The following is a 57,671-nucleotide window of genomic DNA, read 5'->3' on the forward strand; positions in this document are numbered from 1 at the left end:
CTGAATCGTTCGGAACAGTCGACGGACCCGGTATCAGGTTCGTCGTCTTTTTCCAGGGGTGTCCCATGAGGTGCCTGTACTGCCACAATCCCGACACCTGGGAGTTCCACACCGATACAAACGGGGTGGGCAAGGCAGTCACCGCCGAGGAGATACTTGATATGTACGATGGCGTCAAGGAGTTCCTGAAGGGCGGGGGAATAACCTGCACAGGCGGCGAGCCCATGGCGCAGCTGCCCTTCCTTACGGAGCTTTTTGAAAAGGCAAAGGAACGGGGCATACACACCTGCCTCGATACCTCGGGCATAACCTTCAACCCCTCGGACACCACCGCCGTGGACAGGCTTATGGACGTTACCGACGTTATAATGCTTGATATCAAGCACATCGACGACGAGGAGCATAAAAAGCTCACAGGTCAGAGCAACAAAAATATCCTTGCCTTTGCAAAATACGCAAGCACAAAGAAAAAGGAGCTCTGGATACGTCACGTTGTCGTTCCCGGCATTACTCAGAATGACAAATACCTCCACGAGCTGGGCGTATTCATCTCGGGGCTGAAATCCGTCAAAGCCCTCGATGTCCTTCCCTACCACGATATGGGCAAGGTGAAGTACCGGAATCTCGGCATTGACTATGCTCTTAAAGACGTTGAACCTCTTCCCAAGGAGGAGGCTGTCAAGGCAAGAGATGTTATCATGCAGGGTATCAAGGACGGACTTATGGCTGAACGAAACAGCAAATAATCAATGCCGCACATCATCCGAAAAAATGATGTGCGGCATTTTTTGCTCCCAAGTTCAATAAAAAAAGGAAAAAGTGTGCCGACAGCTAACCACTACCCTCCCGAAATATGTTACAATAAAGTAAAACTACGTGATAATTCGCCAAAAGGCAGAATTATCACAGCAGAGGGAGTCTTAAAAATGAATGAAAATCCTGAATCCAATAAGCCAAAGGTTTCAATAGGAGGAATAATATTCGCAATTGTAGTGATAATATTTCTTATGGTGTCATACAATCAAAATAAACCATCATCATCAGGTTCAGATGGGGGAACAAACTACACTTACGAGATGACAATTGATTCTGCCACCAAAAAAATTGACTTTCCCGATAATTGTGTAAGGATCGGATATACCTTCAAAAATAATTCGGGCAGTGATAAATCATTTGGCTGGGCATTTGACACAAAGGTATATCAGAACGGAATAGAGCTTTCGGAAACCTTCGGCTCTGTGGACACATATACTGATATCCAAAGCGGAAGATCGATCAGGGTCTATGAAGAATATGTGGTCAGAAACTTATTTGATGATGTTGAAGTAGTAGTGTACAGAGCGGGAACCGATAAAGAAGTTGGCAGAAAAGTCATGGCATTGCAGAATCCTCAATAAGCCACATTGACTTATCCATATATCAGGCTTTTATGATAGTTGATGAATACAGAATATTAAAAAATGCGGGCGTTCAAAGGACGTCCGCATTTTATTATCAGAAACCAAAAACTCCGAACCTTTCGGCTCGGAGCTTATACTAATAACCAATTAACCTATGGACAAAATACGGCGGCTATAATACGCCAACTCTGCGTCAAACTCCCTTGCCGGGCGACAGCCCGCCTGCGGTCGTTTTCCTTGATTTGTCGTATTCTATCCACCGTCTTTATCCATAGAACAATTGGTTATTAGTATTAACTAAAAAATGATTATTTTATTTCGGACAAAATGATGCAAATTCCTAAATGTCTATCATCTGTGGATGAAAATATTTCGGAAGGTTTCCAAAGATGAGAAACAGTAAAAGTTACTTCAAGTATATGGTTGTTTTGCAAACCTAAATCAATAGGTATTATGACAGAGTTTGATTCAGAAGGATGAAATTCTTGGAAAAATCCGCAATTTGCTTTAACCTTTACATTATAATCAAAAATCCTTTCTGTTACCTGTAAAGGAATTGTAAAGGGGATACAAACAGAATTTGCATTTTTATCAACTAAAATTTTTAATTTGCTTTCATTTTGAGAACTCCACACAAAAACTGAACTATCATTTTTTTCTTCTGCGTGGAAACCTTCTGCCAAATCATAGGACAAATAATTTAATACTCCAAGGTTTTCCTTCTGAACAGCAAGGCAGAATTTTGATGGGTGGGAAGCAGTAAAAATAAGGTTAGTACGAAGCGGATTATAGAATGTTTCTGCTGTATGAGGTTCTATGAAGTGATCTGAAACAAGATCGGCTCTTACAAAGAAAGCATTACAGCCTCTAAGATCTGTGCCAACAAGGCAGTATCCTTTTTTCTCAGCCAGCTTCTCAAATGCTTTAAGAGAAGCTCCGTGCCAGTCGGTACCATTCCAGACGTGAGTTGGATTATACGCCTGAGACCATTCAAGGTCGGGAGGAAATTTGCCGTTATATTCTGTTATCACAACTCTTGGATTTACCGAATTGATAGCATCCCATATATATAAATCATTTCCATCAATATCTATTGATAAAAGATCGATCTCTCCGGTAAATCCGGATTGCTCAAACAAACTGTTAATATTCTCTTTGGTAATAAAAGCATTAGTTACTTTAAGCTGTCCATTTTCTATAACAGGTTTGAATTTTAGAGAAATCTCATTGCAGTATTCGGAAGAACCATCTATCCACAGACCTGACCAGCCATAAAACAGAAGCAGATGACAATTGCTTTCAAGACCGTCCTGAACGCCAAACTCAATAAACCTTTTATTTGTTGTTCCTATTCTGCGAAAAATTTCGTTAATAATCCCATCTTCATCATTTTGCGAATAAACCTTGTAACCATACGGTTCAAGAGCTTTAGCGTTCTTCATTCGCTCTCTTGTAAGAGCATCCCAACAAAAACCGCCTTCAATAACACCCAAAATCTTATCTCATCGCAAACATCTGTACAGAAGTCTTTTTTCATAGTACCATACATTCCAATCGTTAGGTTTAATAATATTATACCATACTGTTGGTCAGCTGACAGAAAATATTATTCCTTATTCTCCTCCGTCTTATCCTCAGATTCAGCCTTAGCTTCCTCTGTCTTTTCTTCCGTCTCGTCAGCCTTATTCCCGGGCTTGTTCTCGTTCTTTTCCCACTTGAGCTCACCCTTCATAAGCTTTTCAAAATCGTCACCGTTGATCTTCTCATATTCAAGAAGATATTCGGAAAGCTCATTAAGCTGGTTCATATTAGCCTTGAGGATCTCCTCGCACTTTTTATAAGCGCTGTTGACGATGTTCTTAACTTCCTCATCAATAAGAGCAGCCGTAGCCTCGCTGAAATTCTGAGTGTGACCGTAATCACGTCCCAAAAATACCTCGTTATTATCGCCGCCGTATTCAATGGGACCAAGCTTTTCGGAGAATCCGCAGCGGGTGATCATAAGCTTTGCCGTTCTTGTAGCCTGCTGAATGTCTCCCGAAGCGCCCCAGGTTATGTCATCAAATACAAGAGATTCGGCAACACGTCCGCCCATTGCGTGAACAATTCTGTCAAAAAGCTGATTTTTTGTTTTAAACTGATCGTCTGTTTCGGGACGAACCATTGTAAATCCGCCTGCATCGCCACGGGGAATGATGGTGACCATGTGAACCTTTTCAGCGTCATTAAGATGATATGCCGCAACAGCGTGACCTGCCTCGTGGTAAGCAGTGATCTTTCTGTCTCTTTCGGTAACAAGATGAGACTTCTTTTCGGGACCCGAAACCACCTTAACGGTAGCCTCCTCAATATCCGCCTCGGTAATAGCACGTCTGTCGTGACGAGCAGCAAGAAGAGCCGCCTCATTAAGAAGATTTTCCAGATCGGCACCGGTAAACTGCTGAGTAGTCTTAGCAATTACCTTGAGGTCAACATCGGGAGCAAGGGGCTTGTTCTTTGCATGGACCTTGAGAATTTCCTCTCTTCCCTTAACATCGGGATATCCCACCATGACCTCTCTGTCAAATCTGCCGGGACGAAGCAGAGCAGGGTCAAGGATATCACGTCTGTTTGTAGCAGCGATAACGATAACGCCCTCGTTGCCCTCAAAGCCATCCATCTCAACAAGGAGCTGGTTAAGGGTCTGCTCACGCTCATCGTGACCGCCGCCCAGACCTGCGCCTCTCTGACGGCCCACAGCGTCGATCTCGTCGATGAATACGATAGCAGGGGCATTTTTCTTAGCCGTCTCAAAAAGGTCTCTTACACGGCTTGCACCCACGCCCACGAACATCTCCACGAAGTCCGAACCGGAAATGGAGAAGAAGGGAACGCCTGCCTCGCCTGCAACAGCCTTTGCAAGAAGGGTCTTACCGGTACCCGGAGGTCCCATGAGAAGCACGCCCTTGGGAATTCTCGCGCCTATGTCATTGTATTTCTTGGGATTTTTAAGGAAGTCAACTATCTCAGCAAGCTCCTGCTTTTCCTCGTCAGCGCCTGCCACGTCCTTGAAGGTGTTTTTCTTCTTGGACTGATTTTTGATATTCGCCTTGCCGAAGTTGTTGAGCTTGGAACCGCCTCCTGCCTGTCTCATCATAAAGATGAACAGCGCCACCATAAGGATAATGAGAACGAGAGAGGGGAGAACATTGTAAAGCCAGGTGTTGTCCTGAATTTTGTAATATTCCTGACTGAGGGGGGCATCCGGGTGGAGCTTGTTGTAAGCCTCGCGGTAGTTGTCCTCGCCGCCTGCGGAGTACTGTATCTCGTCAATAAAAATGTTTACATTGGGAACCGTGTACTTTATCTCCTTGGTGCCCTCGGCGGTGTTGACCGTCATTTCCAGCTCGCCGCTGCCCAGATCGAAGGTGTATTTTGAAACCTCATAATTATCAAAATATTCCATTATCTGGGAATATGTGTATTCAGATTTTGGCTGAGACGATTGTCTCAGGAAATAGACCATTGAAAACATCAGAACAATGGCTATTATAATGTAAATAAATAAACCGCTGCCTTTTTTCATCTGCTGATTTTCCTTTCTTGATACGGGAGATACCGCACCGTGTGTAAAAATAAATTAAAGTTCAGCCTCCGCAATATAGGGAAGGTTTCTGAATTTCTCTCCGCAGTCCAGACCGTAGCCCACCACAAACAGGTCGGGAACGGTAAACAGGCTGTGATCCGCCGTAAGATCGACTTCTCGGCGGGAGGGCTTGTCTAAAAGGGTGTAAACGCTGAGAGAAAGGGGGTGCCGCTCACGAAGCAGCTCGCAAATGCTTGCGAGAGTCCTGCCCGTATCTATAATATCCTCGGCGATGACCACGTGATACTTTGAAATATCCCTGTCAAGGTCGAGAGTGATTTTCACATTTCCCGAGGAAACAGTGCCGTTTCCATAGCTTGAAGCGGACATAAAGCCTATCTCGCAGGGGATCTCCACCGCTCTGCACAGGTCTGCAAGGAACACGAAGGAGCCCTTGAGAATGCTTATGAGCAAAAGGGGCTTGCCCCGGAAATCATCGGATATTTTTCTGCCCGCAATGTTAATTTTTTCCTTTATTTCGGCGGCGGAAAAAAGCTCCCGCTTGATTCCGCTGTAGCCGTAGTTATTTATAGTCTCGGTAATCATTATCCGCCGTCTTTCTGACTGAAATTTCAAATATATTTTCGGGTGACTCGCTGCTTTCGGGGAAAACGCGTTCAGCCGCACCGCCGTATTCGCACCAGAATACCCCGACCTCGTCCTCCATCACAAGAGCGGAATTACGCTCGTTATCGGAGAGCTTCAGAGCATTAAAATGCTTTTTCAGCTTAGTGGTAACGCCCCTGTTATGAAAGCATATCCTGTCGCCGTCACGCTTATTTCGCAAAGTAACAACACCTTGTATTTTATCACAACTTACGAGGTGATTTGTTAATTTTTTTTGAATATTAGTGCCGCTTTTCAAAATATCATTGCAAACTCTCCGAATTATCACCGTTTTATCAAATTCGGGAATGACCGTTTCGGCATTTTGCAAAAAATCTATCTGTTTATCAAAGAAAATTTTGTCATATGAGGGGAGCGCCATTATCTCCATAACGCCGCCCTTAAATACGGCAAACACATCTCCTTTGAGCTGATACTTCGTATTTTTCCCCGATACCATCATACCGTCAAGAATTGAAAGCCGCTCATAGGAGCATTCGATATCTGCCACCGACAGCAGTTTCCTGATATATCTTTTCCTCACCGAAGGGGGATATCCGCATATCTCATTTTCGGGAATAGTTTTGATAAGCTCCTCAAAATACTCCTCGTCCTCAGCAGCGCTTTCGGACAAACGGGAAACAGCCTCGGCAAAATTTCCGTTTATCCCCTCAAGAACAGGGACCACCCTGTGCCTTATGACATTTCGGGAATAATCCTCGGTCAGATTTGTGCTGTCCGTCACAAAACCCTGACCCAGAGCCGTAAGGAACTCCTCTATCTCCGCCCTCGTGACCCCAAGGAGCGGACGGATAATGCAGTCTCTTTTGTGTGGGATGCCCCGAAGCCCGCGAATGCCCGTGCCCCGCGCAAGGTTAAAAATAACAGTCTCGCTGTTGTCCCCCTTGTTGTGAGCGGTGGCAATAAGTGCACCCCCAAGCTTTTGTGACTCCTTTTCAAAAGCCCCGTACCGAAGGATACGTGCCCCCTCCTCGGCAGACGTGCCATTCTCGGCGCAGTACCCCTTCACATCAACGTGATAAACGGACAGGGGAATGTCAAGTTCTCTGCAAAGCTCCTCGCAGAAATGCATATCCCTGTCGCTTTCCTCACCGCGGAGACAATGGTTCACGTGAACGGCATAAAGGGAAAATCCCGTTTCATCTCTGAGCATATGAAGAACTCTCAGCAGACAAACGCTGTCCGCGCCCCCCGAAAGGCAGGCAATGACCCTGCTTCCCTCCGGTATCATACCGTATCGTGAAACAGTCTCACGAACGGTGTCCACAACGCCCATATCAGCTTTCAGACGGAGCAAACCGCCTGTCCTCGCTGAGGAACAATGTATACTGACCGTTCCATCTTAGATTTACCGTGCCCGTCTCGCCGTGACGGTTTTTCGCCACAATGCATTCCGCCAGATTAACGTCCTCCACCTTGTCCTTGTTGTAGTACCCGTCACGATAGAGAAACATAACGATATCCGCATCCTGCTCGATAGAACCCGATTCACGCAGGTCTGAGAGCAAAGGCCTCTTGTCGGGACGTGACTCAACGGAACGGGACAGCTGTGAAAGGGTGATAACAGGAACATTCAGCTCCTTAGCCATGAGCTTTAGCTGTCTTGTGATATCGGAAATTTCGTTAACTCTGTTTTCGGTGCGCTTGCTTGAGTTCATCAGCTGCAAATAGTCGATGATAACAAGCCCCACGTTTTTAAGACGTCTGAGCTTAGCCTTCATCTGAACAACGGTAATGCCCGCCGTATCGTCAAGATACAGATTCATACCCGCCATTCTGTCCGCGCCCTGAGCCAGCTTTTCCCAGTCCTTCTCGTCAATGTTTCCCTTGATAAGGTGGTCGCTGTCCACAAGGCTCTCCGCCGACAGCATACGTGTAACAAGCTGCTCCTTTGACATTTCCAGAGAGAAAACAACGACCTCCTTGTCAACGCTTCTCCTGCACACATTAGCGGCAATGTTCAGCGCAAATGAAGTCTTTCCCATACCGGGACGGGCAGCCAGAATGAGCAGGTCAGACTTGTTCAGACCGCTTATAACATTATCCAGGTCGGAATATCCGGACTTAGCGCCCTGATATTTCTCCTTGTCAACGCCTGAAATGCGGTTTAAGTGGTCATAGGTGTCAAGGAGCACCTCGTCCACCTTAGTCAGACCGTCAACCTCTTTTCCCTGCCTGATGTCATATATCATCTGCTCAGCGGAATCGAGTATCACCGAAGCAGGCTCGGAAGCCTCCGTGCAGTTTTCGATAATGCTCTTGGCAGCCTCCACCAGGGAGCGGAGATAATACTTCTCCTCAACTATCTTGCAGTAGCTTTCGATGTTTGCAAGGGTGGGAACGCCCTCCATAATGGCAGCAAGATATTCCTTTCCCGAGCCCGAATCCTCGAAAACGCCCTCTCTGACAGCCTCGTCAAGAACGGTGATGATGTCCGAGTTCACGCCCAGTGTAAAAAGCCTAATGATAATTGCAAAAAGCTGCCTGTGCTTTGAAACGTAGAAGCTTTCGGGCTTGACATAGTTCATTACCGTGCCTAAAAGCTCCGAATCCATAAGCACAGCGCCTAAAACGGTCTGCTCCGCCTCGATGCTGTGGGGCATTTCGCGCCCTGCTATCTCTTCAAGCTCCATAGGGACTCCTCTTACTCCTCGACCACGTTAACGGTGATCTTTTCGGAGATGCCGGGGTGAAGCTTTATCTCGGCAGTATAGCCGCCGAAAGCCTTTATCTCGGAGCTGAGAGCAACCTTTTTCTTCTCAACATTAACGCCCAGCTGCTGTGAAACAGCCTCAGCCACATGAGAAGCGGTAACAGCGCCGAAGAGCTTTCCGCCTGCACCTGCCTTAGCCTTGATGACAACGTTCTTGCCCTTGAGCTTTGCAGCATTGTCAAGAGCCTCCTGCCTTGCCACATCAGCCTTGTGCTGCTCGGAAGACTTCTTTCCTGCAAGGTCGGACATATTTTTTGCACTTGCCTCTACAGCAAGACCTTTTCCGATAAGGAAATTTCTTGCGTAACCGTCGGAGACCTCTTTTACCTCGCCCTTTTTGCCCGAGCCCTTAACGTCCTGTAAAAAAATTACCTTCATACTTGATTACCTCCAAAAATATAATATCAGATGCATTTGTTCATACAAACGCTTTCTCTGTTGATATCGATGATAAGTCCCGAAAAGTCGGTGACCGTTTCCCCGAAAAGCCGCAGAAACAGTTCATTTCCGCCCTTTTCTATCTTAAAATTCATCTCGTCCTCATACATGGGTATAAGGCAGAGAAGATTGATGTACGCCCCGTCCCCTGTGCGGAAATACCCCAGCCTGTCGCCGAATTTCCCGCCGAAGTCCCTCTCGTCCGAGTGAAGAAAGACCGCAGAGCAGAAGCCTGTGTTGTCCGCAAAGGGAGTGTTCTCCTCGGTAAACTGCAAAGAGTGCATACTGCCGAGACAGCTTTTGCATTGATGAGGATATCTTGCAGCCTGTTTCAGCACCCTGATTATCCATAAATACCTGTCCGTCTCAGCCTTGTCCGCAAAGCCCTCGAATTTCCAGTCGGGGGGCAGCAGACAGTAAAGCTCAGCCCTCTCGTTTATCTTCCTCTCGTCCCAGGAGCATTCCTCGGGAAGGGTCATAGGAAGGTCGCTCATTCCCGTGGTAAACAGGAGATAGAAATCCCTTTTCTCACCGGGGGGAACGATATGCACATCAATGTGAACAAAGTCCGACATAAGCTCGTGAAATACTCTCGCCTCATCGGGCTCATATCCGAACACATCAGCAAAATGCCCCTCTGTCTCCTCCATATACAGCGTAGGAGCTACCTTGCCCGTGAGCCGTTTCACAGCCCCCGCAGCAGAGAAGAAAAGCTTTGAAAAAATACCCATAATATCAGTCCTCAGATAGACTTCATCGCAGCGTCATACTCATCCAGAGCGTTTCTGAGCATACCGCACACCTCGTCAAGAGACTTGTTTTTGATATCCACAGCCGCCATAGTGATGTGACCTCCGCCGCCCAGACGCTTGACGATATCCTGCACATTTGCGCCGCCGCTGACAGTGCCGTAGGAACGGGCAGATATCTTGATATTGCTGTCATTGGTCCTGAAAACAGCAAAGCTTGCCTTGATGTGGAGGGTGTTGAGCAGCTGATCTGCCGCCTGAGCCGCAGCCACCTTGATAACGCCCGCCTTTTTCTCGGCAGCGAACTTCACCGCCGCCTGCATAAGCTCCGTATCGGATAATGCAGCACCGTTTTTAGCGGAGCGCTCGGAAACGGTTTTTTTAGCCTCCTCAAGCTCCTCGTCCCCGATGTGAGAATATTCGCCGTATATCTCCTCACCCAGACAGGTGATGGCGTAGTTGTTGTAATTTTCCGTGCCCTCCACAAGCCTCGACCTCAGCTTGTCGATGTCAAAGGAGTTTGCAAAGAGAAGCTTGACGGAAACAGGGTCAGCGCCCAGATCCTTCAGATGTGCCGCCGCCTCGAATGTCCGCACGCCCGTTTTCATAACAAAATCCTTGGTGTCGAGCATGATCCCCGCCAGCAATGCGTCCGCAAAGTAGCAGGACAGCTTGTTTTTGAGATTGTTGTACCTTATGACCTCAGAAACTATCTCGCTGGCAGAGGAAGCCTCCGAGTCGTGATAGCGGTCGATGAAATTGTCGATAGGGCACTGAGTCTGAATGTGGTGGTCGATGTAAATGACCTTTGCAGCCTTCTGATATATAGCAGGGCTGTCAATGTTGTGCTTGCCGTTGGTGTCCACGATAATGACGAGGGTGTCCTCTGTCATAAGCTCAAGAGCCTGCTCCTCGGAAACAAAAAGCTCCTTCGCCTCTTTTTCGATATTTGCATAAAGACGTTCCACCAGGGACATAGCAAGGGTAGTCTCGCGGTTAACATAAACATAAGCGGCAAATCCCAATGCGCGAAGTGCTCCGCCAAGACCGGAAGCAGCGCCCACAGCGTCCATATCGCTGAAATTATGCCCCATAACAATTATCCTGTCCGAAGCCGCCGCATGATTTCTCAGCCTGTCGCTGAATATCTTCACCTTAGACTGAGAGCTTACCTCCGTCTTTGTGGAAGCGCCGCCGTAGGAAACATAGCTTGTGTCATGATTGCTGCTCTTGATAACAACGTGGTCGCCGCCCTGCTTCTGGGAAACGCTGAGAGCGCTGCGGGCTATCTCCTCGCTTTCTCTCAGACTGCTTCCGCCCCTGCCTATGCCCATGGAAAGGGAAACGTGGGTGCGTTCCGAAACGTGGATGCTGTGCATTTCCTCCAGAAGGGCAAGATAATCCTTTTCCTCCATCCGTCTCAGCTCCTTTTCGCTGAGAATGGCGAAATACTTGTCATCGGACAGCTTTTTCAAAAGACCGTTGTGCTTTTCGATGAACTTCTCGGCTATCTTGTCTATCTTGATAACGACCTCGCTGCGTTTGGAGTCCTTCTCATAGGAGAAAAGCTCGTCATACTCGTCAATAAGCAGCAGAGCCACATAATTCCTGCTGTCCTCGGCTTCTTCCTTCAGCTCGGCGGTCTCTCTGGTGTCATTGAAGCAGAGGAGAGTGAAATGCTTGCCTGTTTCCCCTGTGTTAACGGCAGTGAGATACTGAACACGGTAATGCTCCCATTCAAATTCGCCCTCATCGCCGCTGCTGTCGGCGGATAAGTCTGTGATATCTATAGACGAAGCCTCCCCCAGCATTTCGCCCTCTCTCAGGTCGGGGAAAAGCAGTGTTGCGCCCTTGGATTTTTTCAGCACCTTTCCCGTCTCATCTGTAACGATGGCAGGAACGGGGCAGTTGTTCATAAAGAAACGGCTGACGGTGGAGTTATCATCGGGGGGCGGGGGAGCGTCCGCTCTCCTTTTAGCCTCCGCAAGCTCCTTTTCGTTCTGCATAAAGAGAATGAGATACGCTATGCCGATAAGGGAGGTAATGCAGAGAGATATCCAGAACCTGACCTCGCCGCCTCCCAGTGTGCCGAAAGCGCAGTAAAGGGAAGAAGCCACAAGAAGCATAGAGACCAGCTTAAATAAATTCCTGCTGTTGCCCGTCATTTGATCCACCCGCCTTTATAAATCTTTCTCAGATCTCCTCGATAATGGGAAGTATCATAGGATTGCGCTTAGTTTTCATATAGATATAGTCACTGAGGGAATCTCTGAGACCCGATTTTATGCTGTTCCAGTCTCTCACGCCGCCCGACAGGCAGGACTCGAGAGTTTTTCTGAGTATCTCTCTTGCAGCCTCCATCATCTCCTCGTTTTCTCTCACGTAAACGAAGCCTCTCGAGAGAATGTCGGGACCTGCAAGAATGGTGCCGCTCTCGCTTTCAATGGTAGCCACCACAACGATAAGACCGTCCTCTGCAAGGTGCTTTCTGTCTCTTAGGACAATGGAGCCCACATCGCCCACGCCCAGACCGTCCACAAGCACTCTGCCTGCCTGTACCTTGCCCGTAACGCCGATGCTGACGCCATCTGTCTCGATAACGTCACCGATGGAGCCGATTATAACATTGCTCTCTGGAATGCCCATAGCATAAGCCAGAGCCGCAGCTTTTTTAAGGTGCTTGTACTCGCCGTGAACGGGAATGAAGAAACGGGGACGAGTGAGGGACATAATAAGCTTTATCTCCTCCTGACAAGCGTGACCCGAAACGTGAACATCGTACATAGACTCGTAAATGACCTCAGCGCCCGCCTTGAGAAGCTCGTTTACCACCCTTGTGACATACTTCTCGTTTCCGGGAATGGGGTTAGCGCTGATGATGATATAGTCCATGGGCGTGATGGTAACGCTTCTGTGCTCGTTCATCGCCATTCTTGTAAGAGCGGACATAGGCTCGCCCTGACTTCCCGTGGTGATGAGAACTATCTTCTCGGGGGGATACTTGTTCATAGTCTCCAGATCAATGATGACCCCCTCGGGAACGGAAAGATAGCCCAGCTCCATAGCGGTGGAGATAACGTTGAGCATACTTCTGCCGAAAACAGCCACCTTTCTGTCGCTGCTCACAGCCTTGTTGATTATCTGCTGAATGCGGTGAATGTTGGAGGCAAATGTGGCAATGATTATCCTCTTGCCCTCAGCTTTGGCAAAGAGCTTTTCAAAGGACTCGCCAACAGTGCGCTCGGAAGCGGTGTGACCCGCCCTCTCCGCATTGGTGGAGTCGGTCATAAGAGCGAGAACGCCCCTGTTGCCCAGCTCGCCGAACCTTGCAAGGTCGATGATGCCGCCCTCAATGGGGGTAAAGTCCACCTTGAAATCGCCTGTGTGGATAACGATACCCGCAGGAGTGTGTATAGCCAGACCCACAGCGTCGGGAATGGAGTGATTTACTCTGATAAATTCCACCGCCATGCAGCCCATTTTAACGGTCTGACGGGGAGTAACAACATTAAGCTTAGCCTGTCCCATAAGGTTATGCTCCTTGAGCTTGCCCTCGATAAGACCTATGGTGAGACGGGTAGCATAAACGGGGATGCTGCATTTTTTCAGAAGATAAGCCAGCGACCCGATGTGGTCCTCGTGACCGTGAGTGATAACGATACCCCTGACCTTTGAGATGTTCTGCTCCACATAGGAAAAATCGGGGATAACGAGATCTACTCCGGGCATATCGCTGTCGGGAAAAGCAAGACCGCAGTCCACGATGAACATATCATTGCCGCACTCGAAAACGGTCATATTTTTTCCGATCTCGTTAAGACCGCCCAGAGGGATTATCTTCAAAGGAGTGCGCTTTACAGCCCTGTGATTTGAGTGATAGCAGCCGAAGTCCTCCTGAACAGGCACCTCGGGAACATTTTCCGCGGGTACGGCAGGGGGATTATAGCTTCTGCGCTGATATCTTCCGCTCGACTGATATCTGCTTTCATCGCGGTAGTTGTTTCTTTGATAGGGCTTCTCGTAGCTTCTTTCAAAGGAAGTCTTTTCAAAAACGGAGGTGTCGGGAGCAGGCTTGTCGGCATTCTGCTCGGGAGACCTGTAGGGCTTGCTGTACTGCCTGTCATAGCTTCTGTTGTCATAGGAACGGTTGTTGTAGCTGCGGTTATTGTTGTAGTAGGGCTTGTTATTATTGTAGCTTCTGTAGGGCCTGCGCTGCTCATAGGGACGGTTCTCGCCCTGAGTACCCTCCTGAGCGGCATTGCGGGGAGCTCCCGATATCTGCTGTCTGTCGAAGCTCTCGGGGGAAACTCCTCTTGGAGGGAGCATAGGTCTGCGCTGAGTGTAGGGACGTTTTCCGTTTGAATAATTGTTGTAGCGTCTGTTCTCGGCGGGAGCGGAGCCTTCCTTCTTATCGGTCTTGGGAGCGATCTTTTCGCCGTATTCGTTTACTGCAGGCTCATTTTCATTGTTTCGGTTTTCAGCCAATTTTCTTTACCTCATTTCATTATTCTGATAGTTAGTTGATTTGAAAAAAATTATAGTTATTGTGACGTACATCGGTGGGGAGAAGGATCATAATGTCTTCCCGCAGAAAAAGCTTGTCTGTATCTGTACATATGATATGCCATAAAGCGGCTGACCCCATTTTGCGATACGGGTAACAGACGGGAAGTCTATTTTGTATTTTCTGTTTCGGAGATCTTCGGGAATGTGAAAAGAAAGAATAACTGCATAAGGGGTATGCGGCAGACCCCCTGTCTGCCGAAAAATTATCCGACCTTTTTTAAGATAAGCGCCCGCATAATTCCTGCCGTAAAAAATGATCCGAAATCGGCAGATATACCTTTTTCCTCCGCACCCCGCCCTATGGGGGCATAATATCCATCTGCGGCGCAATTTCAAAAACAGTAAAACAGCGTTCCAAAGCTCCGATAAACAGTCTCCGTGCATGTCCGAACACAATAATTAAAATTATTATACCCCATCTGCGGCATAATGTCAAGCTGAATTATGTAAACTTATGACGACAACTAAAAAAAATCCGCACCGCATAAAATGGGGGATATAATATATTATAGCACATTTGTATCTGTTTGTCAAGTGCTTTTAGAAATTTTGTTCTTATGCACAAAAATGCTCGTTTATTCCATTATGTCCCCGCCCTTCAAAGCGTTTCTGAGATAAACCATACCCGTAATATCCGCCAGCAGCCACCCGATAGGAACAGCCCACCATATCCCCTTCACCCCGATAAAGGGAACGGGCGAAAGGACATACGCCAGCAGCACTCTCGTGCCCAGGGATATCACCGTCAGTATCAGTGACATCTCAGGCTTTTCAATACCCCGATAAAAGCCGTACAGCAAAAACAGTATGCCAATGCCGATGTAAAAGCTGCCCTCAATGCGCAGATATCCCACGCCGATGCTTATAATATCCGTCTCCTCCGCCCTCACAAATATCTGCATAAGCCGGGGCGAAAGGAAAAATATAATGACCGAAACGCAGAGACAAAAGACGGAGGATATCTTCACAGCCTTCCGAAGACCTTCTCTTACTCTGTCCCGCTTGCCGCCGCCGTGATTTTGTGAAATGAAAAGGGAGAAGGCGTTGCCGAATTCCTGTGCAGGCATATATGCAAAGGAATCTATCTTCACCGCCGCCGCAAAAGCCGCCATGACCGCCGTGCCGAAGCTGTTCACAAGCCCCTGTATCATCAGAATGCCAAAATTCATCACCGACTGCTGAACGCAGGCGGCAAGGGAGTTTCGCACTACTCCGAAAACCGTTTCACGTGACATCTTGACCTCGCCTATTTTCGGGAGAAGCCAAGTCTCCTTTATCAGCACATAAGCGCCAAGTCCAACTCCCGAAACAGCCTGAGCGATGACCGTAGCCAGCGCCGCACCCTTTATTCCCATTCCGAATGTGACCACGAACAGGATATCGAGCATAATATTTATTACCGCCGCCCCGCCGAGAAAGCACAGGGGTATCATAGAATTTCCCACCGAGCGAAGGAGGAACGCAGAATAGTTATACAGAAAAACAAAGAATACGCCGAAGAAGATGACCCAAACATATTCCCTCATAGAGCCGTAAATATCTGTGGGGACGTTGAGGATATGTAAAATAATGTCAATTTCCCCGAAAATAAGCCCGTTAACAATAACGGTAAATCCGCCGATAAACAGGAATGAGACCGCAATGCTGTTTCTGAGCATAGCTGTGTCATTCCTGCCGAACCATAGGGAAAAAACGCTGCCGCTGCCCATGCACAGCCCGATAATAACGGAGGTTATGAAGGTCATAAGGGTGTATGCTGAGCCCACCGCCGCCAGAGCCCCCGAGCCTAAGAATTTTCCCACAATAAACGAATCGGCAATGTTATAGCACTGCTGCAGCAGATTACCCAGTATCATGGGATAAGCAAACAGCAGCAGTGCCTTTGTAACATTGCCTTTTGTCAAGTCCTTTGTCATTTTTTCTTTCACAGTCCCTTACAGGTCTTGTTATAAGCAATAAGCGCCGCAATGACGCAGATTATCTGAGCGGCATTCACCGAAAGGGTGAAGCCGAAAGCAAGCCTAAACACGATGAGGTCGAGAATAACGGGCGCACCCGTGTCAATTCCCACCGACATATCATATGCAAGCCAGCCCAGATAAGGCACACCGCTGCAAACCCTTGCAATGACCGTGCCCAGAACTATCCCCGCCAGCAGAAAAAACAGAAAAGCGATAGTCCGCTTGAAATTTTCCTTCATTTGTTTGAACATCCTTTCAATGGGGTCTGCCCTCAGACTATCCCTCTGTAGTAAAGTCCCCGTGTGAATTTCCCTTCGGGGCTGCCGCGGCGGATATACCGCTTTATGACCTCCTCCGCCTGCTTTGGCGGCATATTCCCCATATCCAGAAGAGCGAAGGCGGCACCCTTAAACTGTGATATCTTGTCCGACGTCTCAAGAATGTCGCAGTTTCTGATACGTGCGTATTTTTTATTATCGCATTCAACGGGAAATACCCTTCCCGTCCTGTCCGTGACCCCACCCGTGCAGCTTTTGCAGCCGACCTGCGCCCGTATGGGGCAGTTGCGGGTTATCATAAGAGGGAGCCTGCCATAGGCGTAAAAGCCTGTGGGGATAGCTTTTCCGAGAGCGGAAAACTGCGCCGCCTTCATCTCAAAGGAAGCGGTGATGTCCGAAAGTCCAAGCTTTGCATATTCCTTCACGGCATAGGAGTTTGTGACATTAAGCCCCGTACCCCCGTGAATGTGCACATCGCCAAGCTCCTTCAGCACACCCAGATGGGTAAAATTCCCGCATACAAAATGTTCACAGCCCCTTGCTTTGATTTCGGAAAGCTCACGTAAAAGCCCATCCTCATCGGTAACGATATCGGGCAGCGACACAGCAATTTTTTCGGGCGGAATGTCCTCGGGAAGTCCTTTGCAAATACTAAAAGGTACAATAACAAGCTCCGCATATCCGATCGCCATACGAACAGTATCAATATTGCCTGACATCACACGAATGACGGGCTCTGCCACATCATTTCCCGAAACGACCTTATCGGGAGAATGACCTGTCATATCATAACGGGGCGTATTCCTTTCGATCATCAGCCTGTCGCACCGGGAAACCGCTTCCCTGCGCAGTCTGTTAAGCTCCGAGGCAGGCAGCGTGATACCCGTGTCTATCCTGCACCTGATGTCTTCAAGCACGTATCTCGTGCCCCCGAGCTTAGAAAGCTGCTTTGTCACATCATCGGGAGTAAGGCACCTGTTTCTTGCAGCCTCGGGCACCATACCAATTACCTCGCCCCTGATATCACCCGAAGAAAAACGCAGAGACGAGGGCTTTCCCTCTTCAAGTGTAAACTCAAAGCTAATGCCGCCGCTTTTTTTCTCGTCCTTGTAAAGAGCAGAAAGTACGGGCAATACCCTGTCTGCCGAGACAACGTCCTCCTTGCGCCTGTGACCGAACATTTCCTTTCCCGTTTTCCCCGTAAGATAGCCGTCCGTAAAGCCGCTTCGTGAGAAAACCGCTTCAAGCCTTGCCATATCCTCGGAAATGTCCCTTTCCCCGTCGGCAGCCTTTCGTACAGCAGTTACAGCCGCCGCCACATACTCGGGTCTTTTCATGCGCCCCTCAATTTTAAACGAAGCGCAGCCTGCCTCCGTAAGCTCCCCGATATGGCTCACCAGAGACATATCTTTAAGCGACAGCGCATAATGCTCCTCTTTGGCAAATGCGGAAAATGGGAGCCTGCACGCCTGGGCGCACTGCCCCCTGTTGGCACTTCTCGAGCCGATAAGAGCGCTCATATAGCATTGCCCCGACAGACACATACACTGCGCCCCGTGAACGAATACCTCCGTCTCAACGCCCGTATCGCAGATCCTTTTTATCTCCGGAAGAGACAGCTCCCTTGCGGGCACTATCCTGCAAAAGCCTGCATTTTCCGCCGCTTTCGCCCCGAGCGGCGTGTGAACGGTCATCTGGGTAGAGCCGTGACGGGGCATATTCGGAACTGTCATAGCCGCAAGATACGCCCCTCCCATATCCTGTATGATAAGCCCGTCAACGCCTGCCTCGGCGCTTTTTCTGACCTCATTGCAGAACTCCTCCGCCTCGCTGTCAAAAATCACCGTATTCATGGCGCGGTATAGCTTCACTCCGTGGAGATGACAGTATTCGACGGCAGCTTTAAGCTCCTCGTCCGAAAAATTGACGGCGTTCGCTCTGGCGGAAAAAAGCTTTCCGCCCGCATAAACTCCGTCAGCGCCGCACCTTACAGCGGCATAAACGCTTTCGAGACTGCCTGCGGGAGCAAGCACCTCGGGCTTTCCTGTTTTATTCATAGGTTTTTAACGCCTTTTCTTTCTGCTTTTCCTGTTCTGAGGGGGAGGGGTCAGGTTATCATCTTGTGTATTACCGCCATCATTCTGAGCTTCTGCGCCTGTTCCTCCGTCAGCCCCTCCGTGTTCGCCGCTATCCTGTGTTTCGGAGCTTTTACTGGCGTCCGAGCCGCATTCGGCAGTCTGGGCGGGGGCTTGCGCTGTCTTTTCTTCTGCATTTACAGTCTCCGAGGGCTTTTCGGGCTCCTCGGGCGCAGCACTCTCCTTTTCGGGAGCAGTCTCTGCGGGCTTTTCCACGGTAACATTATCGGAAACCTTTTCTTCCGCTTCCGAAACCATGGCTTCCGTTTCGGAAGCCGCCTCGGGCACATTCTCCTCCGCATAGATAGTCACCGCAGGGGAGATGGTGTTTTCCAGAACAAGCTGCTCGCATTCGTAGCTGGGACGCTTTTTAAGCTCCTTTATCTCCTTTTCGAGAGCAGCTATCTTCTCCTCGAGAGCCTTGTTCTTGTCCGCAAGCTTTTCCTTTTCCTTGCGCGCCTTGGCGGTCTCCTCCACATAGGCTTTGATCTGGGTGCGGACGTTCTCGATGCTGTCCGCAGCCTTCTGAGCCTCGTCAAGAGAGGTGAGCGCAACGAATACGGCGGCATTCTGCACGCCGAAATTGGGCTTAGCCTTGACTAAGTCGCCTATCTCCTTGTCCACGCGCTTTGCAAGGGAAATGAGATAATCGGGGGTCTCGTCCGTTTGAAGATTATATTCCTTTCCGCATATCGTGACCGTAACCTTGTTTACAATATTCATTTGTCCGTTCCTTTCGGCATATATTTTTACAACTGAATTTATTATACATCATCTGCGGATAAATTTCAAGACGGTATGAAGGAATTATTTGTCATATTCCGTATTTTTTTGATTTGACTGTATACTATGCTAAGATATTTGTCGGGAAAAAGCGAGTCCATGCAGCCGTATGACAATTTCCCGACCCATGCCGACGCGCTTCGGGGTATGTATTTCCCGTACAAGCTTTTTCGGGAGATATCCCGAAATTTCCGCCAATGGAAAATTAGATTTATTGCGCCCTTATGACATTATTTGCACATTACGGGGCGTATAATCGGAATATATATCCCGAAAAAAAGAACGGTAAAAAAAGACAAACGAAAGGAAGAAAAAAGGTATGGTAACAAAAGCGGAAAAAACGGGGGAGACGGCGGTCCGCCCGTCGGGAAATGCTTTGGCGGCAAAGCAGGGCAGAAAAGCGGCGTCGGCGGTCATCTGGGCGTTTGCGGGCTTTATCATCGCGGATATGCGCATAGGCGGGGGAACGTCCCCCTTCGGAGCCTCTCTTGCGGCGGCGGGAAGTCCCCTCTGCGCTGCGGCTGCGGTTTTCGGAATGTTCGGGGCATGGGCGGCGGCAGGGAGCCTGTGGAGCCATATTGCAGAGCTTGCGGCTGCTGCGGTAACGGCGGTTTTTGTTAAGCTCTTCGGCAGAAAATGCTCTGCAAGGACCCGCGCTCTTGCGGCAGGAGCGGCTTATTTCATAAGCTCGGCGGCGGTGAGCGCGGGAAACAATGGCGACTGGATAATGTTCCTGGCAGTGTTTTTCAGAGCGGTGATGTGCTTCGGAGGGGCATACTGCCTCTGCGAAACGGTTCGGACGGTGAAAAACGGCTTTTACTCCGATGGCAGCCGGGGCAGCCGGGGCAGCCAAGGCAGCCAAGATTTCAGAGCGGCAGCCATGGGAATTACATATATGCTTCTGATATGCGCCTTGTGTACCCCCCACACGGACTTTATAAACCCCGGCAGGATAGCCGCAGGCTTCTGCACTGCCGCAGCCGCAAGGAAATTCGGAAGAGCGGGCGGAGGAGCTGTGGGGATACTTTCCGCAGGTGCATTCCTCCTTGCAGAGCAGTCTCTGGGGCGCAGCGGAGCAATGCTCGCCTTTGCGGGGCTTGTAACGGGAATGTACGCGTCAAAGGGAAAATACGCCGTAAACGCCGCCTTTATCCTTTCGGCGTTCGGCATAACGGCAGCTGCGGGAATGCCCTCGGGAACTCCGGGATTTATTGCGGATACGGGGCTTGCGGCGGCGCTGTACTGTATTATCCCCGAGGGGCTTTATCTGCCGAAGCTAAACGGCATATTCGCCTCTGAGGAAAAAGCGGATATCCGTTCGGACAAGCTGATGTTTGCGGCAAAGGTGCTTGAGGAGGTGGGGGAAGATGTTCAGACGGCTGCGGAGCTTTTTATGCGCCGTTCGGATAAGATGGGAAAGGAGCCTTATGAGGAGGTCAAGAGCAGCGTTTGCGGCAGTATTTGCACGCAGCGCAGGTGCAGTGCGGCTTGCGGCAGCATTTCGCCTGACGGTATCGAAGGCTGCTTCAAAGCCGCACAGAGCATTGCTTCGGTTTCGGGCAGGATTACTGCAAAGGAGCTGCCTGCGGGCTTCGAGGGCTGCCCGAAAAAGGATCAGATCGCTGACGGCTTCTGCCGCGCGGCGGGAGCGGAAAGGATATCCCGCCGCAGATCGGCGTACCTGCGGAGATTTTTAGAAGGGGCTTCCGAGCAGCTTTCCGCCTCCTGCGGAATGATATGTGAGCTTTCGGGGAACGGAGAAGAGGAGCTTCGTCCCGATGAGGAGCTTTCAAAGGTATTAAAAAGGCTCCTTGAGGAGGAGGGTTTTGCCGTCCGCTCGGCTCAGATAGCCTTTGACGGCAGGCGCAGACCCTTTTCCGAGGCGTTCATCACAGCTGCGGAGGGCTTTCGTGACATTCATCTCAGCGGCGTTTCCGACCGTCTTGCCGCCCTTCTGGGAGTGCGTCTCGCAAGACCCGTCACCATGCTCTGCGGCGGTGAAAACGACCGCCTGTGCCGCATAAGATGGCGTACCGAGGGCAGATATGTCCCCGACTGCGAGATAGAAGCGGAGGCGGCGGAAGGCTCCTCCTGCGGCGACAGCCACACCTGCTTCGAGGACGGTCTGGGACGTTACTACATAATCCTCTCCGACGGCATGGGCAGGGGCGGGAAGGCGGCTTCCCGAAGTGCGCTGGCGGTAAATCTTCTCCGCAGAATGATAACAGGCGGAATCGGCAGGAAAAACGCCGTGAAAATGCTCAACGTCATAATGACCGCCGCTTCCTCCGAGGAAATTTTCACCACCGTAGATATCTTCTCCGCCGACCTCTACACGGGCGAGGGCAGGCTCATCAAAATGGGAGCGGCTCCCACCGCCGTGTTTACCCGTGAGGAGGGGGAAAGCCCCGTAATGAGCGTCTACAGCGACAGCTCCGCTCCTGTGGGGATAATAAACGGACTTTCCGTCACCGAGGAGCGGATAAGCCTGAACGAAAGCTCACGGGTGCTTATGACCACCGACGGCATTGACATAACAAGCGCCGCCGTTGCCGCAGTGCTTGAGAACGAGGGACTTACCTGCGGTCAGATGTGCGGCAGGATAATGGCGGCTGCGGAGGAGACGGAGGGGGAAAGACCCGACGACAGAACAGCCGCAGTTTTCAGATTATACCCCGCATAATTTCTTCTAAATCGTTTTATTCACCAAATATTTACATTTTTATATCCTACATTAAGGAAATCTCTTGTTATATTGCACAAAGGGTATGTAAGAAATAAGTGAGATTTGTAAAACTTTTACAAGACCTCTTGTAATCTAATGCATAATCTGTTAAAATATTAGTAAGATAAGCGGAGCTGTATGACAAAACGAAAAAACAGTCCGTATTTTATATGATTTGAAAGGTGGATATATCTGTTATTATGAGTGAAAATAAGAAAACTTCCTCTATCGGAGATTATGATTTCCCGCTCTTTGTTTTCCACGAGGGCAGCAACTGCGAGGCATTCAATTTCTTCGGCGCTCACAAGGGCGTGAAGGACGGCAGGGAAGGCGTATATTTCCGTGTATGGGCGCCCAATGCCAAGTCCGTATCGCTGGTGGGCGACTTCAATAACTGGGACAGAAGGAAAAACCCCATGTACCGTCTGGACGACCCTACGGTATGGGAGATATTCATTGAGGGCGTGGAGCAGTATTTTGCATACAAATACAGCGTTGAGACCTCTCATATGAGCGTTGTGGACAAGGCAGACCCCTACGGCGCACACATGGAGCTCCGCCCCAACACCGCCACAAAATATTTCGATATCGACAGCTACGAGTGGCATGACCAGAAGTGGTACGAGTACAAGAAAAAGACCAATGTCTACAAGAGCCCCATGAACATCTACGAGGCGCATCTCGGCTCATGGAAGCAGTATGAGGACGGTTCGCCCTTCGACTATGTTAAATTTGCCCATGAAATGTCCGATTACTTAAAGGATATGGGCTACACTCACCTGGAGCTCATGCCCCTTGCGGAGTACCCCTATGACGGCTCCTGGGGCTATCAGGTCATCGGCTACTATGCTCCCACCTCGCGCTACGGCACTCCCGAGCAGTTCATGCAGATGATAGACATCTTCCACCAGAACGGCATAGGCGTTATCCTTGACTGGGTGCCCGCTCACTTCCCCAAGGACGCCGCAGGTCTCTTCGAATTTGACGGCGACTGCTGCTACGAGTACGCAGATCCCCTCAAGAAGGAGCACGCTGCCTGGGGAACCAGAGTATTCGACTACGGCAAGGGCGAGGTAAGAAGCTTCCTTATCTCAAACGCCGTTTACTGGATAGAGAAATTCCATGTGGACGGTCTGAGAGTTGACGCTGTTGCTTCAATGCTCTACCTTGACTACGACAGACGGGAGTGGAGACCCAACAAGAACGGCGGTCATGAGAACCTTGAGGCTATCGAGTTCCTGCAGAAGCTCAATACCACCGTTTTCTCCAGAAATCCCGACGTGCTGATGATAGCCGAGGAGTCCACCGCATGGCCCATGGTCACAAAGCCTGCCGATGTGGGAGGACTGGGCTTTAACTTCAAGTGGAATATGGGCTGGATGAACGACACCCTTTCCTATATGCGCACCGACCCCATCTACAGAGCGGGGGATCACGGCAAGCTCACCTTCTCCTTCTTCTATGCCTTCAGCGAGAACTTCATTCTCCCCATCTCCCACGATGAGGTAGTTCACGGAAAGGCTTCCCTTTACGGAAAGATGAGCAGCGGCACCATGGAGGGCAAATTTGCCAGCCAGAGAGCCTTTGCCTCCTATATGATCGCCCACCCCGGAAAAAAGCTCAATTTTATGGGCAATGACTTTGCGCAGGTCATCGAGTGGAACTACGAAAAGGAGCTTGACTGGATGCTCCTGGGCTTCGAGACCCACCGCAAGATGAACGATTTCTACAGAGATCTTAACAATCTCTATAAGAATACCCCCGCCTTCTGGCACGACGATGATTCCTGGGACGGCTTCAAGTGGATATGCGCCGACGATTACACTCAGAGCGTCATATCCTTCAGGCGAATCGACAATTCCGACCCCGAAAAGCCTGCCGAGATAATCGTTGTCTGCAACTTCGTTCCCGTCAAGAGGAGCGATTACAGGATAGGCGTTCCCTACGAGGGTACATACGAGCAGATATTCTCCACCGACGATATCAAATACGGCGGCAGCGGAGAGGTGGACAACGGCAGGATAAAGGCAAAGGAATATTCAATGCACGGCTGCGATTATTCCATCAGCCTTACCATTCCCGGGCTGTCCGCAATGTTCTTCAAGTATGTTCCCCCGAAGCGCAGGAAAAAGACAGGCGAGAAGATCGACGTTACCGAGACCGCTTCTGTAAAGGAAACAGCTTCTAAGAAAACAGCTTCCAAGCCTTCTGCAAAGAAAACTGCCGGAAAGACGGCGGCAAAGAAGCCTGCTTCTGCGAAAAAGACTGCTTCCCAAAAAACGGCAGCGGAAAAGTCTCCCGAAGAGGCTCCCAAAAAGCGGGGCCGCAGACCCAAGAACGATAAATCAGCGGAGTAAAATCGGGAACCTCGTTTAAACCTCCTTCTCGGCAAATTTTCTATGACTTTGTTCGTCTTCTGCGTTGACAAACCTTGTAATACATCAAGTATTACGGCGGTAACTGCTTGCAGTTGCAGCTGCCATTGAAGCCAAACAAAGTCATGGACGAAAATTTGCTCGAGTCCCGGTTTAAACGAGAACCCCAACCGCATAATACCGAAAGGAAGGATTTTAAAGATGTACACTAAAAAAGAATGCGTCGCAATGCTTTTGGCAGGCGGACAGGGCAGCCGTCTGTATGCCCTCACACAGGATATGGCAAAGCCTGCCGTTCCCTACGGAGGAAAATACAGGATAATCGATTTCCCCCTCTCCAACTGCGTTAACTCGGGCATAGATACCGTGGGTGTTCTCACCCAGTATCAGCCTCTGGTCCTTAACGATTATATCGGAAACGGCCAGCCCTGGGACCTTGATAAGCAGTACGGCGGCGCTCACTGCCTGCCTCCTTATCAGACCGCTCTGGGCGCAGAGTGGTACAAGGGCACCGCAAACGCCATTTACCAGAACATCGCTTTCGTTGACCGCTACAATCCCGATTATGTTGTAGTTCTTTCCGGCGACCACATCTACAAGATGGATTACAACGTAATGCTCAGCTACCACAAGGAGAAGAACGCCGCTGCCACTATCGCCGTTCTGGACGTTCCCATGGAGGAGGCTTCACGCTTCGGCATTATGATAACCGACGACGACGGCAACATCGTGGACTTTGAGGAAAAGCCCAAGAACCCCCGCTCCACCCTTGCTTCAATGGGTATCTACATCTTTACCTGGAGCAAGCTGAGACAGTACCTCATCGACAATGAGAACAACCCCGATGAGGACAAGGATTTCGGCAAGGCTATCATTCCCAATATGATGAACGCAGGCGAGAAGCTTGTTGCATGGACCTTTGACGGCTACTGGAAGGACGTCGGAACTCTTGACTCCCTCTGGGAAGCAAATATGGACCTTCTTAACCCCAATATCCCCATCGACCTTTATGACCCCGACTGGAAGATGTATTCCAGAAACCCCGTTCTCCCTCCTCAGTACATAGGCGACAATGCCAACGTTGAGAACTCTATGATAGCAGAGGGCTGCAACATTGACGGAAATATCGACTTCTCCGTTATCTACGAGGGAGTTACCATTGAAAAGGGTGCTACCGTTACCGACTCCATCATTATGCCCGGCACCGTTATCAAGGAGGGCGCAGTGGTCGAGTATGCCATCGTGGGCGAGAACAGCATCATCGAAAAGGGCGCACACGTGGGCGCACGTCCCGAAACGGTGGAAAACCGCGACGACTGGGGCATTGCAGTCATCGGAAACAAGATAACCATTTCTGAGGGTCAGGTCGTTGGTCCCAAGCAGATGGTCCCCGATATCAAGAAGAAGTAAGAGCTTTCACGGAAGGAAGGTTAATATACAATGAGCTTAAATAAAAAGATACTGGGCGTAATTTTCGCCAATATGCACGAGGACGTAGTTCCCGAGCTTACCCGTCAGAGAACAATGGGCTCGGTCATGTTCGGCGGCAGATACAGACTTATCGATTTCACCCTCTCCAATATGGCAAATTCGGGCATTGACGAGGTGGGCGTTGTTACCAAGTCCAACTATCAGTCCCTCCTTGACCACTTAGGCTCCGGCAGAGAGTGGGATATGTCAAGAAAGAACGGCGGACTTCATCTGCTGCCTCCTTTCTCGAACCTCACCAGCGGTATGTACAGAGGCAGACTTGAGGCTCTTTACGGAATTACCGATTTTATCCGTCATTCCGACGCAGACTATGTTATCATGTCCGACTGCGACGTTGTAACAAGCCTTGACTACAACAAGCTTTATGACGCTCATGTAAAGAGCGGCGCAGATATCACCGCTGTTTACGCAAAGTCCTACCTTGACCTTGACGCTGCCGCTCATACCAACGTTTTCGGCATTGACACAGACGGACGCATCAACAACGTCCTCATCAATCCCGAGATAAGCGGCGAGTGCAATATCTCCCTCAACACCTATATCATCTCCAAGCCCCTGCTCATGAGCATGATAACAGACGGTGCCGCAAAGGGCGTTTACAGCTTTGCAAAGAGCATTCTCCAGGCTCAGTGCAGCAGATACAAGATAATGACCTACAAGCACGAGGGATATTTCTCCAAGATAACCTCCATCAAGAGCTACTATGACGCAAATATGGCTCTCCTGAGCACCGAAAACAGAAAGGGACTCTTCCCCGACAATGCTCCCGTTTACACCAAGATACGCGATAATCCTCCCGCAAAATTCGCTATCGGCGCAAAGGTAAAGAACTCCCTTATCGCTGACGGCTGTATTATCGAGGGCACAGTCGAGAACTCCATTCTGTTCAGAGGAGCAAAGGTGGCAAAGGGCGCTGTTGTCAAGGATTCCATCATTATGCAGGACAGCATTATCGGCAAAAACTGCAGCATAAGCTGTGTTATCACCGACAAGGTCGTTAATATTTCCGACCAGAAGATACTTACAGGCTCTGCAAATTACCCCATCTACATCGGCAAGGGCGCAGAGATCTGAGAAGTTTCAATCAAAAGCCAGCACAGGCTTGATATCAAAGTATGACGTCGAGCCTGCGGCTTAGTTTCCGCAGGCTCGGTTTTTCTGAGAGAAAGATTTTTGATTTGCGGCAATTATACCTTCCGAGAGAAAGGATTTGAATATATATGAGAATACTGTACACAGCTTCCGAAGCGCTTCCCTATGCGGCTTCGGGAGGACTGGCAGATGTGGCGGGCTCCCTGCCTGCGGCTCTGTGCAAGGCGGGACACGACTGTCGCGTAGTTCTGCCCTTATACAAAAGCGTTAAGCCCGAACTCCGCGAAAAGCTTAAATTCGTCAAGAACTTCACCGTGGACGTGGGCTGGAGAAAGCAGTACTGCGGCGTGTTCGAGGGCGAGGCAAACGGCGTTACCTACTACCTCCTCGATAACGAGTATTACTATGCAAGAGACGGACTTTACGGCTTTTACGACGACTGCGAGAGATTTGTATTCCTCTCCCGCGCGGTTCTTGAGCTTATCAAGCAGATAGACTGGAAACCCCAGATAATCAACTGCAACGACTGGCAGACCGCTCTTGTTCCCGTTTATTACCAGACCTACTACAAATTCCAGTACGGCTATGAGGACATCAAGACCGTTTTCACCATTCACAACATTCAGTATCAGGGTCGGTACGGCATGGACGTTATCAACGATATTATGGGCATACCTATGTACCATGCAAAGCTCCTTGAGTATGACGGCGCGGTGAACCTTATGAAGGCAGCCTTTGAGACCGCCGATAAGATAACCACCGTTTCCCCGAGTTATGCCTGGGAGATACTTGACCCATGGTATTCTCACGGTCTTGACAGGGCGCTCACCAACAAGCAGTACAAGCTCTGCGGTTTCCTCAACGGCATTGACACCACTCTTTACGACCCCGAGCACGACCCCCTTCTCCCCGCACATTTCACTGCCGATGATATCTCGGGCAAGGCAAAGTGCAAGACTGAGCTTATGAAGTCGTTGAAGCTTGCCTCGGGCGACGAGCCCCTTATCGGCATTATCACAAGGTTTGTTTCCCACAAGGGTATAGACCTTATCAAGTATGTGTTCGAGGAAATGCTGAGTCTGGGCTGCAAATTTGCGGTGCTGGGCGCAGGCGAGAAGATATACGAGGACTTCTTCAAGGAGATGGCATGGAGATATCCCGACAAGGTAAGCGTTACTCTGGGCTTTGTGCCCGACCTTGCAAGGAAGATATATGCAGGCGCGGATATGTTCCTTATGCCCTCCCAGAGCGAGCCCTGCGGTCTGGCGCAGATGATATCCATGCGCTACGGCACCCTGCCCATCGTAAGAGAGACGGGCGGACTCAGAGACAGCGTAAGAGACGCGGGCGGCGAGAACGGCAACGGCTTTACCTTCAAGACCTACAACGCTCACGATATGCTGAACGCCGTAAACAGAGCCTGCGACTATTATCAGGACAAGGAAGCATGGGCTAAGATAGTCAGCGAGACTATGAAAAATGATTTCAGCTGGGATAATTCCGCAAAGCTGTACATCGGTCTTTACAAGGAGCTTGCAGGGGAAGAATAACAGGCAGAAAATAATTCTCAGACCCGGGCGCGCTGTTCGGGTCTGATTTTCAGCCCATAGCGCATTATGCGGTATCGAAACAAGCGTAAGTATAATAAAATTTAGCACAATGACAATTGACAACGTTTTCATATTGTGGTATAATTTTACATAAGTTAAATAATTCATCGGGAGTATCATAAATTTTTGAAAGGGAAATTGGAATGGAAAACTGTGCATTTTGCAGGGGCGTTATGACTTTTCTGGAAAAGATAAATGAGAATGCTGTTGATATGGACAATGCCATCGGTGAAGTATGCAAGGCTCTTGAGCTTGCTGCAGGGGATCTCAGACTGGGCAGAGTGCAGCTGTCTCTCTCCGCTCCTCCCAATGAGTTTGAGCCTGAGGGGGTCGTCAAAAGCGGCGAAATGTTTCTGAGTCCCGAAGGATATGAGAATGACGGAGTGGTAATAAATTATACGACTCATGAGGGCGGAAAGGTCGTTTCAGAATTTATGCCTGTCAGGGGCGAAAAGTGGAACGATGAGGAAAAGGCTATGATAAGCCTGATTTCCAAAAACTGTTATATAATCACAGGCAGAGCAAGAGTTATGTCCCTTATGGAAAAAAGCCTGTACATCGACCGTATGACGGGTATCTGCAACACTGAGGGCTTTATGAAATACGGCGGTATGCTGGTTGCAAGGCATCAGCTTGTTAACTATGCCGCTGCTTTTATCAATATCAAGAATTTCAAATATGTAAATCAGCTTTTCGGCAGCAGGCAGGGCGATGTGCTGCTGAAGAAATTTTCCCTGGCAATGGATAAATTTGTAAAGGACGACGGCAAATTTGCCAGACTGGGCGGAGATAATTTCGTCCTCCTTATCAAAAAGGGCAGGATAACCGACCTTCGCGCCTTTGTGGACGCTCTTTCCTTTGAGATGGGCGAGGGCGAGATGAAGCAGCTTTATAATCTCAGGCTCCGTATGGGCATTTATGAGGCTGTGGAGACCGATACCATGGGGGATATCATGAACAAGTCCTCCATAGCCTTCAACGCCGCAAAAAGCGACGAGCGCAAGGACGTTGTGTTCTTCTCCCCCCTGCATCTGGAAGAGGCTATACATAAAAAGAAGATCTCCACGCTGTTCCCCATGGCTCTGGAAAGCGGCGAGTTTGTGGTCTATTACCAGCCGAAGGTCCGCCTTTCGGACAACAAGCTCTGCGGCTGCGAGGCGCTTTGCCGATGGGTGAGAGACGGGCAGATTGTTCCCCCCATGGATTTTATCCCCGTTCTCGAGACAGAGGGCAGCATATGCAGGCTGGATTTCTTCGTTTTTGAAGCGGTCTGCGCCGATATAAAGCGTTGGCTGGAAATGGGACTTGACCCCGTCAGGGTATCGGTGAACTTCTCCAAGCGCCATCTTCACAATCAGCGCCTTGCCGACCAGATACTTGGCATTATCAGAAAGTACGGTATAGACGGCAGATATATCGAAGTTGAGCTAACGGAGATGACAGGCGCCGAGGACCTTACCGCCATGAGCGTTTTTGTGGAGAGAATGAAGGACAACGGTGTTGCCACCTCCATCGACGATTTCGGAACGGGTTATTCCTCGCTTAATCTCTTAAAGGACCTTGACGTGGACGTTATCAAGCTGGACAAGTCCTTCTTCACTAATATAAACGAGTCTGACGGCGGCATTTCCACCGACAGGATAGTTGTCAAGAACATTGTTAATATGGTGAACGAGCTGAATATGGAGGCAGTTTCCGAGGGCGTTGAAACTCACGCACAGGCGGAGTTCCTGCGTGATAATCATTGCAGCATGGCACAGGGCTTCCTCTTCGACCGTCCCCTTCCCAAGGAAGAGTTTGAAAAAAGACTTTCCGATGAAAGCTTTTATGCGGATAAGGGCTAATATCTTTTAAAAAAATGACCCCGGGCTGCGGCTGATTTAAAACCGCAGCTCGGGGTCATTCGTTTATGTATTATACTAATTCTAAATCGTTCTATAGACAAAGCCGACAGATAGAATAAGTCCAGTCTAGGAAAGCGACCGCAGGCGGGCTTGCCGCCCGGCAAGGGAGCTTGACGACGAATGGGCTTATTCTAGCCGAGGATTTGTCTATAGGTTGATTGAGAATTAGTATCATTCCATAGCGTCCTTCAGGCTCTTTACAAATTCTCCCACAGCCTTCGGGGAATTTGCGCCGTTTGCCTCCATTATCCGCACAATGGCGCTGCCCACGATAACTCCGTCGCAGTAGGCGGACATTTTTTTTGCCTGCTCGGGGCTTGAAATGCCAAATCCCACGCAGCAGGGGCATTTTGCATTTTCCTTTATCAGTCCGAAAAATTCGTCGAAATCCGTCTTGAATTCGGAGCGGACGCCTGTTACGCCGTTTGAGGAAACGCAGTATAAAAATCCTTCCGAATCTGCGGCAATACGCTTTATCCTGTCGTGGGAGGCAGGGGAAACAAGGTTGATGTTATGCACACCGTACTTCTGCGCCGCAGGAAGTATCTCCTCCCTCTCCTCATAGGGCATATCGGGAACGATAACGCCGTCAACGCCCTTTTCTTTGCACAGGGAGAAGAATTTTTCGGTGCCGTACACGAAAATGGTGTTCAGATACATCATAAGGATAAGAGGCTTGTCGGTCTCTTTGCGTATCTCGTCCACAGCGGCAAATATCCTGTCAAGAGTAGTGCCGCCCTTCAGAGAGCGGAGAGAGGACTTCTGAATGGTAACGCCCTCGGCAATGGGGTCGGAGAATGGAACGCCCAGCTCGATTATATCCGCGCCCTTATCAAACATTTCAAGAGCGGTCTTTACGGTGGTGTCCATATCGGGGTCGCCTGCGGTGATGAAGGTCACAAGAGCCTTTTTTTCCTGAGCTTTAAGCTCCCCGAAGCATTTATCTATACGGTTCATAGTGATAAATATCCTTTCTTTGTAAAATCATGAGTTTTCGATGTTATGACCTCTGTAGCGTGCAACGGAGTAAACGTCCTTGTCCCCTCTGCCCGAGAGGTTGATGACGATTATCTGCTCCTTGCCCATTGTGGGAGCTATCTTCATTGCCGCAGAAACTGCATGGGCGGACTCGATTGCGGGGATAATTCCCTCGGTCTTTGAGAGATATTCAAAGGCGCACACAGCCTCTTCATCGGTAACGGGAACATATTCCGCTCTGCCTGTTTTCCAGAGGTTTGCGTGCTCGGGGCCTATGCCGGGGTAGTCAAGACCTGCGGAAATGGAGTAAACGGGAGCTATCTGACCGAATTTATCCTGCAAAAACATTGACTTCATTCCGTGGAAAATTCCCACGCTGCCGCAGGAGAGAGTTGCGGCGGTGTCGGCGGTGTTTATACCTCTGCCTGCCGCCTCTGCGCCCACAAGCCTTACAGATTTGTCGGGGATAAAGTCATAGAATGCTCCCATGGCATTGGAGCCGCCGCCTACGCAGGCAACCACGCAGTCGGGAAGCCTGCCCTCGCGCTCCATAAGCTCAGCCTTTATCTCCTCGCCCACGATCTTCTGGAAATCCCTTACCATTTCGGGGTAGGGGTGGGGTCCCATTACGGAGCCTATGCAGTAGAATGTGGTCTCGATATTTGTACACCAGTCTCTCATTGCCTCGTTGATGGCGTCCTTGAGGGTGCAGGTGCCGCTGCTGACGGGAACTACCTTTGCGCCTAAAAGCTCCATTCGGTAAACATTGAGGGACTGCCTTTTGGTGTCCTCCTCGCCCATATATACGCAGCACTCAAGCCCCATAAGAGCGCATACCGTCGCGGTGGCAACGCCGTGCTGACCTGCTCCCGTTTCTGCAATGATGCGCTTTTTGCCCATACGCTTTGCAAGGAGGATCTGTCCGAGAACATTGTTTATCTTGTGCGCGCCTGTGTGGTTCAAGTCCTCGCGCTTGATGTACACCTTTGCGCCGCCCAGATCTTCTGTCATATGCTTTGCAAAGTAGAGCATTGAGGGGCGGTTCGCATAGTTTTTGTACAGCTCCGCAAGCTCAGCCTTGAAATCGGGGTCGTCCTTGTATTTATCATATGCCTCTTCAAGCTCGTGAACGGCGTTCATTACAGTTTCGGGAACGTACTGTCCGCCGAACTCGCCAAATCTTCCAATCCTATTCATATCTGTATTCCTTTCTGCGTTATATCGCGGTAAAGCTCTGTTATCCTGCGTATCTTTTCCCTGTCCTTCACGCCGTCCGTCTCAACGGAGCCCGAAAGGTCGATATCCGGACAAATTTTCAGAGCCGCACCTATATTATCCTCGCCTATTCCTCCTGCAAGGAAATAGGGGAGGGAAATGTTCGTGTTTTTGATGATGTCCCAGTCTGCCACAATGCCTGTGCCGCCAACGGCGTTTTTTACAAAGCTGTCAAGGAGCAGGCGGTCACAGCCCAGCTTTTCGGCACGGAGTATATCCTCCGATGAACGGACTCTGACGGCTTTCCATATCTCGCAGCTTACCGGGAGGGAGCGGATATATTCCCCGTCCTCGTCTCCGTGAAGCTGTATCACATCAAGCCCGAGCCTTTCTGCGGCGCACTTCACATTCTCCCCGGGCTCGTTTACGAATACGCCCACCTTTTTTATCCGCTTGTCAAGAAGCCTTGAAAGCTCCTCGGCGGTGGTCATATCCACCGTTCTGCGAAAGCCCTCGGTGAGTATCATTCCGATGTAATCGGGAAGAAACTCGTTTACGATACTCACGTCCTCCCGCCGCCTTATTCCGCAAAGCTTTATCATACGCCCTCCCTGAGAGACTTCATACATTCGGAAATGCCCGTCAGACCGCTTCTCATAAGAGTTTCACCGATAAGCACTCCGTCAGCGCCCCATGAGCGGGCGGATATCATATGCTCGTTGTTTTTTATTCCGCTTTCGCACACAAGAAGTGTTCCCTCGGGGATAAGCCCCGCAAGACGCTTGGTGTTTTCGATATCCACCTCAAAGGTTTTCAGATTTCGGTTATTCACCCCGATGATATCGCAGCCCATTCTCACAAGGCGGAGCACCTCTGTATCATCGTGAGCCTCGCAGAGAACGTCAAGTCCCAGCAAGTGAGCCAGGTCATACAGCGGCTTGAACTCCTCGTCTGTGAGCAGGGCGGCAATGAGCAGAACTGCGTCTGCGCCGATCGCCTTTGCCTCATATATCTGATACTCGTCAAATATAAAGTCCTTGCGGAGAAGGGGAATGTTCACATTTTTTCTGATATCCGAAAGGTACTTTGACGAGCCCCGGAAATAATGCTCCTCTGTGAGGCAGGATATTGCCTTTGCCCCTGCCTTTTCGTATTCACGGGCAATTTTTACGGGGTCAAAATCGGGCTGGATAAGTCCCTTTGAGGGGGACGCCTTCTTTACCTCGGCAATGACCGAAAGTCCCTCGTCTGCGATCGATTTTTTGAAGCTGTGAACGGGAAATGCGGCATTTGCTGCACGCTTTTTCATCTCAGCGGGGGAGACAGCCGCCTTTTCCCTTTCAAGCTGTTCTTTTCTCTTTGCTGCTATTTCATCAAGTATCATATCAAACCTCGTTTGTAAATGCTTTCATCTCATTAAGCTTTGCGAGAGCCTTGCCGCTGTCTATCATCTCTTTGGCAATATTGACGCCCTCTGCGATATCCTTTGCGCCTCCTGCGCAGTAGATCGCGCAGCCTGCATTAAGGATAACTGTATTTCTCTTTGCGCTCATGTCCTTTCCGCTTAAAATGTCAAGGGTTATCCGTGCGTTTTCCTCGGGTGTGCCGCCCTTTAAGTCATCGGGTGTGCAGTATTCAAAGCCGTAGTCATGGGGGTCGATGTCGTAGTTTGTTATCTTGCCGTTCTTTACCTCGCAGACGTGGGTAACGCCTGTCATGGTTATCTCGTCAAGTCCGTCGCTGCCGTTTACCACCATTGCGCCCTTTATGCCAAGGCGGATAAGCACGTTTGCCATAAGGTCGGCAAGCTTTTCGTCGTAAATTCCCAGGACGATATAATCGGCAAGAGCGGGATTTGTGAGGGGACCTAAGATATTGAAGAAGGTGCGGCAGCCTATTTCCTTGCGGACGGGAGCCACAAATCTCATTGCACCGTGGAAAAACTGTGCAAAGAGGAATGCGATGCCTGTTTTCTCAAGGCACTTTGCCGCATTTTCGGGGGAGAGCTTGATGTTTACGCCCAGGGCGTCAAGGCAGTCTGCGGCGCCGCTCTTGCTGGAAGCGGCTCTGTTGCCGTGCTTTGCCACGTTTATACCTGCTGCGGCGATAACAAAGGAGGAGGTGGTGGAGATATTGAAGGTGCCTGCCATATCGCCGCCTGTGCCCACGATATCCACAGCTGAACGGAAGCCCTCTATCACAGCCGCCTTGCTTCTCATACCTTTTGCAAAGCCTGTTATTTCAGTGATGGTCTCGCCCTTCATGCGCATATCTATAAGGAACGCGGCTATCTGAGCGGGGGTAGCGGCGTCGCTCATAATGATGTTCATTGCGTCAAAGGCTTCCTCCTCGGTGAGGTCGGAGCCGTCAACGGCTTTGGCGATGTATTTTTTCAGAGCGCTTCTCTTCTCCATGGGAATGGGTGAAACGCCTGCGCCTGTGGTCTTTACTCCCACCACCTGAGTGAGGAAATTGGAGATGATATTCACGCCCATTTCCGCAAGGATCGACTCGGGGTGGAACTGCACGCCGTAAATGGGATATTCCTTATGCGCCACAGCCATGATCTCTCCGTCCTCGGTCTCGGCGGTTATTTTAAGGCACTCGGGGAGGGATTCTCTTTCGATTATGATAGAATGATATCTTGCGGCGGTTATCTTATCGGGGAGACCCGAAAAAATGGGGCAGGAGCTGTCTATCTTTATTACGGAGGATTTTCCGTGCATGGGAGCCTTTGCTCTGACGATATTTCCGCCGAATGCCTCGCCTATGGACTGATGTCCGAGGCAGATGCCGAAGATGGGGAGCTTTCCTGCGAAATACTTTATTGCTTCAACGGATATGCCTGCGTCCTTGGGATAGGAGGGACCGGGGGAGATGACCAGTGCCTCGGGAGCCATTTTTTCTATCTCGGGAATGGTTATCTCGTCGTTTCTGAAAACCTTGATATCGTTATAAAGGCTTGCCATTGCCTGATATACGTTATAGGTGAAGCTGTCGTAGTTATCTATCATTACTATCATAGCGGATTTTCCTTTCTTATGATGTTACTTTGTTCGAGGCTCGGCAATGCGCCCAAAGGCGCATTGTGTTAAGGGCAAGCCCTTAACAATCCCTGGGGAATGTGTCTTGTTCCAAGCCCGCCCTCTATCGCAGGGCGGGCTTGTTTACAAGACCAATCCCCTCCCCCAAAACAGTCCACAGGACTGTTTTGGGGTTCACCCCTTTGCGGAGCTCTTGCAAGGATAAGGAGTTTCGCAGATAAACTCTGTTTATCATTGCGGAAGGGCGACAAGGGGGCGATGTGTCTTGCCCACAAGACAAGCCCCCTTGACCCCTGCAAGCCTTTGGAAAAGGCTTGAGCGAAACTTTTATCTTTTGGGGACAATTTCGTATGTGGGGACTTTACATTTGTGCGGCTCCGTTCAGTGCGTTAAGCACTGCTGCTGCCTTACGTTTGGTTTCCTCATACTCATTTTCGGGAATGCTGTCATAGACGATTCCTGCGCCTGCCTGGACATATGCCTTGCCGTTTCTGAAAAGCACTGTTCTGATGGCGATACAGGTATCGATATCTCCCGAGAATGCCATATAGCCCACTGTGCCGCCGTAAAGTCCGCGCTTTACGTTCTCAAGGCTGTCGATTATCTCCATAGCCTTTACCTTGGGTGCGCCCGACAGCGTTCCTGCGGGGAGGACGGACATCAGTGCGTCAACGGGAGTTCTGCCCTCTGCAAGCTGTCCCTCAACGTCGGAAACAAGGTGCATTACCTTTGAATAGCGCTCGACTCTCATAAAGTCTGTTACCTTCACCGTTCCCGGGGCGCAGACTCTTCCCACGTCGTTTCTGCCCAGGTCAACAAGCATGGTATGCTCTGCTCTTTCCTTGGGGTCGTTTTTGAGCTTCTTCTCAAACTCGATATCCTCGTCTGCCGTTGCGCCTCTGGGATATGTGCCTGCGATGGGCTTATTGAGGACAACGCCGTCCGTAACGCTTACCAGCATTTCGGGAGACGCGCCTGCGATGCAGTAATCCTTATGGTCGAAGTAGTAAAGGTACGGGGAGGGATTTGTGGAGCGGAGCATTCTGTAGACATCGAAGGGGTCGGGGGGATTTTCCGCTTCAAAGCGCTGGGAGATAACTATCTGGCTGATATCGCCGTCCGTGATATGCTCTCTGCACTTTTCAACCATCTCGCAGAACTGCTCTTTGGTGTAATTTGACCTGACGGTTATCTCCGCAGGGGTGAGCACCTTGGGAGCGGGCTCGGGAACGTATCTGCAAAGGAGCTTTCCCAGCTTCTCCGCTCTGTCTCCGAGGCTTTCGTACATCATCTCAGCCGCCTTGTCAAAGCTTTCGCCCGATTTTTCAGCCAGCTCCTCTATGGCTTCCTTATCCATATTGAGGATAATTACCGCTCTGTTTGAAAGGTGGTCATAGGCGACTATCTCGTTGTAGATGAACATATTTGCGTCGGGCATATCAAGGTCATCATTCGGTATATTTGTCAGCTTCTTTTCGTAATATCTCGCCATATCGTAGCCGAAATATCCGATAAGACCGCCTGTGAGCTTGGGATAGTTTATAAACTTGGGGGACTTGTATTTCTCCATGATATCCGAGAAAAGCCTTACGGGGTCGGAAGCGTCCTTAACTTCCTTTCTGCCGTCGGAGTAAATGATATCCGCCTGCTTATTTTTTACACGTATCTCCGCCTTGGGCGCGAGACCTATGTAGGAATAGCGTCCCCAGCGGTTTGAGTTGTCCACCGACTCAAGGATAAAGCAGTTTTCGTAATTTTCCTTGAGTATCGCGAACATTCTCACGGGGGTGAAGCTGTCTGTCAGCAGCTCGTAAAAAACAGGCACTGTGCCATAGTTTTTCAGATATTCTTTTGTCTCTTCAAGTGCGGGATACATCATAATAAACCTTCCTTTCTGATAATAACAAAAAAGTCTGCCGTCCTCTGACAATACACAAACGTGTATCATCAAGGGACGACAGACATTACTTACATTATCCGCCGTGGTGCCACCCAGGTTGCAATGGAGCTTTATACCCATTGCCTCTTATCGGGTATCTGTGCCAAATATAAAAGCATTACCGAAAAATTCGATAATGCTGTACTTTTTCTGACAAGAAATAAAAGTACGCAGCATTTCGCATCAATACCCTTTCCTTTTACGCAGGAATTACGGCTCAGGCTACTATTTGCATAACAAAATTCACCCTGCTCCTCACAAACCCATTCACATCTGCTGTTCATATCGGACTTCCACCAATGACCGACTCTCTGTAATGCCGTCACAAATGCTACTTGCTTTTGTTCATAGGATTTTATTCATATTAAATTGTAAATTCAGTATACCACCCGAATTTTAATTTGTCAATAGGCATATTGGCAATATTGTAATATCCTACAAAAATCTATATCAGATTTGTAGGATATTACAATATTATATCTTTTATTCATCTTCGGTATGCTTGGGGTGAGCGCTGACAAGGTTTATCGCCTTGAGTATTTCGATGTCGATATCCGCATTTTTCTGGGGGAGCATACTGTTTATCCTTTTAAACAGCATTCCCTCCGCAGTATTTACATATGCGGGCTTGATGTTGTTGAGAGCTATTGCCATCATATCGCACACGCATTTTTCGCATTTGCAGCAGTCGTATTCCTTTAATAGCTCGGGCAGTCTCTGTTTTACAATTTCCTCGTTAGCGTTTACCAGCATTTTAGCCGTCCCCTTTCAAGCTGAATTTAAGCGTCGATACCCCTGTTAATTATTTCAATACACATTCTGCCGTTGTGGTAAGGGCATTTCCACTCGTTTACCATTGTGAACTTAGGCATTGGCTTGCCGTTATAATCCACCTCAGCCCACCATTCGCCGCCCGGACGCTTATCTATCTGAACATCTCTTATCCAGCCCCAGATATTTGCCGCAGCCTCAAGGAACTTCTTATCGCCGCTGTGCTGATATGCATTCACAAAGCCCACAACAGACTCTGCCTGCACCCACCAAACGCGCTTCTTATCTATCTCAGTCTTGTCCCGCTCGTTGTTAAGGGAGTTGTTCTCATATGCGATATCAAGGATATTTTCCGAAATGCGCAGATCGATCCCTGCCCATTTATCTATGTACTCCTTTTCGCCCAGAACGTCGCAGGCGCGGTCAATGAGCCAGCTTGCTTCGATATCGTGACCGTAGGAATGGATATCGCCGATAACGTTCAGCTCCCTGTCGAAGAACACCAGAAGCTTGTTATTTTCGCTGTCGAATATCTTCTTTTCGCTGATGTCAAGGAGGAATCTGAGCCTTGCCTTGACTCTTTCATCGCCGCTTGCTTCGAAAAGAACGGTGTAGCCCTCGATAAGGTGGAGGACAGTGTTCATGGTCTTGTCAGCCATAAGTCCGTTTTCGCTGAGAGCGTCATTCTCAATGAGCTGCCAGTTTATGTCAAAGGCTTCCATATATGCCACATCGTCGGTGCATTTTTTCTCCACAGTCTCGAAAAGCTCAAATGCAAGGTCGAGAGCCGCTTTATCCTTGCAGGCAAGGTAATAGGTGGACAGGGCATAGATAGCGAACGCCTGATTATAGGTGTGCTTCATGCTGTCCATAACGGTGCCGTCGTAGTTCATCATCCAGTAAACGCCGCCGTTTTCCCTGTCTACGCACTTGTCTCTCAGGAACTCATAGGCGTGGCGGGCATTGTCAAGGTTCTTTTCGCCGCCTACTGTGCGGTAGCAGGAGGAATAGAACCAGAGTATTCTTGAATTGAGGATAACGCCCTTGCCGCCCTTTTTGTCAAGGTTGAGTTCGTTGTCCATCTGACCGTAAAAGCCGCCGTATTCATCGTCTCTGAGAGCGTCCCAGAATGGGATGATGTGGTTTAAAAGCTCGTTTTTTACTTCATTTATAAGCATTGCTTTTCCTCTTTTCTTGTATATATGCCTCCGCATTCGGTTCCTTTAAGAAGTCTCCTGCTTACGCTGAAACGGCTTTCGGAAACCTTGCCGTCCTTTACAATTACACAGAAGTATCCATAATTTCCCGATTTTTCCGTGCCGCCCATCAGACAGCGGAGAAATTTTACAATATCTTCCTCCAAGCCGTCAAGGAGAGCGTATTCGTAATAATTCCGATAATTGCTTTCCTCCCAGGTGGAGTATGCCAGACTGCCGCTGTAAACTCCGTCCGAAATAATGACGTTTTTCTTTACTTCGCATTTTGTCATATATGTGGCAAAATTTGTATAGACAAGCTTTGCGTTGGAATTTGCAGTCCCTCGCTCGCAGCCTGAGCAGCCGTAGGGGTCAATAAGCCCGTACCCAAAATATTCGGTAAAGGGCAAAAGTACAACGAAAAGGATAATGCCGATAACGGTCAAAGGAATAATATGCTTTTTTCGTCTCGGTATCACCCTTGTCATACCCTCACACCCATCTATTACTTGAGGTCACGTCCGCAGCAGTTCTTGTATTTCTTGCCGCTGCCGCAGGGGCAGGGATCGTTTCTGCCGACCTTCTTGACGCGTCTGGGCTCGTTTGAATAGCTGCCGTCGCCCTGAGTTTCCATAGGCTGTGCAACTCTTTCTCTCTTAGGCTCCTCGTTGCCCTTTACCTGAATGGTAAAGAGCAGTCTTACGGTGTCCTCGCGGATAGACTCGATCATTGCGTCGAACATCTCGAAGCCCTCATAGCGGTATTCAACAACGGGGTTCTTCTGACCGAAGGCTCTGAGACCGATACCTCTTCTCAGCTCCTCCATATCGTCGATATGAGCCATCCACTTGAGGTCAACTACCTTGAGGAGGATAACTCTCTCAAGCTCTCTGAGCATATCGCTGCCCATATCCTTTTCGCGCTTCTCGTAATATGCATTTGCTCTTTCGGTGAGCATATCGATAAGCTTTTCCTTGGTAAGGCTGCCCAGCTCCTCGGGAGTGTAGTGGAAATCGTCGGGAGTGGTAAGGAGACCTGCAAAATGCTCTCTCAGTCCGGTCAGGTTCCACTCGTCCTGGACGGTATTGTCGATTATATAGAGGTTCACGCCGTCGGTTACCCAGTCCTTTATCATCTTCTGGATATATTCGTGGATATCCTCGCCGTTTAATACCTTGGCTCTCTGCTCGTAAATGATAGCTCTCTGGGTGGACATAACGTCGTCGTAGTTGAGGACGTTCTTTCTGATGGCGAAGTTTCTGCCCTCCACCTTCTTCTGGGAGGACTCGATGACCTTTGAGAGCATTTTGGACTCGATGGGCATATCCTCGTCTATGTTCATATTTGTCATCATCATCTGGAGACGCTCGCCGCCGAACAGTCTCATGAGATCGTCCTCAAGGGAGAGGAAGAAGCAGCTTTCGCCCTCGTCGCCCTGACGGCCCGCACGTCCGCGGAGCTGATTGTCGATACGTCTGGACTCGTGGCGCTCGGTACCCAGAATGTAAAGACCGCCTGCGGCTCTTACCTTGTCCGCCTGACCCTTTATCTGCTCCAGGTGCTTTGCGTAGAGCTTCTTGTACTCCTCACGTGCCGCAAGAATTTCCTCGTCATCGGTGTCGGCATAGCTTATAGCCTCGCTGATAAGCTCGTCCTCCATGCCTGCGCGCTTCATATCAGCCTTTGCAAGGAACTCGGCGTTACCGCCAAGGAGGATATCGGTGCCTCGTCCTGCCATATTGGTGGCGATGGTAACGGCTCCCAGCTGACCTGCCTGTGCAACTATCTCGGCTTCCTTTGCGTGCTGCTTTGCATTCAGCACGTTATGCTTGATGCCCCTCTTGGAGAGCATTTTGGAAAGTATCTCGGATTTTTCGATGGAAATGGTACCGACCAGAACAGGCTGACCCTTTTCGTGGCACTCCACAATTCTGTCGATAACAGCCTTGAACTTTGCGTTCTCGGTCTTGTATACCACATCGGGGTGGTCGATACGCTGAACGGGACGGTTTGTGGGTATCTCGATAACGTCCAGCTTGTAAATTTCCCTGAACTCGTCCTCCTCGGTCATAGCCGTACCTGTCATACCCGACAGCTTGTGGTAGAGACGGAAGAAGTTCTGGAAGGTGATGGAGGCAAGGGTCTTGGACTCGTGGGCTACCTTTACGCCCTCCTTTGCCTCAATAGCCTGGTGGAGACCGTCATTATAGCGGCGGCCCATCATCAGACGGCCTGTAAATTCGTCAACGATAACTATCTCGCCCTCGTTTACAACGTAGTCGATATCCTTTTTCATTACGCCGTTTGCCTTGAGAGCCTGATTTACGTGGTGGAGAAGGGTGGAGTTCTCTGCGTCGTAGAGGTTTACCACGTTAAAGTATTTCTCCGCCTTCTTAACGCCCTGACGGGTGATGGTGGCGGTCTTTGCCTTTTCGTCGATGATGTAGTCGCAGTCCTCGGCAATTTCCTCCTGGTCGGTCTTGGTGTCCATTTCCGCAACTACAAAGGGCTTTAAGCTCTTTGCGAATTTATCCGCAAGGGTATACCACTCGGTGGACTTGTCGCCTCTGCCCGAGATGATAAGAGGAGTTCTGGCTTCATCGATAAGGATAGAGTCCACCTCGTCCACGATGGCAAAATTAAATTCTCTCTGTACCTTTTCACTCTTGTAGATGACCATATTGTCACGGAGGTAGTCGAAGCCGAATTCGTTGTTGGTACCGTAGGTGATGTCGCAGCTGTAGGCTTCGCGGCGCTCGTCATTGGTCAGGTCGTGGAGTATGCAGCCGATGGTGAGACCTAAGTATCTGTAGACCTTGCCCATTTCCTCGGACTGGGATTTTGCAAGGTAGTCATTTACCGTTACAACGTGAACGCCCTTGCCTTCGAGAGCGTTGAGATAGGAGGCACAGCAGGCAACGAGGGTCTTACCTTCACCTGTTCTCATCTCGGCAATTCTGCCCTGATGAAGAACGATGGCACCGATTATCTGCACGGGATAGGGCTTCTTGCCAAGAACTCTGTATGCCGCTTCTCTAACGGTGGCAAGTGCCTCGGGGAGGATATCGTCAAGGGTCTCGCCGTTTGCGAGCCTTTCCTTAAATTCGGGGGTCTTTGCTTTCAGTTCTTTTTCGCTGAGCTTTGTGTACTCCTCGTCAAGGTCCAGGACCTTCTGCTTGATAGGGTCGATCTTTTTAAGCTCTCTCTTGCTGTAGTTTCCGAAAAGTCCGTCTAAAATTCCCATTCTTTTTATTCCACCTTATTTATATTATTATATAGCGTAAATTCATTGCATAAAAGTGATAATGCATAAATACGCACAACTATGCTTATATATTATTATAGCGCATAATTCAAGGCGTGTCAATATATTTTTTTGTGGGCAAATAATTAAGGGCGATATGTGAAAATGTGTCCGTCTCACGAATACAGCAGTATTCCCCAAAAGGACAAGGAGCAGGGGAGAAAAATTTGTCTTATATGGCAATTGACCGAAGGAGAAAAATAGGATATAATGTAATAGTCGCATATTATATGTAATATTTATACGATAAAGGGAACGAGCCTTATTATGGCACCCCTTATATATATTCATAAAATGGAGAAGATAGTATTATGGAAAACACCAAGGTTGTCAAGTTCGGCGGAAGCTCTCTTGCCGACGCAGGACAGTTCCGCAAGGTTGCGGATATCGTTCTTTCCGACCCCGCAAGAAGATTTGTTGTTGCCTCCGCCCCCGGAAAGCGCTTCAACGGTGATACGAAGGTCACCGATATGCTTTACGGCTGCTACGAGCTTGCCGTTAAGGGAGAAGATTTCGACAAGGAGTTTGCGGCGATCGAAGAGCGCTTCAACTCTATCATAAACGAGCTTGGCATCGAGCTTTCCTTAGCAGACGAGTTTGCAAACATCAAGAATGCCTTTGCTCACCGCGCAGGAAGAGACTATGCCGCAAGCCGCGGCGAATACCTGAACTCCATCGTTCTGGCGAAATTCTTAGGCTTTGATTTTATCGACCCTGCGGGATATATCCGTTTTGACGAGAAGGGCACATTTGACCTTGAGACAACACGCTCCCTGCTGGCTCCGAGACTTGCTTCCTCCGCTCACGCAGTTATCCCCGGTTTCTACGGCTCAATGCCCAACGATACCATCAAGACCTTCTCAAGAGGCGGCTCGGACGTTACAGGCTCTATCGTTGCCAATGCGGTGAATGCCGTTATCTACGAGAACTGGACCGACGTAAGCGGCTTCCTTATCTGCGACCCGAGAATTATCGATAACCCCCAGCCTATCACAACCATCACCTACAGAGAGCTGAGAGAGCTTGCTTATATGGGCGCGGGAGTTCTTCACGAGGACGCTATATTCCCCGTAAGAAAAGCGGGTATCCCCATCAACATCAAGAACACCAACCACCCCGAGGACAGAGGCACCTTCATCGTTGCCGAGACTGCGGAGACATCAAAGTACACCATTACGGGTATCGCAGGCAAGAAGGGCTTCTCAGTTATCCAGATAGAAAAGGATATGATGAACGCCGAGCTGGGCTTCGGCAGAAACGTTCTCAGAGTGCTTGAGAAAAACGGTCTCTGCTTCGAGCATATGCCTTCGGGTATCGACACAATGAGCATTGTGGTAAATTCCGAGGCGCTTATCGGCAAGGAGAAGGCTATCATTGACGAGATAAACTTCCGCTGCCACCCCGACAAGCTTGAGATAGAAAATAATCTTGCTCTTATCGCCGTTGTGGGACGGAGCATGAGAAAGGCAAGAGGTACCGCGGGCAGACTGTTCAGCGCCCTTGCTCATGCAAGAGTAAACGTTAAGATGATAGACCAGGGCTCCTCCGAGCTCAACATCATCATCGGAGTTGAGGAGGAGGACTTCGAGACTGCCACAAGAGCTATCTACGATATGTTCGTGCTGCCTCAGGAGTAACCCCTCGTTTATATGGATTTGTACAATGATGTGCAGAGGGTATAAGTCCGCTGCACATTTTGTCTATAAAGCCTTTGAAAGGAATGATAAAATATGGATAAGCTCTATGCTGCCTATACGGATAACAACAGGATAGACCCTAAATATTACGATAAATTCAGCGTTAAGAGGGGACTCAGGAACCCCGACGGCTCGGGCGTTATGGCAGGCGTTACCAACATATGCAACGTTCACGGATATGTGCTCAACGAGGGCGAAAAATCCCCCGACGAGGGAAAGCTTGTATTCAGAGGCTACAATATCAATGACCTTGTGGAGAACGTTGTGGCTGAAAACCGCTTCGGCTATGAGGAGATAGCATATCTTCTCCTGGGGGGCAAGCTTCCCGACAGCTCTGAGCTTGAGAATTTCCGCAGGCTCCTTGATGAAAACAGAGAGCTTCCCGACGGATTTTTTGAGGATATGATCCTCAAGGCTCCTTCCAAGAACATTATGAACAAGATGTCCCGTTCGGTGCTGGCGCTTTATTCATATGATGACTGTCCCGATGATACGGGGGCAAAGCATGAGGTGGATACGGCTGTCTCCATCATCGCAAAGATGCCCGTAATTATGGTTGACGCTTACAATGTTAAGCAGAGATATTACAATCACGGCACTATGTTCATGCACCCACTTATCCCCGGTCTGTCCACCGCCGAGACCATTCTTTCACTGCTTCGCCCCGACAGGCAGTACACCGACGAGGAGGCAAAGCTCCTTGACATTATGCTCATGCTCCACGCAGAGCACGGCGGCGGAAACAACTCCACCTTTACCTGCCGTGTGCTCACATCTTCGGGCACAGACCCCTATGCGGCTTATTCCGCAGCTATCGGCTCACTCAAGGGTCCCCGTCACGGCGGCGCAAACCACAAGGTACTTGAGATGCAGCGCTGCGTAATGGACAACGTTCAGCACTGGGACAACGAGGGCGAGGTGGCTGATTTCCTTACAAAGATACTGAAAAAGGAAGCGGGTGACGGCAGCGGTCTTATTTACGGCATGGGTCACGCTGTGTACACCCTTTCCGACCCCAGAGCAGTTATCCTCAAGAAGAATGCGGAGAAGATGGCGATAGGCAGTGAATTTGAGCCCGAATACAGGCTCCTTGAGACCATTGAGCGCCTCACTCCCGAGCTTTTCAAGACTGTGAGAGGCAACGACAAGAATATGTGCGCAAATGTGGATATGTACAGCGGCTTTGTTTACAAGATGCTGGGCATTCCCGAGGACCTGTACACGCCTTTGTTTGCTACCTCCCGTATGGCAGGCTGGTGCGCTCACCGCTTTGAGGAGGCTATGACCGGCAAGAGGATCATTCGTCCCGCTTACAAGAGCGTAAGCAAGGAAAAGAGCTATGTTAAGCTTGGTGACAGATAAACAGATGATATAAATGCATACAGCCGCTTCCGTTTTTTTGTGACGGGAGCGGCTGTGTTTTTATTCCTCACTGTTCAATTTCTCAACGACCTTATTGTTTCTTATAGCGTACAATCCCACGATGCAAAAGCTAATATAGACCAGTCCGATATAAAGCCTGAAAAAAATGCTCATTGAATAGAACCATGACATATACATGATACCAAGTGCCAGATATAAGATAATTATGCCTTTTTTGCCCCATGCTTTCGCAAATTTTTCACGCATCAGTCCCTTTGAAGAGGTCTTTGCCGCATAGAAAATGTACATAGTCATATCAATAAGCTCAATTATTATGCCAAATACCGACAGCGGGACATTAGTGTTATCTCCCAACTCGGCAGTTGCCATCATTGCCATGGATATAATAATCCATATCCAGAATGAGGTCTTAAAAATCCCGAAGGTAAGCTTGTACGATTCTGCCTTCTGCATTTCGTCAAGTCCCTTATCACTGATAAGATCGCCTGCGGTTTCCTGCGGCTCAATTCCTATTGAAGCAGGGTCAAATAGTTTTTCTTTTTTATTGCTCATGGTTTACTCCTCATTTCCCCAAAATAATTCATCAAGTGTTTTTCCGAGCGCCTTGCATATATCGATGCAAAGCTTTAATGTGGGGTTGTAGTCACCCTTTTCAATGGCGTTTATTGTCTGCCTTGAGACTCCCACTGTCTCGGCAAGCTGCTGCTGAGACATATCCAGTGCCGCTCGTGCGGATTTTAGCTTCAGGTTTTTTGCCATTTTATCGCCTGCCTTTTCTTAACTGTAACTATATTATAGCACATAGATTACATTATGTCAAGTATATACGACATAATATCGTGTATATTTTTCTGTTTGTAAATTATATTTATATGGTAATAATGTATAATACTAATCTTTAGTATAAAAAATGCAATCAGCACAAACATTCTACAGAATATTTGTGCTGATTGCATATTGACAATGAACAAATGTTTTGCTATAATATTATTATCGGATCGTTTATAGGGGCTGTAATTGCACCTGTCGGCGCGGAGACAAAGCTGCTGTTTTGCACGAACTTACAGCGCGACCTCGCCGCGGGTCGACACCCGCCGACACCCGCCGACACCCGCCGACACCCGCCGTCACCCGCTCAGTGGGCGGAATTAAGCTTGCTGCCCTTGTTTACGTCTACGGCGGTGGCACCGAAATAGTTTACCACCTTTTTGCTTTTGGCGGTACGGGTCATTTCGGCGTAGGTCTCGTCCCGCAGATTTTCAAGCCGCTCGATGGCGAGCCTGTCGTTTTTCTTGATGGTGTCGGTAAGCTCTTTCAGCTCTTCGATCTTTTTCGACAGCTCCAGCATAGAGCCTGACAGTCCCTCTATCTCCCGGAAGGAAAGGAGGGCGTTTATAGTGTCCTTGCGCTCGATGGACTGGGAGTTTATCAGGCTGCGCATTTCCATTGAGATGCCGTCTACGGCGGTCACGATGTCCTGACGCTGTCTGATGAGGTCGCCTACTCCGTCGATGTCCTCGTAAATTATTCTGGAGGTGATGTCATTATAGTGCCTTAGCTGCTCGATCTTTTTGTCCACCAGCCCTAAAAGCCTCGGGTCCATAGGCTGACCTCCCTTATTTTACTTGTTTGCTTGCCTCGAAAAATGCGTCTCTTATCTCGGTTATCATCGGGAGGATCTCCTTGAGTATCTCGGTGTCCTTTTTCACATTCGCCTGAACAAGCTTCTCGCGGAAATACTGATACAGAGCCGCCAGATTGTCGGATATCTCGTATTTCACCTTGAGATGCGCGTCTAAGGCGTCAATGATATCGCTTGCACGCATTATGGAATTGTGCGCCTTGAGAATGTCCTTGTCCTCAATGAAGATTATCGCCTTGTTTATCTCGGTGATAGCCTTGTCATAGAGGGCGATGAGAAGCTGGGCAGGGGTCATTGTGGTGACCGATTGCTGCATATATTTCTGATAGGGGTTCATTTTTATGATTATCCTTTCTGGGGAGCGCTGCTCCGAGCTTTTCGCTCAGAGCAGGACTCTGTTTGGAAATCCGTATTATCAGCCTGTTGTGCTTGTGCCGAAGAGGGAAGAGGACTGATTGTTCATTGTGGAGATGTAGGACTCAAGAGTGGAATATCTGTTCCACAGCCTCTCCTGCTCCTTTTCGTATCTGTCGTTTAATCTGTCGATAAGGCTCTGGAGACTTGTTATCTGGTTGTATATCAGATTTTTGCTGTCCGAACGGGTATTTGCCACACCTGCCATTGCGGTGAGGGTTCCCTTTGCATAGCCGTTTTTGTTGGTGTTGGTGTCGATAGCGGCATTTATTGCGTTATTCAGAACTGTTCCCAGACCGTTCTTGGAATCGGTGAAGAAATTTGCGATCTCGTCGCCGTACTTCTCAATAGCTGCGTCAAGAGCACTTTCGTCCTTGATTATAAGCTTGCCGTACTCGGTATAATCGGTGGAGGTGTCGATACCGAGAGCCTGAATGGTCATTCCGTTCACGTTTGCACCGCCCACAGCCTGACGTATCTGAGTGAACACCTTGGAAAGAGTGCTGTCGTGGTAGAGGAGACCTGTTTTTGCCTGCTCTTCCCACTTCTCTATCTCGTCGGTGTCCATTTCCTCCTTCTGGTCGTCGGTAAGGGGATCGTAGTATTCGCCCTTGCTCTTGGGACGCTTGGTATTGAGCTGGTCATTGACCTTGTCGAGCAGTTCGTTATAGGCTTCTACAAACTGTACGATAGTGTCCTTTATCCTGCTTGTATCCTTAGAAACATTGACGGTTATCTCTTCGGCATTGCCGTTTCTGATATCGTCCTCGGTAAACTCCTTGACATCGTTTATGCTGAAGGTGGTTCCCTGGACTGCAAAGCTGTTTGAGGCGCTTTCGAGAGTAATGCCGTTGATGGTTATCTGTGCGTTGGAGCCTCTGATGTCCAGGTCGCCTGCGTTATCCACGCCGCTGAGGGTAGTTGTGCCGAAAAGCTTTTTGATGGCTTCTCCGCTCTCGCCTTCAAATTCAAGAGTGTTCTTTCCTGTTACGGATAATACGCCATTGTCAGCGTCGTATGCAAAATATCCCGAATTTACAAGGTCATTTATTGTTACCTTTCCATCATCGCCTGTGCCTGCTATATTGACAGCAGTGCCGTTTACGGTCATGGTCAAATTATCCGTATCGGCAATGACGCGGTCACCTGAATAGGCGGTCTCGGTATAGTTTGAGGAAGCTCCGTCAACGGCGATGCTGCCCGAAGCCTCAACGGATACAGCTTCGTCCTCTGCGGGAGTGAAGGTTATCCTTGCGCCTGTATCGGCGGATACCTCGACCGAGAAGGTGCCGCTTCCGTCGGGGAAGGAAGCCTTGTATGCATCGTTCAGAGCGTCGGCTATTTCATCGCTTGTGTATTTCTTATAGTCCTTCTCAATGCCCATTGCACTGAGCTGATCTTCTTCGGTAACGTCCTCAAGGTCGCTGCCGCCCACGTTTACCACGCCCTCGGCGGACACGGTCATAACGGTCTCGAACTTATCGTCGGCGTCCTTCTTTGCATAGATCGTGCTGCCGTCCTGAGTGTAGCGGTATATCTGATTGCCGTCAGCGTCGGTATAGAGCTTTGCGCTTATTTCGCTGTCGTTCACGGTTATCTTTTCGGTGTTCTGCTTCTGAGTGAGGCCTGTTACCGCTAAGGTCTTTCCGTTTATGGTGATACTGTCACCCGAAGCAAAGCCGGTCTCGGAGGCGGTGAAGTCAAAGCTTGTGATGCTGTCGTTGATGTTCTTGTCGGTAAGACCGGTGGCAGCGGTGGGAGCTATTCCAAGCTCATCGCCCAGATTGAAAAGGGAGTTGAGAAGATTGCCGCCTGTCTGGCAGATCTTAAGCTCCTTGCCTGCGCCTGTCTGGTTGGTTTTAAGCTCGAAGGACTGGCTCAGAGCATTGAAGCTCATAGTTACGCCAGCGTCTGACTTGTTTATGGTGTTCATCATGTCCTTGACGGTGGTGTTTCTGTCAAAGGAGAAGCTTTCGCCGTTTATGGAAAATTCGAATTTATCACCCGAAAGCTCCCTGGCAAAGTCAAGGCTGCCAAGTGCGGAGGTGGAGGATATCATATTGGACGCATCGTTTTTAAGTCCCACAGCGTCGTTGTAGCCTACGGTGAAGATATGGGAGACCTTATCGTCTGCGGCATTTTCGATGGTGAGCTTGTTGGTGCCGTCCTTGAAGGAGAATTTTGCAGCGCTTATTTTTCCGAAGGATTCGTTTAATGCGGTGAGGAAGTTATCCTTGGCATTTGCGCCGCCCTCGAAGGTTATGTTCCTTGCGGAGCCGTCAAGAGTTACGGTAACGGTGTTGCTGCCTTCAGAGGCTTTTGAAAAATCAAGCTCGACAGTACCTGCGGAGGCTTTTGTTCCCGAAAGTGTGGCTGCCTTTGCTGTTTTTACGGAGGTGATGGAATAATTTCCTGCCACTGCGCTTGTGGAGGCTGCCACGATGAGGGAATCGTCCGATGAAACTGCCTTGTTGGATTTCATTACCGCATTGGCTCTGACAGAGGAAGAGGACTCGATATTAAGATACTTTTTCTTAAAATCGGACATTGCGGTTATTATGTTTCTGTAAGCCTCCTGCTTCCACTGGAGAGTCTGGAGCTTCTGCTTTCTTGTATCAAGGGAATTTTTGGTATTGGCAACGCCTGCCTTTACTAAGGACTCGATATCGAGACCCGAGGCGAGACCTGTCATTCTGGTTATTTCGTGTGTTGTTGCCATATGAATGACCGTCCTTTCAAAATGATGTTTCGATTTATTTTATCTCATTGAGCTGAGTGGGGGTATCGGTAAGAAACTTGTTCATAAAGTCGGCGGAGACCTTATTTACCGCCGCCTGAACGTTAAAGCCTCTGGACTCGAACATTTCCGAGCGGATTATCTTAACGTCCTTGGGAGCGCTTATTGCCAGCCTGACCTTATCCTTGCCCGCTTCGACCACGTTTACCACAACGTCATCGCCGATATGTATCCCCTCGCCCGTTTTTCGGGTAATTATCAGCATAATTTAGTCCTCCTTATTTTTGGCGAATACGGGGAATTTTATGGGGTAATCGTCGGCGGCTATGACCTGCGCCGCTTTATTGTTTTTTGTATTGATGATGATGGGACTTTTGAGGTTTACGGTGGCGTCCATATTATTCTCGGGGATAACGGAGATAACGTAGAATTTTGCGTCTCTGTCGTCCTCCATCTCAAGGACCGCCACGTCCTCATCGGCTACCGTTACCTGATAGTCGGCGCAGAACTCAAGCGGGTCGAAGAGGATAAAGCAAAGATTGGGATTTTCGGTGCTCTGGAGCCAGACGGGGCATTTTCCGCTGCCTAAGGGGGAGATGAGGATATAATCCTTATATTCCTCAAAGGCGAATATTCCCTGGGGGAAGGTTATTATTTCGGAAGGCGAGATCTCGATCTCGTCAAAATCCCTGGTTTTTACAGTTATTCTGCTGATAGTTTCGTTCATAATCATTCCTCATATCCCGGAGCGGCGCTTCTTGGGAAGTAGATCGGCTCGCCCGTATATTCGATCTCTACCTTGGGGCGCTGGTTCACGATAAACTCAACGGTTCCCGGGACGAACTCAAGCTGTGCTGTGGGGCTTGTATTCCAGTCCATATTAAGCTGCTCTGCCTTGTAGTTTATGCTGAGGGTATTGCCCGACCAGCTTATGTCGGGGCCTTCCTTGGGGAGAAATTCCATTATTGTCTCCATTGTCCTGCTTGCCTTGGAGGCGGCGATGGAGGCGGGTGTGGCTTCGAAATTGCCCAGGGCGTTGCCGTCATTTACGATGTTGGCTATCGCCTGATATGCCACCCTTATGCCCTTTTCTGCCTCGTCCTTGGCAAAGGTGTCGATATTTTTGTGACCGTAGCCGAGGCTTTCCCTTGCGGCGGTGTTGTCGATATGCACCTTGATGGGATCTGCGGTTATCTGCATTCCGCCGGGGCTTTTGGAGATCTGGACGGTTGGAGCGGGAGTGTCAAGCTTCAGCTCCGCGCGGGTAACGTTAATTTCCACATTTATGGGGATAGATGTGATGTTAAGAAGCTGATCCATAGCTTCGTCCTCCTTCTTTCAGTTTTAGTATTATACAAAATCGAAAATGCTCTTGGGGATAATTCCCGAACCGAGGGAAAGGGAAGCGTTGTATGCCGCTTCGATGGATTTCATATTGGTGATCTCTTCCTCAATGTCCACGCCCTCCAGGGTGTTCTGCTTTTCGGAGAGGCTTATGCGGTAGACGTCGTTGCGGTCGATGTACATCTGCATATTGTTCTGCTTTACGCCTAAGGTGGTGATGGCGTCGAGCACCTTGGAGTTTGCCTCGTCAAGCTTGTCGATATAGCGGTTGACGGAAGTGATATCGCCCTTTCTCAGAGCTGCCGCAGCGTCATATACAAGCTGGATAAGATTGAGGGAGTCATTGTCCTTATCGGTGCCGCAGCCTGTTATCTGAGCGCCGTTGAGGCTCATATCCAGTGCGGTGGCGGGGTTTATTACGCCGTTTTCGTCATACTTCACGCCAAGTCCGATATCCACATAAATGGGGGTTGTTCCCGGGAAACCGTCTGCTCCGCCGCTTTCGGAGGGGCATTTGATGGTCTTTTCAGCCACAAGCTTGCCCTTATCGTCATAATACTTGATAGTGCTGCCGTTTACTGCATTTTTGAGGTCCTCTCCCATGAGGTTTACGGGTACATCGTTGTAGCAGACTATTTTGGCGGGAAGCTCGGAGTTTTTGTCGGGTTCGCTGTAATATATCATATCATCGGAAGTAACATTGTCGCTTATTACATTGCCGTCGGCATCGAACTCGCTTCCGAAGTTCTTGGTCGTGCCGTCGGGCATTGTTATCTCGACTCTGGAATAAACGGTGAAGGGGGTCTTGTCATTGCTTGCGGAGCCGAACATCTGCCTTGTGGCGAAGTCGGTGTTCATATCCTGGACAATATGCTCAGCCTGCTGCTCAAGCTCGAGAGCAATGGCGTCAAGCTCGGTTTGGTCCATAGTATCCTGAACGGATACTATCTTTGCCTTAATGTTAAGGTAGGTCTTGTCTGCGATATCGTAAAGAGCGTCCTCTGCTGCGTAGAAAAAGTCCTTTGCAGTCTTGAGGTTTTCGTCGTAGATATCCAGATTTTCAAGGGATTTTCTTACGTGAGCAGCCTTTGCCGCAGAGGGGGAGTCCTCGCTGGCGCGGTTGTATTTTCTCTGGGTGAGTATCTTGGTCTGGGATTTCAGATAGTTTGAAAGCAGACTGTTATAGCTGTTCAAAAACGCTCCGCTGAACGCATTATTTGTAACTCTCATTGGAAATCAGCTCCTTATTTTATCAAAGTCCCACTTTTCCTGTGCCGTTTATCAGCTTGTCAAGGCACTCGTCAAGGGCGGATATCATTCGGGAAATGGCGTTGTACCACTTCTGGTAGTTCATCATATTCACGCCCTCTTCGTCCATGCTTACGCCCATTACCTCGTCTCTTGCGTCTGAAACGCTCTTGAGCATAATATTGGTGGAGTCAAAGCTGCCCAGCTCATACTCAAGGTCGCCGCCGATGGTCTGACCGTAATACTGGATAAAGCCTTCAAAGGTATATTCATCGGGTTCGTTGCCGAACTTGTACTTGCCCTCGAAAGCGGAGAGTATCTTGTTGATGTAGGCATTGTCGAGCTCATCGTAATTATAATCCAGATTGCCGTCTGCGTCAACAGCGGGGTGAACGCAGCGGAGAACGTTGTTTTTCCAGGACTCTGCTACCTTCATATTTGCAATGCTGCCGTCCTCGGTGGCGCCGTCCTCAAATTCGAACAATTTGAATTTAGCATCTTCAGCGCCCTTTTTGCGGACATCGGCAAGGCTCTCGTTTATCAGAGCGTCGATCTCGGCGGATTGTTCCGCAGTAAGGTCAGCCTCGTTGGCAACGCCGTTATCCGCCATATATTTGGAGGTAACATCGGCTCTGAACTTTTCCTCTGCCTTGTCAGCTGCGGTGTTCTGCTTTGCGATCTCTTCGGGAGTGTTGTTATAATCATCATAAAGGGAGTTGAATGCCTCTACTACTTTATTTGCGAAGGCTCTTATGGTCTCCTGATAATACTTGATGCCGTTGTAGCCGTTCTCCTCGACCTTGGCATAGCAGCCCTTGCCGTTGTACATATCGAAAAGACCGCTTACAGAGCCGCCTGTGAGCTTGTCGGTCTCCTCGGTGACGGTAATTGCGTAGGAGGGAGCTGTTTTGAGCTGTTCCTCGGTCATATTGTTTGTGAAGATGGGGCTGTAAGCGTCTCCCGCTTCGTCGATTATCTCCTTTTCCAGCTCGCACGCCTGCTTGACCTTGCCGCTGTAGATATAGGAGTTAAGGGTCTTGATCTTTTCGGCGAGTTCGATATTTTCCGCTATTTTCGGGGTTATCTCACGCTCGCACTTTGTCCAGCCCTTATCGGAGTTAAGGGTGCTTATGTGAAGCTCGGCAAAATCGTTTCTTTCCTGCTGTTCGTCCGAGAAGATGACGTCGGTCTTGGCATATGCGTCATTCTTAACGAGAGCGACATCTCCGAAGTATACATCATAGCTGCCGTCAGCCTGCTGCTCAACGTTGATGTTCACATACTGTGCCAGCTCGTCGCAGAGCTTGTTGAAGGTGTCCTTCAGCTCCAGGGGACCGTACTCAATTTCTGCCTGATAGCCGTCTCTGGTGGCATAAACGTTGTCCATCTGGACATAGGCGTCCTTCATCTGCTTGTTAAGGGAAGCCAGCTGCTTGAGAATGGCATTCACTCTGTCGTTGGTGACGAGAATGTCCTCTCTTGTGGAGATCTCCACATCGTTGAGCCTCATATCGAAATTCTTGATAACGTTGATGACCGAGTCGGCAGCGTTCATAGCAACGGTGGAGAGGTCCTGTCTGTCCGCGCCTGTGGCGGAGAAGGACTGGAATGCAGCCTTGAAATTTCCGAAAACGGCGGAAAGACCTGCGTCCTGGTTCTCGACATCATCGAGGATATCCTCGATATCCGCAAGAATGGTGGTCTTTGCACCTGTATCGCAAAGCTCTGAGCTGTATCTTCTCACCTTTGTATCAAGGAGCTTATCTCTTATCTGAGTAACGCCCACAGCGTCAGCGCCCTTGCCTGCGAGATTTACCTGAGTGTTGTAGCCCAGGGAGCCGGCGGTGTTTGCAACGGATACGAGATCCAGGCGCTGTCTGGTGTAGCCCTCGGTCTTTAGATTTGTGATGTTGTGTCCTGTTATATCAAGGCCCTTCTGTGCAAGCTGGAGACCGTCTCTCTGCACATAAAGTCCGAAAAATGATGAAGCCATTTTTATATCTTCCTTTCATCAAGCGTTTGTAAGTATGGTCGAACCTGCGGCGCTTTCTTTTTTTACAGCGCCCCTGCCGTTGTACGTATCAAGCTCGCCCACAGTGCTGCGGATCTTTTTCAGCCTTTCGGATACGATGATGTTGGCGGTGTCGTTCAGTTCCTTTATCTTGTATATCATCTCGGAAAGGGAGATGCGCTGCTCGTCAAGACGGGACTTGTATTCCGCGGGAGCCTCGCTTACTATCTGCTCAAAGGTCTTTGTGTTGTTATCTCCCAGAATAGCAAGGCGCTGCTTTTCCAGAGAATTGCTTTTCATAATGAACGCCTGCTCTGTTGACAGAGAAGCGGAAAGCTCCTCGATATCGCCCTTGTTCAGCATATCCATCTTGGAATATTCAAATTTTAGAAAGCTTCTGAAATGAGCGTTATACTCATCGAAGAAGGCTATCAGCGCATTGTAATCCATAAGCTCCATTCCTTTCACGAGGGGATTTGCCGTACCTTACAGCCCGAGTATAGAGTCAGCGATATCCTCGGAGGATACGCGGTAGCTGCCGTCAGCGATCTTTGCCGAAAGCTCGGCAAGTCTCTCGGCGGAAGCTGAGCTGTCTGCGGCTGCCTTTGCGGCGGTTTTCAGAGTATCGGAGAAGCTTGCTCTTGCCGATGCTGAAAATTCAGCCTTGTCGGTATTTCTTCCTTTGCCCTTCTGAGTCTTGCCGACGGGGGGCTTTGAAGCGGATTCGCTTGCGTATCTGTATGCATTGATCGCCGATGTGTAATTCTTTATTTCCATAAGATCTCCGCCTTTCTTTTTGTGAATTTACATAGTTATCCCAATGCTCTACTATATATATCGGCAGGGAGATAATAAAAATTAAGTGCTTTTGGAAATCTTTTTTATATAATAGGATTTATTTTTATACAATAAGTATAATAATGATAATATCTACATAAAGTAAAAAGCGGAGCGCAATGCTCCGCCGTAAACTTTTATTGAACGCCGTCCATATAATCTCCGATAGCTTCTATCATTGATTCGGTAAGCAGCAGCTCGGGCTCGATTATCATAATGATCTTGCCGTCAGCCTTGTAGACTCCCTTGATATATTTTCCTGTGGAGCCTGAAATGGAAGGGGCGGGGGATATCTCACTCGTGTCGAAATCCACCACAGCGCAAACCGTATCCACAACATAGCCCAGGTAATCGGACTTTGCGCTGCCCTTTGACTCGGTCACGATAATGCATATCTTGTCGGTGACCTCCATAGGGGGCTGATGGAAACGAACTCTCATATCGATAATGGGGACGATATCCCCTCTGAGATTTATAACGCCCTTGCCGTACTCGGGAAACTCGGGAACGGGGGAAATGCTTCCGCAGCCGTTGAGTATTTCCTTTACACAGCTTATTTCAATTGCGAAGGTCTGCCCCGACAGCTCGAAGGTCAGGTATTTTTCTTCCTCCACAAAGCTCAGCTCCTTTCGGGATAGTTCATTTTCTTTTTAAGCAGGCTGCTTATCTCCTCAAGGGGAGCCTCATCGCAGACTGCGCCTAATTTATAAGCCTCCATGGGCATACCATAGACCACGCAGGTCTCCTTGTTCTGACCTACCGTATATCCGCCTGCCTGACGGATAAGCAGGAGCCCTTTTGCACCGTCAGCGCCCATTCCCGTAAGGATAGCCGCAGCGGCAGCCTTGCCTGCGCATTTTGCAACGCTTGTGAACATAACGTCCACCGACGGGCAGTGACCCGAGACCTTTTCGCCCTCCTTGCTGGAAATGTAATATCCCTTGGAGTCCTTGTGAAGCTCCATATGGAAGCCGCCCGCAGCGATAACGCACATACCCTTTTTCAGCCTCATTCCGTCCGACGCTTCAAAAACCGCCAGTGAAGAGCTGCGGTTCAGGCGCTCGGCGTACATTTTGGTGAAAACGGGGGGCATATGCTGGGTTATGATGATAGGGGGGCAGTCATCGGGAAGTCCCAGAATGACCTTTTCGAGAGCGTCGGTGCCGCCTGTAGAGGCGCCGAGAGCGACTATCTCAATGCCGTTTTGGTTATACTCGGTGGGTTTGGCGGGCTTTTCCGCCGCAGCGCCGCTTCTGGGCAGGTCTGCGTGGAAGGAGGAGGAATTTCTTGTGCATATCTTTGAGATATCCGAAGCAACGTCGCGGATAAATCCGTTTACCTTTGCAGGGTCGGAGGCGTCGGGCTTTACGCGGAATGACGCAGCGCCTGCCTTGACCGCTTCCTCAGCCCTGTCCTCCCGTGAGGATATCATGATAACG

At 49.4% G+C, this 57,671-nt stretch carries 47 protein-coding genes (1 of these 47 running past the window's edge); 10 read left to right on the forward strand and 37 right to left on the reverse strand.

The genetic code is table 11. The annotated features are described in order from the left end of the window. Together pflA and ACI4J0_RS07900 are read left to right on the forward strand one after the other, a co-directional pair. Positions 1–746, forward strand: a 746-nt coding sequence (gene pflA / locus ACI4J0_RS07895) for a pyruvate formate-lyase-activating protein (protein WP_439765266.1), incomplete at its 5' end; no start/stop codon positions are given. A gap of 180 nt (positions 747–926) precedes the next feature. Further along, positions 927–1,397, forward strand: a complete 471-nt coding sequence (locus ACI4J0_RS07900; RefSeq protein WP_439765267.1) for a DUF5067 domain-containing protein — start codon at positions 927–929, stop codon at positions 1,395–1,397. A 311-nt stretch (positions 1,398–1,708) separates the two neighbouring features. Here ACI4J0_RS07900 and ACI4J0_RS07905 read toward each other — a convergent pair whose 3' ends face one another. The 13 genes from ACI4J0_RS07905 to zapA all read right to left on the reverse strand — a co-directional run bounded on the left by ACI4J0_RS07905 (position 1,709) and on the right by zapA (position 19,215). Then, a complete protein-coding gene (locus ACI4J0_RS07905) occupies positions 1,709–2,893 on the reverse strand; it encodes a hypothetical protein (protein WP_439765268.1) in 1,185 nt (394 codons plus the stop codon). A gap of 113 nt (positions 2,894–3,006) precedes the next feature. After that, a complete protein-coding gene (gene ftsH / locus ACI4J0_RS07910; RefSeq protein WP_439765269.1) occupies positions 3,007–4,965 on the reverse strand; it encodes an ATP-dependent zinc metalloprotease FtsH in 1,959 nt (652 codons plus the stop codon). A 54-nt stretch (positions 4,966–5,019) separates the two neighbouring features. Then, positions 5,020–5,571, reverse strand: coding sequence for a hypoxanthine phosphoribosyltransferase (gene hpt, locus ACI4J0_RS07915; protein WP_439765270.1), 552 nt, complete (start codon positions 5,569–5,571; stop codon positions 5,020–5,022). After that, on the reverse strand, positions 5,549–6,949 hold the full coding sequence (gene tilS, locus ACI4J0_RS07920; protein WP_439765271.1) for a tRNA lysidine(34) synthetase TilS: 1,401 nt from the start codon (positions 6,947–6,949) through the stop codon (positions 5,549–5,551). Before tilS ends, hpt begins: the two co-directional genes overlap by 23 nt. Further along, on the reverse strand, positions 6,930–8,285 hold the full coding sequence (gene dnaB / locus ACI4J0_RS07925; protein WP_439765272.1) for a replicative DNA helicase: 1,356 nt from the start codon (positions 8,283–8,285) through the stop codon (positions 6,930–6,932). Before dnaB ends, tilS begins: the two co-directional genes overlap by 20 nt. Before the next feature lie 11 nt (positions 8,286–8,296). Continuing rightward, positions 8,297–8,743 carry a 50S ribosomal protein L9 gene (rplI, locus tag ACI4J0_RS07930; RefSeq protein ID WP_439765273.1) on the reverse strand — a complete coding sequence of 149 codons (447 nt, stop codon included), beginning with the start codon at positions 8,741–8,743 and terminating at the stop codon, positions 8,297–8,299. Between the two features lie 26 nt (positions 8,744–8,769). Next, the gene (locus ACI4J0_RS07935) at positions 8,770–9,534 is read right to left on the reverse strand and encodes a suppressor of fused domain protein (RefSeq protein WP_439765274.1); all 765 of its coding nucleotides are present in this window, start codon (positions 9,532–9,534) and stop codon (positions 8,770–8,772) included. 11 nt (positions 9,535–9,545) lie between these two features. Continuing rightward, positions 9,546–11,717 (reverse strand): DHH family phosphoesterase, encoded by a 2,172-nt coding sequence (locus ACI4J0_RS07940; protein ID WP_439765275.1) that lies wholly within the window; start codon positions 11,715–11,717, stop codon positions 9,546–9,548. A gap of 28 nt (positions 11,718–11,745) precedes the next feature. Continuing rightward, positions 11,746–13,458: a ribonuclease J gene (locus ACI4J0_RS07945; RefSeq protein ID WP_439765331.1), complete on the reverse strand. Its 1,713-nt coding sequence runs from the start codon at positions 13,456–13,458 to the stop codon at positions 11,746–11,748. 1,235 nt (positions 13,459–14,693) lie between these two features. Then, positions 14,694–16,034, reverse strand: a complete 1,341-nt coding sequence (locus tag ACI4J0_RS07950) for an MATE family efflux transporter (protein ID WP_439765276.1) — start codon at positions 16,032–16,034, stop codon at positions 14,694–14,696. 8 nt (positions 16,035–16,042) lie between these two features. Next, positions 16,043–16,318, reverse strand: a complete 276-nt coding sequence (locus ACI4J0_RS07955; RefSeq protein ID WP_439765277.1) for a DUF4321 domain-containing protein — start codon at positions 16,316–16,318, stop codon at positions 16,043–16,045. A gap of 32 nt (positions 16,319–16,350) precedes the next feature. After that, complete coding sequence (locus tag ACI4J0_RS07960; protein ID WP_439765278.1) at positions 16,351–18,414, reverse strand: DUF3656 domain-containing U32 family peptidase; 2,064 nt, start codon at positions 18,412–18,414, stop codon at positions 16,351–16,353. Between the two features lie 6 nt (positions 18,415–18,420). Continuing rightward, entirely contained in the window at positions 18,421–19,215 is a 795-nt protein-coding gene (zapA, locus tag ACI4J0_RS07965; protein ID WP_439765279.1) for a cell division protein ZapA, read from the reverse strand. A gap of 379 nt (positions 19,216–19,594) precedes the next feature. Between zapA and ACI4J0_RS07970 the strand changes: the two genes are divergently transcribed. The 6 genes from ACI4J0_RS07970 (at position 19,595) to ACI4J0_RS07995 (ending at position 30,412) form a co-directional block, all read left to right on the forward strand. After that, on the forward strand, positions 19,595–21,958 hold the full coding sequence (locus tag ACI4J0_RS07970) for a SpoIIE family protein phosphatase (RefSeq protein ID WP_439765280.1): 2,364 nt from the start codon (positions 19,595–19,597) through the stop codon (positions 21,956–21,958). Positions 21,959–22,200: 242 nt separating this feature from the next. After that, on the forward strand, positions 22,201–24,357 hold the full coding sequence (gene glgB, locus ACI4J0_RS07975; RefSeq protein ID WP_439765281.1) for a 1,4-alpha-glucan branching protein GlgB: 2,157 nt from the start codon (positions 22,201–22,203) through the stop codon (positions 24,355–24,357). A gap of 219 nt (positions 24,358–24,576) precedes the next feature. Then, positions 24,577–25,785 (forward strand): glucose-1-phosphate adenylyltransferase, encoded by a 1,209-nt coding sequence (locus ACI4J0_RS07980; protein ID WP_439765282.1) that lies wholly within the window; start codon positions 24,577–24,579, stop codon positions 25,783–25,785. A gap of 30 nt (positions 25,786–25,815) precedes the next feature. Next, complete coding sequence (gene glgD, locus ACI4J0_RS07985; RefSeq protein WP_439765283.1) at positions 25,816–26,940, forward strand: glucose-1-phosphate adenylyltransferase subunit GlgD; 1,125 nt, start codon at positions 25,816–25,818, stop codon at positions 26,938–26,940. Between the two features lie 146 nt (positions 26,941–27,086). Continuing rightward, entirely contained in the window at positions 27,087–28,508 is a 1,422-nt protein-coding gene (glgA, locus tag ACI4J0_RS07990; protein WP_439765284.1) for a glycogen synthase GlgA, read from the forward strand. 203 nt (positions 28,509–28,711) lie between these two features. Next, the gene (locus tag ACI4J0_RS07995) at positions 28,712–30,412 is read left to right on the forward strand and encodes a putative bifunctional diguanylate cyclase/phosphodiesterase (RefSeq protein ID WP_439765285.1); all 1,701 of its coding nucleotides are present in this window, start codon (positions 28,712–28,714) and stop codon (positions 30,410–30,412) included. Positions 30,413–30,643: 231 nt separating this feature from the next. Here the strand turns inward: ACI4J0_RS07995 and trpA are convergent, their stop codons facing one another. The 10 genes from trpA to secA form a co-directional block, all read right to left on the reverse strand. Beyond that, complete coding sequence (trpA, locus tag ACI4J0_RS08000; protein ID WP_439765286.1) at positions 30,644–31,429, reverse strand: tryptophan synthase subunit alpha; 786 nt, start codon at positions 31,427–31,429, stop codon at positions 30,644–30,646. 27 nt (positions 31,430–31,456) lie between these two features. Next, positions 31,457–32,647: a tryptophan synthase subunit beta gene (gene trpB / locus ACI4J0_RS08005; protein ID WP_439765287.1), complete on the reverse strand. Its 1,191-nt coding sequence runs from the start codon at positions 32,645–32,647 to the stop codon at positions 31,457–31,459. After that, positions 32,644–33,267 (reverse strand): phosphoribosylanthranilate isomerase, encoded by a 624-nt coding sequence (locus ACI4J0_RS08010; protein WP_439765288.1) that lies wholly within the window; start codon positions 33,265–33,267, stop codon positions 32,644–32,646. Before ACI4J0_RS08010 ends, trpB begins: the two co-directional genes overlap by 4 nt. Next, the gene (gene trpC / locus ACI4J0_RS08015; RefSeq protein WP_439765289.1) at positions 33,264–34,049 is read right to left on the reverse strand and encodes an indole-3-glycerol phosphate synthase TrpC; all 786 of its coding nucleotides are present in this window, start codon (positions 34,047–34,049) and stop codon (positions 33,264–33,266) included. Before trpC ends, ACI4J0_RS08010 begins: the two co-directional genes overlap by 4 nt. A 1-nt stretch (position 34,050) precedes the next feature. Continuing rightward, the gene (locus ACI4J0_RS08020) at positions 34,051–35,688 is read right to left on the reverse strand and encodes a bifunctional anthranilate synthase component II/anthranilate phosphoribosyltransferase (RefSeq protein ID WP_439765290.1); all 1,638 of its coding nucleotides are present in this window, start codon (positions 35,686–35,688) and stop codon (positions 34,051–34,053) included. A gap of 382 nt (positions 35,689–36,070) precedes the next feature. Next, entirely contained in the window at positions 36,071–37,588 is a 1,518-nt protein-coding gene (gene trpE, locus ACI4J0_RS08025; RefSeq protein ID WP_439765291.1) for an anthranilate synthase component I, read from the reverse strand. A gap of 543 nt (positions 37,589–38,131) precedes the next feature. Further along, positions 38,132–38,401 (reverse strand): late competence development ComFB family protein, encoded by a 270-nt coding sequence (locus ACI4J0_RS08030; RefSeq protein WP_439765292.1) that lies wholly within the window; start codon positions 38,399–38,401, stop codon positions 38,132–38,134. A 26-nt stretch (positions 38,402–38,427) separates the two neighbouring features. After that, on the reverse strand, positions 38,428–39,597 hold the full coding sequence (locus tag ACI4J0_RS08035) for an AGE family epimerase/isomerase (RefSeq protein WP_439765293.1): 1,170 nt from the start codon (positions 39,595–39,597) through the stop codon (positions 38,428–38,430). Next, positions 39,588–40,103, reverse strand: coding sequence for a hypothetical protein (locus tag ACI4J0_RS08040; RefSeq protein ID WP_439765294.1), 516 nt, complete (start codon positions 40,101–40,103; stop codon positions 39,588–39,590). The genes ACI4J0_RS08035 and ACI4J0_RS08040 overlap by 10 nt, the downstream gene beginning before the upstream one ends. Positions 40,104–40,120: 17 nt before the next feature. Then, entirely contained in the window at positions 40,121–42,859 is a 2,739-nt protein-coding gene (gene secA / locus ACI4J0_RS08045; RefSeq protein WP_439765295.1) for a preprotein translocase subunit SecA, read from the reverse strand. Between the two features lie 371 nt (positions 42,860–43,230). Here secA and ACI4J0_RS08050 point away from each other — a divergent pair, with 371 nt between their 5' ends. Next, positions 43,231–44,556 (forward strand): aspartate kinase, encoded by a 1,326-nt coding sequence (locus tag ACI4J0_RS08050; protein WP_439765296.1) that lies wholly within the window; start codon positions 43,231–43,233, stop codon positions 44,554–44,556. A 93-nt stretch (positions 44,557–44,649) separates the two neighbouring features. After that, complete coding sequence (locus ACI4J0_RS08055; RefSeq protein WP_439765297.1) at positions 44,650–45,978, forward strand: citrate/2-methylcitrate synthase; 1,329 nt, start codon at positions 44,650–44,652, stop codon at positions 45,976–45,978. A gap of 60 nt (positions 45,979–46,038) precedes the next feature. Here ACI4J0_RS08055 and ACI4J0_RS08060 read toward each other — a convergent pair whose 3' ends face one another. The 14 genes from ACI4J0_RS08060 to cheB all read right to left on the reverse strand — a co-directional run. Then, complete coding sequence (locus ACI4J0_RS08060; RefSeq protein ID WP_439765298.1) at positions 46,039–46,551, reverse strand: hypothetical protein; 513 nt, start codon at positions 46,549–46,551, stop codon at positions 46,039–46,041. 3 nt (positions 46,552–46,554) lie between these two features. Beyond that, entirely contained in the window at positions 46,555–46,758 is a 204-nt protein-coding gene (locus ACI4J0_RS08065; protein ID WP_439765299.1) for a helix-turn-helix transcriptional regulator, read from the reverse strand. Between the two features lie 376 nt (positions 46,759–47,134). Beyond that, positions 47,135–47,602, reverse strand: a complete 468-nt coding sequence (locus tag ACI4J0_RS08070) for a hypothetical protein (protein WP_439765300.1) — start codon at positions 47,600–47,602, stop codon at positions 47,135–47,137. Between the two features lie 13 nt (positions 47,603–47,615). Further along, the gene (fliS, locus tag ACI4J0_RS08075; protein WP_439765301.1) at positions 47,616–47,978 is read right to left on the reverse strand and encodes a flagellar export chaperone FliS; all 363 of its coding nucleotides are present in this window, start codon (positions 47,976–47,978) and stop codon (positions 47,616–47,618) included. Between the two features lie 78 nt (positions 47,979–48,056). After that, a complete protein-coding gene (gene fliD, locus ACI4J0_RS08080; RefSeq protein ID WP_439765302.1) occupies positions 48,057–50,774 on the reverse strand; it encodes a flagellar filament capping protein FliD in 2,718 nt (905 codons plus the stop codon). A gap of 34 nt (positions 50,775–50,808) precedes the next feature. Next, on the reverse strand, positions 50,809–51,057 hold the full coding sequence (locus ACI4J0_RS08085; RefSeq protein ID WP_439765303.1) for a carbon storage regulator: 249 nt from the start codon (positions 51,055–51,057) through the stop codon (positions 50,809–50,811). A gap of 3 nt (positions 51,058–51,060) precedes the next feature. Further along, positions 51,061–51,519, reverse strand: coding sequence for a flagellar assembly protein FliW (gene fliW, locus ACI4J0_RS08090; protein ID WP_439765304.1), 459 nt, complete (start codon positions 51,517–51,519; stop codon positions 51,061–51,063). A gap of 2 nt (positions 51,520–51,521) precedes the next feature. Further along, a complete protein-coding gene (locus ACI4J0_RS08095; RefSeq protein WP_439765305.1) occupies positions 51,522–52,112 on the reverse strand; it encodes a DUF6470 family protein in 591 nt (196 codons plus the stop codon). A gap of 30 nt (positions 52,113–52,142) precedes the next feature. After that, entirely contained in the window at positions 52,143–53,366 is a 1,224-nt protein-coding gene (locus ACI4J0_RS08100; protein WP_439765306.1) for a flagellin, read from the reverse strand. 22 nt (positions 53,367–53,388) lie between these two features. Continuing rightward, positions 53,389–55,377, reverse strand: a complete 1,989-nt coding sequence (locus tag ACI4J0_RS08105) for a flagellar hook-associated protein FlgK (RefSeq protein WP_439765307.1) — start codon at positions 55,375–55,377, stop codon at positions 53,389–53,391. 18 nt (positions 55,378–55,395) lie between these two features. After that, the gene (flgN, locus tag ACI4J0_RS08110; RefSeq protein ID WP_439765308.1) at positions 55,396–55,854 is read right to left on the reverse strand and encodes a flagellar export chaperone FlgN; all 459 of its coding nucleotides are present in this window, start codon (positions 55,852–55,854) and stop codon (positions 55,396–55,398) included. Positions 55,855–55,881: 27 nt separating this feature from the next. After that, positions 55,882–56,172 carry a flagellar biosynthesis anti-sigma factor FlgM gene (locus ACI4J0_RS08115; protein WP_439765309.1) on the reverse strand — a complete coding sequence of 97 codons (291 nt, stop codon included), beginning with the start codon at positions 56,170–56,172 and terminating at the stop codon, positions 55,882–55,884. 197 nt (positions 56,173–56,369) lie between these two features. Beyond that, positions 56,370–56,846, reverse strand: a complete 477-nt coding sequence (locus ACI4J0_RS08120) for a chemotaxis protein CheW (RefSeq protein WP_439765310.1) — start codon at positions 56,844–56,846, stop codon at positions 56,370–56,372. Positions 56,847–56,851: 5 nt separating this feature from the next. Further along, on the reverse strand, positions 56,852–57,671 hold the 3' portion of the coding sequence (gene cheB, locus ACI4J0_RS08125) for a chemotaxis-specific protein-glutamate methyltransferase CheB (RefSeq protein WP_439765311.1). 227 nt of this gene lie beyond the right edge of the window; 820 of the gene's 1,047 nt are visible here — the last part of the coding sequence; its start codon lies off the right edge, out of view; the stop codon is at positions 56,852–56,854.

Origin of the sequence: Huintestinicola sp., from assembly GCF_051882455.1 — a bacterium.
Taxonomy (GTDB): Bacteria; Bacillota; Clostridia; order Oscillospirales; family Ruminococcaceae; genus Huintestinicola.

Excerpts from the sequence above, each read along its gene's own strand:
- ACI4J0_RS07935 (WP_439765274.1), bottom strand. The coding sequence starts at position 9,534 with ATGGGTATTTTTTCAAAGCTTTTCTTCTCTGCTGCGGGGGCTGTGAAA.
- flgN (WP_439765308.1), bottom strand. The coding sequence starts at position 55,854 with ATGGAGCTTATGGATTACAATGCGCTGATAGCCTTCTTCGATGAGTAT.
- ACI4J0_RS08085 (WP_439765303.1), bottom strand. The coding sequence starts at position 51,057 with ATGCTGATAATTACCCGAAAAACGGGCGAGGGGATACATATCGGCGAT.
- ACI4J0_RS07970 (WP_439765280.1), top strand. The coding sequence starts at position 19,595 with ATGGTAACAAAAGCGGAAAAAACGGGGGAGACGGCGGTCCGCCCGTCG.
- trpA (WP_439765286.1), bottom strand. The coding sequence starts at position 31,429 with ATGAACCGTATAGATAAATGCTTCGGGGAGCTTAAAGCTCAGGAAAAA.
- ACI4J0_RS08065 (WP_439765299.1), bottom strand. The coding sequence starts at position 46,758 with ATGGCAAAAAACCTGAAGCTAAAATCCGCACGAGCGGCACTGGATATG.
- ftsH (WP_439765269.1), bottom strand. The coding sequence starts at position 4,965 with ATGAAAAAAGGCAGCGGTTTATTTATTTACATTATAATAGCCATTGTT.
- ACI4J0_RS08020 (WP_439765290.1), bottom strand. The coding sequence starts at position 35,688 with ATGATAGTAATGATAGATAACTACGACAGCTTCACCTATAACGTATAT.
- trpB (WP_439765287.1), bottom strand. The coding sequence starts at position 32,647 with ATGAATAGGATTGGAAGATTTGGCGAGTTCGGCGGACAGTACGTTCCC.
- ACI4J0_RS07995 (WP_439765285.1), top strand. The coding sequence starts at position 28,712 with ATGGAAAACTGTGCATTTTGCAGGGGCGTTATGACTTTTCTGGAAAAG.
- fliD (WP_439765302.1), bottom strand. The coding sequence starts at position 50,774 with ATGGCAACAACACACGAAATAACCAGAATGACAGGTCTCGCCTCGGGT.
- ACI4J0_RS07940 (WP_439765275.1), bottom strand. The coding sequence starts at position 11,717 with ATGACGGGCAACAGCAGGAATTTATTTAAGCTGGTCTCTATGCTTCTT.
- glgA (WP_439765284.1), top strand. The coding sequence starts at position 27,087 with ATGAGAATACTGTACACAGCTTCCGAAGCGCTTCCCTATGCGGCTTCG.
- ACI4J0_RS08040 (WP_439765294.1), bottom strand. The coding sequence starts at position 40,103 with ATGACAAGGGTGATACCGAGACGAAAAAAGCATATTATTCCTTTGACC.
- secA (WP_439765295.1), bottom strand. The coding sequence starts at position 42,859 with ATGGGAATTTTAGACGGACTTTTCGGAAACTACAGCAAGAGAGAGCTT.
- fliS (WP_439765301.1), bottom strand. The coding sequence starts at position 47,978 with ATGAACCCCTATCAGAAATATATGCAGCAATCGGTCACCACAATGACC.
- ACI4J0_RS07980 (WP_439765282.1), top strand. The coding sequence starts at position 24,577 with ATGTACACTAAAAAAGAATGCGTCGCAATGCTTTTGGCAGGCGGACAG.
- trpC (WP_439765289.1), bottom strand. The coding sequence starts at position 34,049 with ATGATACTTGATGAAATAGCAGCAAAGAGAAAAGAACAGCTTGAAAGG.
- ACI4J0_RS07955 (WP_439765277.1), bottom strand. The coding sequence starts at position 16,318 with ATGAAGGAAAATTTCAAGCGGACTATCGCTTTTCTGTTTTTTCTGCTG.
- ACI4J0_RS08070 (WP_439765300.1), bottom strand. The coding sequence starts at position 47,602 with ATGGACCCGAGGCTTTTAGGGCTGGTGGACAAAAAGATCGAGCAGCTA.
- trpE (WP_439765291.1), bottom strand. The coding sequence starts at position 37,588 with ATGATGTATCCCGCACTTGAAGAGACAAAAGAATATCTGAAAAACTAT.
- ACI4J0_RS08030 (WP_439765292.1), bottom strand. The coding sequence starts at position 38,401 with ATGCTGGTAAACGCTAACGAGGAAATTGTAAAACAGAGACTGCCCGAG.
- ACI4J0_RS08010 (WP_439765288.1), bottom strand. The coding sequence starts at position 33,267 with ATGATAAAGCTTTGCGGAATAAGGCGGCGGGAGGACGTGAGTATCGTA.
- ACI4J0_RS08115 (WP_439765309.1), bottom strand. The coding sequence starts at position 56,172 with ATGGAAATAAAGAATTACACATCGGCGATCAATGCATACAGATACGCA.
- glgD (WP_439765283.1), top strand. The coding sequence starts at position 25,816 with ATGAGCTTAAATAAAAAGATACTGGGCGTAATTTTCGCCAATATGCAC.
- ACI4J0_RS08050 (WP_439765296.1), top strand. The coding sequence starts at position 43,231 with ATGGAAAACACCAAGGTTGTCAAGTTCGGCGGAAGCTCTCTTGCCGAC.
- ACI4J0_RS07950 (WP_439765276.1), bottom strand. The coding sequence starts at position 16,034 with ATGACAAAGGACTTGACAAAAGGCAATGTTACAAAGGCACTGCTGCTG.
- ACI4J0_RS07900 (WP_439765267.1), top strand. The coding sequence starts at position 927 with ATGAATGAAAATCCTGAATCCAATAAGCCAAAGGTTTCAATAGGAGGA.
- hpt (WP_439765270.1), bottom strand. The coding sequence starts at position 5,571 with ATGATTACCGAGACTATAAATAACTACGGCTACAGCGGAATCAAGCGG.
- zapA (WP_439765279.1), bottom strand. The coding sequence starts at position 19,215 with ATGAATATTGTAAACAAGGTTACGGTCACGATATGCGGAAAGGAATAT.
- ACI4J0_RS08100 (WP_439765306.1), bottom strand. The coding sequence starts at position 53,366 with ATGAGAGTTACAAATAATGCGTTCAGCGGAGCGTTTTTGAACAGCTAT.
- ACI4J0_RS08105 (WP_439765307.1), bottom strand. The coding sequence starts at position 55,377 with ATGGCTTCATCATTTTTCGGACTTTATGTGCAGAGAGACGGTCTCCAG.
- rplI (WP_439765273.1), bottom strand. The coding sequence starts at position 8,743 with ATGAAGGTAATTTTTTTACAGGACGTTAAGGGCTCGGGCAAAAAGGGC.
- ACI4J0_RS08055 (WP_439765297.1), top strand. The coding sequence starts at position 44,650 with ATGGATAAGCTCTATGCTGCCTATACGGATAACAACAGGATAGACCCT.
- ACI4J0_RS07960 (WP_439765278.1), bottom strand. The coding sequence starts at position 18,414 with ATGAATAAAACAGGAAAGCCCGAGGTGCTTGCTCCCGCAGGCAGTCTC.
- ACI4J0_RS08095 (WP_439765305.1), bottom strand. The coding sequence starts at position 52,112 with ATGGATCAGCTTCTTAACATCACATCTATCCCCATAAATGTGGAAATT.
- fliW (WP_439765304.1), bottom strand. The coding sequence starts at position 51,519 with ATGAACGAAACTATCAGCAGAATAACTGTAAAAACCAGGGATTTTGAC.
- glgB (WP_439765281.1), top strand. The coding sequence starts at position 22,201 with ATGAGTGAAAATAAGAAAACTTCCTCTATCGGAGATTATGATTTCCCG.
- dnaB (WP_439765272.1), bottom strand. The coding sequence starts at position 8,285 with ATGGAGCTTGAAGAGATAGCAGGGCGCGAAATGCCCCACAGCATCGAG.
- ACI4J0_RS08035 (WP_439765293.1), bottom strand. The coding sequence starts at position 39,597 with ATGCTTATAAATGAAGTAAAAAACGAGCTTTTAAACCACATCATCCCA.
- ACI4J0_RS08060 (WP_439765298.1), bottom strand. The coding sequence starts at position 46,551 with ATGAGCAATAAAAAAGAAAAACTATTTGACCCTGCTTCAATAGGAATT.